48 protein-coding genes and 1 riboswitch (1 of these 49 only partly in view) are annotated in these 56,493 nt (G+C 69.3%); of the genes, 20 read left to right on the top strand and 28 right to left on the bottom strand.

What is annotated here, in order from left to right:
- Positions 1 to 674, top strand: partial view of a superoxide dismutase family protein gene (locus Q0588_RS07780; protein ID WP_298745315.1) — the 3' portion only. Its footprint begins 79 nt before the window's first position; 674 of the gene's 753 nt are visible here — the last part of the coding sequence; its start codon lies beyond the left edge, outside the window; the stop codon is at positions 672 to 674.
- Here the strand turns inward: Q0588_RS07780 and Q0588_RS07775 are convergent.
- Positions 622 to 1,473, bottom strand: coding sequence for a universal stress protein (locus tag Q0588_RS07775; protein ID WP_298745314.1), 852 nt, complete (start codon positions 1,471 to 1,473; stop codon positions 622 to 624). The two genes, Q0588_RS07780 and Q0588_RS07775, sit on opposite strands and share 53 nt — an antisense overlap.
- Positions 1,474 to 1,692: 219 nt before the next feature.
- Here Q0588_RS07775 and Q0588_RS07770 point away from each other — a divergent pair, with 219 nt between their 5' ends.
- The 3 genes from Q0588_RS07770 (at position 1,693) to Q0588_RS07760 (ending at position 5,725) form a co-directional block, all read left to right on the top strand.
- Positions 1,693 to 2,259: a hypothetical protein gene (locus Q0588_RS07770; protein ID WP_298745312.1), complete on the top strand. Its 567-nt coding sequence runs from the start codon at positions 1,693 to 1,695 to the stop codon at positions 2,257 to 2,259.
- Positions 2,260 to 2,463: 204 nt separating this feature from the next.
- Positions 2,464 to 4,977 carry a cation-translocating P-type ATPase gene (locus tag Q0588_RS07765; RefSeq protein WP_298745309.1) on the top strand — a complete coding sequence of 838 codons (2,514 nt, stop codon included), beginning with the start codon at positions 2,464 to 2,466 and terminating at the stop codon, positions 4,975 to 4,977.
- Between the two features lie 109 nt (positions 4,978 to 5,086).
- Positions 5,087 to 5,725 (top strand): helix-turn-helix domain-containing protein, encoded by a 639-nt coding sequence (locus tag Q0588_RS07760; protein WP_298745307.1) that lies wholly within the window; start codon positions 5,087 to 5,089, stop codon positions 5,723 to 5,725.
- Positions 5,726 to 5,738: 13 nt separating this feature from the next.
- On the opposite strand, the gene Q0588_RS07755 is transcribed toward Q0588_RS07760, so the two are convergent.
- The 3 genes from Q0588_RS07755 to Q0588_RS07745 form a co-directional block, all read right to left on the bottom strand.
- The gene (locus tag Q0588_RS07755; protein ID WP_298745304.1) at positions 5,739 to 6,614 is read right to left on the bottom strand and encodes a sterol desaturase family protein; all 876 of its coding nucleotides are present in this window, start codon (positions 6,612 to 6,614) and stop codon (positions 5,739 to 5,741) included.
- Between the two features lie 2 nt (positions 6,615 to 6,616).
- Positions 6,617 to 7,051 carry a calcium-binding protein gene (locus Q0588_RS07750; protein ID WP_298745302.1) on the bottom strand — a complete coding sequence of 145 codons (435 nt, stop codon included), beginning with the start codon at positions 7,049 to 7,051 and terminating at the stop codon, positions 6,617 to 6,619.
- A 96-nt stretch (positions 7,052 to 7,147) separates the two neighbouring features.
- On the bottom strand, positions 7,148 to 7,675 hold the full coding sequence (locus Q0588_RS07745) for a hypothetical protein (protein ID WP_298745300.1): 528 nt from the start codon (positions 7,673 to 7,675) through the stop codon (positions 7,148 to 7,150).
- A 99-nt stretch (positions 7,676 to 7,774) separates the two neighbouring features.
- Here Q0588_RS07745 and Q0588_RS07740 point away from each other — a divergent pair, with 99 nt between their 5' ends.
- From Q0588_RS07740 to Q0588_RS07725, 4 genes are all read left to right on the top strand, one after another.
- Positions 7,775 to 8,536 (top strand): response regulator, encoded by a 762-nt coding sequence (locus tag Q0588_RS07740; protein WP_366872746.1) that lies wholly within the window; start codon positions 7,775 to 7,777, stop codon positions 8,534 to 8,536.
- The gene (locus Q0588_RS07735) at positions 8,533 to 9,882 is read left to right on the top strand and encodes a HAMP domain-containing sensor histidine kinase (RefSeq protein ID WP_298745299.1); all 1,350 of its coding nucleotides are present in this window, start codon (positions 8,533 to 8,535) and stop codon (positions 9,880 to 9,882) included. The genes Q0588_RS07740 and Q0588_RS07735 overlap by 4 nt, the downstream gene beginning before the upstream one ends.
- A gap of 117 nt (positions 9,883 to 9,999) precedes the next feature.
- The gene (locus tag Q0588_RS07730; RefSeq protein WP_298745297.1) at positions 10,000 to 10,767 is read left to right on the top strand and encodes a glucose 1-dehydrogenase; all 768 of its coding nucleotides are present in this window, start codon (positions 10,000 to 10,002) and stop codon (positions 10,765 to 10,767) included.
- A gap of 115 nt (positions 10,768 to 10,882) precedes the next feature.
- Positions 10,883 to 11,569: a sensor histidine kinase gene (locus Q0588_RS07725; RefSeq protein ID WP_298745294.1), complete on the top strand. Its 687-nt coding sequence runs from the start codon at positions 10,883 to 10,885 to the stop codon at positions 11,567 to 11,569.
- Positions 11,570 to 11,630: 61 nt separating this feature from the next.
- Here Q0588_RS07725 and Q0588_RS07720 read toward each other — a convergent pair whose 3' ends face one another.
- The 3 genes from Q0588_RS07720 to Q0588_RS07710 form a co-directional block, all read right to left on the bottom strand.
- Positions 11,631 to 12,491, bottom strand: coding sequence for a universal stress protein (locus tag Q0588_RS07720; RefSeq protein WP_298745291.1), 861 nt, complete (start codon positions 12,489 to 12,491; stop codon positions 11,631 to 11,633).
- Positions 12,492 to 12,559: 68 nt separating this feature from the next.
- On the bottom strand, positions 12,560 to 13,060 hold the full coding sequence (locus tag Q0588_RS07715) for a pyridoxamine 5'-phosphate oxidase family protein (RefSeq protein ID WP_298745288.1): 501 nt from the start codon (positions 13,058 to 13,060) through the stop codon (positions 12,560 to 12,562).
- Positions 13,057 to 13,455, bottom strand: a complete 399-nt coding sequence (locus tag Q0588_RS07710; protein ID WP_298745286.1) for a cytochrome c — start codon at positions 13,453 to 13,455, stop codon at positions 13,057 to 13,059. The genes Q0588_RS07715 and Q0588_RS07710 overlap by 4 nt, the downstream gene beginning before the upstream one ends.
- 175 nt (positions 13,456 to 13,630) lie before the next feature.
- Between Q0588_RS07710 and Q0588_RS07705 the strand changes: the two genes are divergently transcribed.
- On the top strand, positions 13,631 to 14,002 hold the full coding sequence (locus Q0588_RS07705) for a hypothetical protein (RefSeq protein ID WP_298745283.1): 372 nt from the start codon (positions 13,631 to 13,633) through the stop codon (positions 14,000 to 14,002).
- A 198-nt stretch (positions 14,003 to 14,200) separates the two neighbouring features.
- Here the strand turns inward: Q0588_RS07705 and Q0588_RS07700 are convergent, their stop codons facing one another.
- From Q0588_RS07700 to Q0588_RS07675, 7 genes are all read right to left on the bottom strand, one after another.
- Entirely contained in the window at positions 14,201 to 15,355 is a 1,155-nt protein-coding gene (locus tag Q0588_RS07700; RefSeq protein WP_298745281.1) for an alkaline phosphatase, read from the bottom strand.
- Positions 15,356 to 15,496: 141 nt separating this feature from the next.
- Entirely contained in the window at positions 15,497 to 16,450 is a 954-nt protein-coding gene (locus Q0588_RS07695) for an aspartyl/asparaginyl beta-hydroxylase domain-containing protein (protein ID WP_298745279.1), read from the bottom strand.
- A 3-nt stretch (positions 16,451 to 16,453) separates the two neighbouring features.
- Positions 16,454 to 17,260 (bottom strand): sulfotransferase, encoded by an 807-nt coding sequence (locus Q0588_RS16020; RefSeq protein WP_366872742.1) that lies wholly within the window; start codon positions 17,258 to 17,260, stop codon positions 16,454 to 16,456.
- Positions 17,261 to 17,265: 5 nt separating this feature from the next.
- On the bottom strand, positions 17,266 to 18,378 hold the full coding sequence (locus tag Q0588_RS16015) for a tetratricopeptide repeat protein (RefSeq protein WP_366872741.1): 1,113 nt from the start codon (positions 18,376 to 18,378) through the stop codon (positions 17,266 to 17,268).
- Positions 18,375 to 18,998, bottom strand: a complete 624-nt coding sequence (locus tag Q0588_RS07685; RefSeq protein ID WP_298745277.1) for an aspartyl/asparaginyl beta-hydroxylase domain-containing protein — start codon at positions 18,996 to 18,998, stop codon at positions 18,375 to 18,377. Before Q0588_RS07685 ends, Q0588_RS16015 begins: the two co-directional genes overlap by 4 nt.
- Positions 18,995 to 19,633, bottom strand: a complete 639-nt coding sequence (locus Q0588_RS07680) for a sulfotransferase family 2 domain-containing protein (protein ID WP_298745275.1) — start codon at positions 19,631 to 19,633, stop codon at positions 18,995 to 18,997. The genes Q0588_RS07685 and Q0588_RS07680 overlap by 4 nt, the downstream gene beginning before the upstream one ends.
- 69 nt (positions 19,634 to 19,702) lie before the next feature.
- Positions 19,703 to 22,489: a TonB-dependent receptor gene (locus Q0588_RS07675; protein WP_298745273.1), complete on the bottom strand. Its 2,787-nt coding sequence runs from the start codon at positions 22,487 to 22,489 to the stop codon at positions 19,703 to 19,705.
- Positions 22,490 to 22,767: 278 nt separating this feature from the next.
- On the opposite strand from Q0588_RS07675, the gene Q0588_RS07670 reads away from it, so the two are divergent.
- Positions 22,768 to 23,580 (top strand): DeoR/GlpR family DNA-binding transcription regulator, encoded by an 813-nt coding sequence (locus Q0588_RS07670; RefSeq protein WP_298745271.1) that lies wholly within the window; start codon positions 22,768 to 22,770, stop codon positions 23,578 to 23,580.
- A 51-nt stretch (positions 23,581 to 23,631) separates the two neighbouring features.
- Complete coding sequence (locus tag Q0588_RS07665; protein WP_298745269.1) at positions 23,632 to 23,871, top strand: hypothetical protein; 240 nt, start codon at positions 23,632 to 23,634, stop codon at positions 23,869 to 23,871.
- Here the strand turns inward: Q0588_RS07665 and Q0588_RS07660 are convergent.
- Positions 23,868 to 24,605, bottom strand: coding sequence for a UTRA domain-containing protein (locus tag Q0588_RS07660; RefSeq protein ID WP_298745267.1), 738 nt, complete (start codon positions 24,603 to 24,605; stop codon positions 23,868 to 23,870). The genes Q0588_RS07665 and Q0588_RS07660 overlap by 4 nt on opposite strands.
- A 182-nt stretch (positions 24,606 to 24,787) precedes the next feature.
- On the opposite strand from Q0588_RS07660, the gene Q0588_RS07655 reads away from it, so the two are divergent.
- On the top strand, positions 24,788 to 26,449 hold the full coding sequence (locus Q0588_RS07655) for an alkaline phosphatase family protein (RefSeq protein WP_298745266.1): 1,662 nt from the start codon (positions 24,788 to 24,790) through the stop codon (positions 26,447 to 26,449).
- A 103-nt stretch (positions 26,450 to 26,552) separates the two neighbouring features.
- Positions 26,553 to 27,152 carry a phosphonate degradation HD-domain oxygenase gene (locus tag Q0588_RS07650; RefSeq protein ID WP_298745265.1) on the top strand — a complete coding sequence of 200 codons (600 nt, stop codon included), beginning with the start codon at positions 26,553 to 26,555 and terminating at the stop codon, positions 27,150 to 27,152.
- Positions 27,153 to 27,167: 15 nt separating this feature from the next.
- Here the strand turns inward: Q0588_RS07650 and phnX are convergent, their stop codons facing one another.
- The 3 genes from phnX to Q0588_RS07635 are packed head-to-tail and all read right to left on the bottom strand — an operon-like array spanning position 27,168 to position 30,301.
- Positions 27,168 to 27,971 carry a phosphonoacetaldehyde hydrolase gene (gene phnX, locus Q0588_RS07645; protein ID WP_298745264.1) on the bottom strand — a complete coding sequence of 268 codons (804 nt, stop codon included), beginning with the start codon at positions 27,969 to 27,971 and terminating at the stop codon, positions 27,168 to 27,170.
- Positions 27,968 to 29,095, bottom strand: coding sequence for a TIGR03364 family FAD-dependent oxidoreductase (locus Q0588_RS07640; RefSeq protein WP_366872735.1), 1,128 nt, complete (start codon positions 29,093 to 29,095; stop codon positions 27,968 to 27,970). The genes phnX and Q0588_RS07640 overlap by 4 nt, the downstream gene beginning before the upstream one ends.
- Before the next feature lie 9 nt (positions 29,096 to 29,104).
- Complete coding sequence (locus Q0588_RS07635; protein WP_298745262.1) at positions 29,105 to 30,301, bottom strand: phosphatidylinositol-specific phospholipase C1-like protein; 1,197 nt, start codon at positions 30,299 to 30,301, stop codon at positions 29,105 to 29,107.
- Between the two features lie 56 nt (positions 30,302 to 30,357).
- Here Q0588_RS07635 and Q0588_RS07630 point away from each other — a divergent pair, with 56 nt between their 5' ends.
- Complete coding sequence (locus Q0588_RS07630) at positions 30,358 to 31,662, top strand: DUF5690 family protein (RefSeq protein ID WP_298745261.1); 1,305 nt, start codon at positions 30,358 to 30,360, stop codon at positions 31,660 to 31,662.
- Positions 31,663 to 31,920: 258 nt separating this feature from the next.
- On the opposite strand, the gene Q0588_RS07625 is transcribed toward Q0588_RS07630, so the two are convergent.
- The gene (locus Q0588_RS07625; protein WP_298745260.1) at positions 31,921 to 32,166 is read right to left on the bottom strand and encodes a DUF6429 family protein; all 246 of its coding nucleotides are present in this window, start codon (positions 32,164 to 32,166) and stop codon (positions 31,921 to 31,923) included.
- A gap of 107 nt (positions 32,167 to 32,273) precedes the next feature.
- On the opposite strand from Q0588_RS07625, the gene Q0588_RS07620 reads away from it, so the two are divergent.
- On the top strand, positions 32,274 to 35,150 hold the full coding sequence (locus tag Q0588_RS07620) for a DEAD/DEAH box helicase (protein WP_298745258.1): 2,877 nt from the start codon (positions 32,274 to 32,276) through the stop codon (positions 35,148 to 35,150).
- A 272-nt stretch (positions 35,151 to 35,422) separates the two neighbouring features.
- On the opposite strand, the gene Q0588_RS07615 is transcribed toward Q0588_RS07620, so the two are convergent.
- The 9 genes from Q0588_RS07615 to Q0588_RS07575 form a co-directional block, all read right to left on the bottom strand.
- Positions 35,423 to 36,073 carry an anaerobic ribonucleoside-triphosphate reductase activating protein gene (locus Q0588_RS07615; protein WP_298745257.1) on the bottom strand — a complete coding sequence of 217 codons (651 nt, stop codon included), beginning with the start codon at positions 36,071 to 36,073 and terminating at the stop codon, positions 35,423 to 35,425.
- Positions 36,030 to 36,206 (bottom strand): anaerobic ribonucleoside-triphosphate reductase, encoded by a 177-nt coding sequence (gene nrdD, locus Q0588_RS07610; RefSeq protein ID WP_298745256.1) that lies wholly within the window; start codon positions 36,204 to 36,206, stop codon positions 36,030 to 36,032. The genes Q0588_RS07615 and nrdD overlap by 44 nt, the downstream gene beginning before the upstream one ends.
- 13 nt (positions 36,207 to 36,219) lie before the next feature.
- Entirely contained in the window at positions 36,220 to 38,265 is a 2,046-nt protein-coding gene (locus Q0588_RS07605; protein ID WP_298745255.1) for a ribonucleoside triphosphate reductase, read from the bottom strand.
- Between the two features lie 107 nt (positions 38,266 to 38,372).
- Positions 38,373 to 38,583: riboswitch (cobalamin riboswitch) on the bottom strand.
- Between the two features lie 2 nt (positions 38,584 to 38,585).
- Entirely contained in the window at positions 38,586 to 38,819 is a 234-nt protein-coding gene (locus Q0588_RS07600; protein ID WP_298745254.1) for a hypothetical protein, read from the bottom strand.
- 763 nt (positions 38,820 to 39,582) lie between these two features.
- On the bottom strand, positions 39,583 to 41,088 hold the full coding sequence (locus Q0588_RS07595) for a tryptophan halogenase family protein (protein WP_298745253.1): 1,506 nt from the start codon (positions 41,086 to 41,088) through the stop codon (positions 39,583 to 39,585).
- Positions 41,089 to 41,111: 23 nt separating this feature from the next.
- A complete protein-coding gene (locus tag Q0588_RS07590) occupies positions 41,112 to 43,046 on the bottom strand; it encodes a glycoside hydrolase family 3 protein (protein ID WP_298745252.1) in 1,935 nt (644 codons plus the stop codon).
- 100 nt (positions 43,047 to 43,146) lie between these two features.
- Complete coding sequence (locus Q0588_RS07585) at positions 43,147 to 45,978, bottom strand: TonB-dependent receptor (protein ID WP_298745251.1); 2,832 nt, start codon at positions 45,976 to 45,978, stop codon at positions 43,147 to 43,149.
- 200 nt (positions 45,979 to 46,178) lie between these two features.
- Positions 46,179 to 47,615, bottom strand: coding sequence for a glycoside hydrolase family 30 beta sandwich domain-containing protein (locus Q0588_RS07580; RefSeq protein ID WP_298745250.1), 1,437 nt, complete (start codon positions 47,613 to 47,615; stop codon positions 46,179 to 46,181).
- Positions 47,616 to 47,723: 108 nt separating this feature from the next.
- Positions 47,724 to 48,791 carry a LacI family DNA-binding transcriptional regulator gene (locus tag Q0588_RS07575; RefSeq protein WP_298745249.1) on the bottom strand — a complete coding sequence of 356 codons (1,068 nt, stop codon included), beginning with the start codon at positions 48,789 to 48,791 and terminating at the stop codon, positions 47,724 to 47,726.
- A 94-nt stretch (positions 48,792 to 48,885) separates the two neighbouring features.
- Between Q0588_RS07575 and Q0588_RS07570 the strand changes: the two genes are divergently transcribed.
- From Q0588_RS07570 to Q0588_RS07550, 5 genes are all read left to right on the top strand, one after another.
- Positions 48,886 to 50,112, top strand: a complete 1,227-nt coding sequence (locus tag Q0588_RS07570) for an MFS transporter (RefSeq protein WP_298745247.1) — start codon at positions 48,886 to 48,888, stop codon at positions 50,110 to 50,112.
- 316 nt (positions 50,113 to 50,428) lie between these two features.
- Positions 50,429 to 51,034, top strand: a complete 606-nt coding sequence (locus Q0588_RS07565) for an RNA polymerase sigma factor (RefSeq protein WP_298745246.1) — start codon at positions 50,429 to 50,431, stop codon at positions 51,032 to 51,034.
- A 52-nt stretch (positions 51,035 to 51,086) separates the two neighbouring features.
- Positions 51,087 to 52,052, top strand: a complete 966-nt coding sequence (locus Q0588_RS07560; protein WP_298745244.1) for a DUF4880 domain-containing protein — start codon at positions 51,087 to 51,089, stop codon at positions 52,050 to 52,052.
- A gap of 89 nt (positions 52,053 to 52,141) precedes the next feature.
- On the top strand, positions 52,142 to 54,886 hold the full coding sequence (locus tag Q0588_RS07555) for a TonB-dependent receptor (protein WP_298745242.1): 2,745 nt from the start codon (positions 52,142 to 52,144) through the stop codon (positions 54,884 to 54,886).
- 69 nt (positions 54,887 to 54,955) lie between these two features.
- Positions 54,956 to 56,493, top strand: a 1,538-nt coding sequence (locus Q0588_RS07550) for a CehA/McbA family metallohydrolase (protein WP_298745240.1), incomplete at its 3' end; no start/stop codon positions are given.

Raw genomic sequence — 56,493 nt, 5'->3', positions numbered from 1 at the left:
AGAGATCGAGCGATGAGGTGGAGGTCCTGATGAACCGGCTGGCCCGGGCCGCGACGGCCCTGACGATCGCCGTGGCGGGCTGCGGCTCGCCCGAACCGACGGCTCCGGCCGGCGAAGCCCCGGCCGCGGCCCCGCCCGAAGCCGCCGCGCCCGCCGCCGCCCCCGGCGGGGCCGCGGCCACGCTGCGGACGGCCGATGGGACGGCGGCGGGCCGCGCCACCGCCGTGGCGGCCGGCGACCGGCTGATGATCTCCGTCCAGGCCGAGGGCCTCCCGCCGGGGGACCACGGCGTTCATGTGCATATGACCGGGCGCTGCGACGCCCCGGGCTTCGGGAGCGCCGGCGGCCACTGGAATCCGGCCGACGCCCGGCACGGGCTGGAGAATCCGCAGGGCCCCCACGCCGGCGACATGCCGAACCTGACCGTCGGCCAGGACGGACGCGGAAGCCTTGAATACCGGCTGGCCGGCGGCGACCTGGCCGGCCTGCTCGACGCGGACGGCTCCGCCCTCGTCGTCCACGCCCTGGCCGACGACCAGAGGACCGACCCGGCCGGCGACAGCGGCGACCGCATCGCCTGCGGGGTGTTCGGGCGCGACCAGGGGGCCGCCGGGCCGCGCCTCAGTGCGACACCAGCAACGGGACCGGCGGATCGCGGAGCAGGTCGCGGCTGACGCCGCCCATGACCGTCTCGCGTAGCCGCGAACGGCCGTACAGCCCCATCACCACAAGGTCGGCCTCGAGCGCGCCGACCTGGTCGCGCAGGACCTCCGCCGCCCCCGCATCGGCCTCGCGGACCACCACCACCCGGGCGGTGCAGCCATGCTCCTCGAAATAGCGTTGCAGCCGGCTGTCGGGCCCGTCCACGGGCGCGGGCGTGACGATGACCACATGAACGGCCTCGGCCGCCGACAGCAGCGGCCATGCGTCGCGCACCGCCCGCGCCGCCTCCCGGCCGCCGTTCCAGGCCACGATGATCCGGCGGCCGGGCGCGGACGCCCCGTCCTGCCCGGGCAGGATGAGGGCCGGACCGCCGGCGGCGAGGGCGATGTCGACCGCGTCCGGGCCGACGGTCGGCAGACGGCCGGACGGCAGCACGGTCAGGTCCGTGCGTCTGGCCAGATCGATGAAGCCGGCCCCGCCGTCAGCCGGCAGCACCAGCCAGTCCGAGCGGCATCCGGCCGCCGCGGCCGCCGCCTCGAAGGCCAGGCGCGCCTCCTCGGCCCGGGCGTCCGTGCGGCGCTCGTGATCGGCCATGATTTCCGGCGGCACGGCCGGCGGCAGCGTCGGGGGCAGGCCCCAATAGACCGGCTCGTCCCAGACCGAGACGGGAAGCGGGGGACGAGGAAACGCTCCGGTGAGACGGGCGTCGAACCTGGCCGCCAGCTCGGCCGCGATCCGGTTGCGCCGGACGGCGGCCTCGCTCCCGTCGGCCACGGTGACCATGCTGCTGAGTGGGTTTGGGCGCGTCATGGCGTCCTCCTGTGCGGACTCAGGAAAGGCTCCGCCCGCGCGGCGCGCCTTGATGCGGATCAAGGCCGCCGCGCGAACTTTCACTCCTGCCAAGGTTGCGCGCCGTGAAACGGCGCCCGGCCAGAAACTCAGAAGATCCGCTTCCCGCCTTGATCGACGTCAAGGCGGGCCTTCGCCCAGAGAGTGATCAGTGAATTGAATTCTGTCGAGGAGGCGAGGATGACGACACGTGCCCTGCCGCGATGGTCCAGCGACCTGCGCGTGCACCCCCGGCCCGTCGTCCTGGCGGCGCTGGCCCTCATACTGGCCGGCGCCGTCGTGGTCGCGGCGCCGGAGCCGGCCGGCCCCACGCTCGGCGGGACGTCGGGCTGGCTGCTCTGGTTCGCCGGCATGACCATCCTGTCCGCCTGGCTGCTCTTGCTGCTGGCCGGGCGTCCGCTCAGGGGGTTGTTGATCGCCGGCGCGGTCGCGGCGGCCTCGGGCGCCTTCCTCTTCTACAGCCCCCGGACCGGAACGGCGGCCATCACCATTCTGGCGATCTCGACCCTGGTGATGGACGGCGGCATCCAGCTGGCGCTGGCCCTGGACCTCCGGCCGGCAGGGGCCTGGAGGTGGCTGTTCGCGTCCGCCCTGGCCTCGGCCGTGGCGGTGATCGCTGTTTCCGGCGGAGCCCTGGACGACACGGCGCCCGGGTGGGGGCCTCTGGTGGGGCTGGCCCTGATCAGCAGCGGCCTGGCGCTCGTGATGTTCAGCCGAACAGCCGCGCCGGAGTCCGCCCCTCGGTGATCGAAGTCACAGCCCCTTCGCCGTCTGGTCGCCGGCGCCGGTCGACTCGGAACGGCGCCGCAACGCCGATTTATGCGTGTACGTTCTGCAGCCACTGCGGGCCCGTCATGCGGCCGCCTTGGCCCCCGTCAAGGCCTCCGCCGCCCGGCGGACCCAAGCTTCAAGAGGTCGCCCCCGCGCCAGCCGGGTGCAAGCGGAGGGGCCATGCATCCGGATTCCTCGTTCCAGGGGCTCGAAGCGGCCGAGGCGGCGCGACGGCTGGCGGCGGAAGGTCCGAATCTGCTGTCCTCCGATTCGACCCGCCCCGTGACGACCATCGCCCTTGCGGCCCTGCGGGAACCGATGTTCCTGCTGCTCGCGGCCGCCTCGGGCCTGTATCTGGCCTTGGGAGACCGCGCTGAAGGCCTGCTTCTCGCCGCGGCCGGTCTCGCCACCATCGGCCTGGTGGTGGCCCAGGAGGCGCGGAGCGAGGCCGCGCTGAGGGCGCTTCGGCGCCTCGCGGATCCCACGGTTCAGGTGGTCCGCGACGGCCGGGCGCAGGTGATCCCGGCCCGCGGGGTGGTGCGCGGGGACATCGTTCTCCTGGCCGAGGGGCAACGCGTCCCGGCCGACGGAATCCTGATCGGGCCGGAAGTGCTGCAGATCGACGAGTCGGCCTTGACCGGGGAGTCCGTGCCTGTGATCCGCAGCGGCGCGGCGGGGGCGTCGGCCGTGTCCGGCCGGGTCCTGGCCGGAACCCTCGCGGTCGCGGGTCAGGGAGTCCTGCGGGTCAGCGCGACAGGGCCCAGGACGGCCCTCGGCCGCATCGGGGGCTCGTTGTCGTCGATCGAGCCCGGTCGGACGCCGCTCCAGAATTTCACGGGCCGGATCGTCGCCTGGATCGGGGCCTCGGCGCTGGCCTTCGCGGTCGTCCTCGCCCTCGCCTACGGGGTTCTGAGGGGCCTGTGGATTGAAGGCGCCCTGGCCGGAATCACCATCGCCATCGCCCTGATCCCGGAGGAATTCCCGGTCGTCCTCTCGGTCTTCTTCGCCCTGGGCGCCTGGCGCCTGGCCCGGCGCCGGGTCCTGGTGCGCCGTCCCGCCGCGATCGAGGCGCTCGGCGGCGCCACCCTGCTCTGCGTCGACAAGACCGGCACCCTGACGGAGAACCGCATGACCGTCGCGACGCTCTGGTCCCCGCAGGGGGAAGCATCGCCCGGCGACGGTGATCTGGCTCCCCCGGTGCGGGCCGTGCTCGAGACCGCCGTCCGCGCCAGCAACCCGCAGCCGTCCGATCCCATGGACGTCGCCCTGGCGGCGCTCCAGCCGCCGCCGCGGGATCGACCGGAACGGGTCTGGCCGCTCGCGCCGCAACGGCTCGCGGTCGTGCAGACGTGGCGAACGGGCGATCGCCGCCGCACCGCGACCAAGGGCTCGCCCGAAGCGGTGTTCGCCCTTTGCCGAATGACTCCCTCGGAGACCCGATCCGCGCGCATGGCCCTGGACCGCCTGGCGACGGGCGGGCTGAGGGTCCTGGCCGTCGCCGAGGCCGTCCACTCGGCGCCGGCGGATGAGCCGGAGAGGCTCGCCTTCGTTTTCAAGGGCTTGGTTGGCTTCCTGGACCCCGTGGCAGCCGATGTGCCTGCGGCCCTGGAGACGGCGCGAACAGCGGGCATCAAGGTGGCCATGATCACTGGCGACTATCCGGAGACGGCGCTGAGGATCGCCGCCGACGCCGGCATCGACGTGACGGCCGGGCTGCTGACCGGGGCCGAGATCGGGACCCTGCACGCGGACACCCTGGCGGAGCGGTTACGCACCGTCAGGGTCTTCGCCCGGGTGCGGCCCGGTCAGAAGCTGGCGCTGGTGCGGGCCTTCCAGGCCAACGGCGAAGTCGTCGCCATGACGGGCGACGGCGTCAACGACGCTCCCGCGCTGGAGGCCGCGGACATCGGCGTCGCCATGGGCGGGCGTGGAACCGACGTCGCCCGCGAGGCGGCCGACCTGGTGCTGCTCGACGACCGGTTCGGCTCGATCCTCGGCGCGATCAAGCTCGGCCGCCGCATCTTCACCAACCTGCGCCGGGCGCTGATGTACATCACCGCCATCCATGTGCCGATCGCCGGCCTGGCCCTGCTGCCGATCATCTTGGGCGCGCCGCCCCTTCTGTTTCCGGTTCACATCGTGCTGCTGGAACTGGTCATCGACCCGGTCTGCTCCCTGGTCTTCGAGGCCGAACCGAGCGAGCCGGACGCCATGCGGCGACCCCCGCGACCCCGCCAGGCGGGGCCTTTCGGCCCGCGGGAAGTGGTCACGGGCCTGGCGGCGGGGCTGGTCATACTCGCCGCAATCCTCGCCCTCTATCTGGGCCTCCTGCCCGGCGTCGGGGAGGCCGCCGCGCGCGCCGCCGCCTATGTCGCGCTGGCGGTCGCCAACCTGACCCTGGCCATGGCCGTAGGGGCCTCGGCGGGGATCGGGCTGTTCGACCCGCAGCGCCGCCTGTTCTGGGGCATCGCGGCCGGACTCGGCGCGGTTCTCGCCATGGGCCTGTACCTGCCGGCTGTAGCCAGGGTCTTCCGATTCGAAGCTCCGGCCTTGTCGTTGCTGGCGCTTGCGGTCGGCGCCGGCGTCCTGGCCGGCGGCTTGACGGGCGTGGTTCGGCGCTGGTCAGCCGGTGCCGCCGTCGCGTCGTGGACGCCGCGAGCGACGGCGGCGCGCGGCCTCCGTAGGGCCCCTTAGGGAGAGCCGCCTAGGGAGTGCTCCCGAATAACAACGGGCGGGGGATTCGCCTATTGCGGGTGGACCGAGGCGAGGCTATTCGGGTCGGGTAAGGCAAGGAGAGACCAGCATGACGTCCCTGCTGTCGCAACAGAGCTTCGCCGCCCCTCAGGGGGCCGGGGAATGGGCCGGGGCGGCGCGGCTGTGCTTCCGCCAGGGCGAGGAGATCTACGCCCAGGACGAGACCGCCGACCTGATCTACCGCCTCGTGCGCGGGGCGGTCCGGACCAGCCATCTGCTCGCCGACGGACGGCGCCAGATCGGCGACTTCTACTATGAGAACGACGTGATCGGGGTCGAGACCGGCGCCACGCACCGCTTCTCGGCCGAAGCCCTCGGCGACTGCGAGGTCCTCGCCATCCGCCGGTCCGGTTCCACAGCCTGCGAGACCGGCCGCCTCGAGCGGGTGATCTGGCAGGCCACCACCGCCGAACTGGGGCGCGCCCAGTCGCACATGCTGCTGCTCGGCCGGGCCACGGCGTGCGAAAGGGTCGCCCGCTTCCTGCTCGACATCGCCGCCCGCTTCCGGGGCGAGATCGTCGCCCTGCCGATGAGCCGGCAGGACATGGCCGACTATCTGGGGCTCACCATCGAGACCATCTCGCGCATGCTGGGCCGGCTCCAGGCCGCCGGCCTCGTCGAATTCCTCGGCGCCCGCAGATACCGCATCCGCCGCTTCAGCGCCCTGTCGGACATGGCCGCCGCCTGACCGGCCGCCATGGTCACGCGGCCGGGGGCGACGGTTCCTCGCCGAAGACCGCCGCTCCGCGCCGCCGGTTCACGCGAAGCCCCGGATAACCCAGCGCCACCCGGATCGCCGGCACGAACCCGCCCGCCTTCGCCATATCTCTCACCAGCCGTCCCCACTCATGGAAGGCGATCCGGATCGGATTGTTGCTGCCGACCGGCTCTGTCAGTCCGTAGCGGCAGGGTTCCTCCGGCCGTTCCCGCGCATAGGTGCCGAACAGGCGATCGAACACGATCAGGACCCCGCCGTAGTTCCGGTCCAGATAGCTGGCGTTGGAGGCGTGATGGACGCGGTGCGCCGACGGCGTGTTGAAGATCCATTCCAGCGGTCCCAGGCGCGGCGGCAGTTCGCTGTGGAGAAAGAACTGGAAGCGCAGGTTGAAGGCCAGGACGGCGGCGACGGCGGCCGGGTGCCAGCCGAGCGCCGGCAGGGGCAGGAAGAACAGCCACAGGCCGGAGATGGATCCGGTCCATCCGAGACGGAAGGCGGCCGGCAGGGTCAATTCCTCGGCCGAATGGTGCACGCTGTGGCTGGCCCACAGCCAGCGCACCTCGTGGCTCATGCGGTGCTGCCAGTAGTAGAGGAACTCGGAGAGCAGGAAGAGCAGACCCCACGACCAGACTGCGTCCAGAGGCTGGCGAAGCGGCGTGGCCGACCAGACCGCCATATAGATCGCGCCGATCCCGAGGCCCGCCAGCCCGTTGGTCACGATCTGGCCCCCGGCGACGCCGAGGGTTCCCAACGCGGCCGACCGATCATAGCCGCGGCCCGACCGGATACGCAGCCAGACCTCAAGGGCGGCGAACGCCAGCGCGACGCCGAGGAACAGCAGGGCGCGCTCTTCGCGCATCGTCAGTCGCCCATGCCCATGGAGCGCCCAAAGGCGGCGATCTCTCCGCGCGCGATATAGCCGTCGCGGTCAAGATCGGCGGCGGCGAAGCGCTGGGCGCCCAGGGCGCGGAATTCGCCGATGTCGATCGCCCGGTCGTTGTTGCGGTCGATGCGGCGGAGGGACTGGATCGCCTCGCGGGTCGGGCGCCGGAGAGATCCGCCTCCGGATCGCAGCGCGCGCGCTTCCGACAGCGTCAGCCGGCCGTCGCCGTTGGCGTCGGCGCGGGCGAACAGGGCTTCGCGGGCGGCGCCGAACTCCGCAGGGGACAGGGCCGAGTCATTGTTGAGGTCGGCCCGCTGGAAGGCAGCCTCGACCAGGGACGGCCCGGACTGGGCGGCGGCCGCCGACGCGGTCAGGGCCAGGCCGAGCGCGGCGAGGGTGAAAAGTGTCTTCATGGATTCTCTCTCTTGAAAGGGGCCCCGGTCGCCGGGGGACGACCGGGGCTTTTTCGGGCGGTCAGTAGCGGGGGGCGCGCCGCCGCCCGAAAGGGGTCAGTCGGGACGGGTGCGCACCACCGTCGAGGACGAGGAGGCGCCGCTGTTGGTCGTGACGCCGCGGGTGATCACGGCGCCATTCTCGTCGCGCTCGACATCGACATTGCTCTGATAGCCGTAGCCGTTCGAGGTCTGGACGCCCGAGGATCGGCTGTAACCGTTCTCGTCATAGATCAGGGAGCCCGAACGGGTCTGGGTGTTGCCGGCCGGACCGGTATGGGTCGCGGTGGTGGCGTAGCCGTTGTCGGTGGCCACGGTCGAGCGCGAGCGCGAGCCGGTATAGGTCTGGCCGTCGATCGTCGCCGAGCGGGACGCCGAGGCCGAGCCGCGGCTGCGATAGATGCTGCTGTTGGTGCTGCCGCTGTGGTTGGGGCCGCTGAAGGTGGCCGAGCGCGACCGGGAGCGGGACTGGGCGTCGGCGCTGTCGGCGGTGACGGCGACGCCGGCGAGGGCGAGGACGGCTGCCGCCGCGCCGATGGTCGCGCGGCGGGACAGGCTGTTCGAGGTTCTTTCGGGGGAGGTCATGGGATGTCCTTTCGGTTGGGACCGGCCTGAACCGGACGCCCTCACCATGCACCCGCCGCCCGCCACGGGTTTTTCAGCCCGGCGCCAGTGCGTAACAGCATGTATCCGGCACTGGTCGCCGTTCCCGTCCTGCGCCAATGCTGGCGCATGGCCCAGGGCGCGCTCATCTATCTCGTCGAGGACGATCCGGAGATCCGGAGGCTGGTCTGCGACCTGCTGGCGCGGGAGGATTTCCGCTGCGAGGCGGCTGCCGACGCCGCCGCCTTCTGGACCCTGTTCGAACGTCAGGCGCCGGACCTGGTCATTCTCGACATCATGATGCCGGGCGAGGACGGGCTGTCGATCTGCCGGCGATTGCAGAGCCGAAGCCACGTCCCGGTCCTGATCGCCTCGGCGCGGGGCGAGGCGCTGGATCGCGTGGTGGGGCTGGAAGTGGGCGCCGACGACTATCTCAGCAAGCCCTTCGAGCCGCGGGAACTGGTCGCGCGGGTCCGGGCGCTGTTGCGTCGCCGCGAGCGGACGGGGCCGGGAGAGGCGCCGCGCGTGCTGGCCTTCGCTGGCTGGCGTCTCGATCTGGCGACCCGGGCGCTGACCGATCCGGCCGGCGAACCGGTCGAGCTGACCGCCGGGGAGTTCGACCTTCTGGCGGCCTTTCTCGCCCGGTCCCGGACCATCCTCTCCCGGGACGACCTGATGGACATGCTGAAGGGCCGCGCCGCCGAGGTGTTCGACCGGTCCATCGACATCCAGGTCTCCCGCCTGCGCCGCAAGCTCGGCGACGATCCCCGGGAGCCGCGCCTGATCCGGACGGTCCGGAACGCCGGCTATCTGTTCACCCCCGAGGTGGAGGCGCTCCCGTGACGCGGCGCCCCGGCCTCCCGCTTTCGACCCGCCTGACCCTCGCCGTCGTGATCATCCTGGCCCTGGTCCAGGTCCTGGGCCTGGTCGGTGTGATGAATCTCCAGCGCGAGAACAGCGGCGGCTGGCGGTTGCCGTTGCCCTCCCGTGTCGCCGCGGCGGCCGATCTTCTCGACCGCACTCCGGCCCGCGACCGCGATCTGCTGCTGATCGCCATGAACGGCGACCAGACCCGGTTCTTCCTGAGTTCCAGCGCCCCCTCCGGGTATGCGGAACGACGGGGCGTCCGACCGGCCATCTATTCCGCCTATGGCGCCGCGCTCCAGGGACGCACGGTCCAGCTCCTCGTTCCCGAAAACGGACAGGACCGCTGGCGACCGCCCGGGGATCCACGCGCGCCCGCCTTCGCCTTTTCGGTTCAACTGGCCGACGGGCAACGGCTGATCGTGGCGCCGGGATCGCAACAGCGACAGCGTGGCCGGATCGCGGTCCTGCTGGCCCTGAATTTCATCGTGGGTCTGATCGCCGCCCTTCTGGTCTGGCGCACCATACGCCGGGCGACCCGGCCGCTGCAGATCATCGCCGACGCGGCGGACGGCTTCGCCGCGGACCTGAACGCCCCGCCGATGAATGAGACCGGCCCCGACGAGGCCCGGCAGGTGGCGCTGGCCTTCAACCGGATGCGCGCCGAAATCCGCCGGCTGATGGCCGAACGGATGCGGATGCTGGCCGCCGCCGCCCACGACGTGAAGACCCTTCTCACCCGCCTGAGGCTGCGCGTCGCCCTGATCGCCGATGACGAGCAGCGGGCCCGCGCCGATCACGACATCGCCCTGATGGCGACGCTGGTGGACGATGTGCTGCTGGCGGCCAAGGGCGAGGAAAGACCGGCCGCCGTCGGCTCGATGGATATTGCGCCCTTCCTCACGGACATGGCGCGGGAACGGCGCACCCTCGGACAGGCGGTGACGCTTGGCGCCATGCCGGACTCCGCCTTGGTGCTGGCTGATCCCGCCGGCTTGCGGAGAGCTCTCGAGAATCTCCTCGAGAATGCGCTGTTGTATGGCGGAGGCGCGGATCTGGAGCTGCATGACGCCGGAACCGCCTGGTCCATCGCGATCGTCGACCATGGGCCGGGCCTCGAGGACGCCTTTGAGCGAGACGCCTTTGAACCTTTCGCCCGGGGCGAGGCGTCGCGAAGCCGGGAAACCGGCGGCGCCGGCCTCGGCCTGTCGATCGCCCGTTCGCTGGTCCGGCAGATGGGCGGAGAGATTTCGCTGGAGAAGACGCCGGGCGGAGGATTGACAGTGATCGTCACGCTGCCGATGGCGCCTGATCCGGGACCCTGACGGTGAGACGATTTTCCCGGAAGCCGGAAAAACCGTCGGCGGCCGGACGGCCGGTTGACATCGGTCAAGGCGGTCCCCGCCGCTTCAGGCGAGATGGAGGCGAACCGGAGAACTCGCATGAACCGTCTGTCGGGAAAGGTCGCCGTGATCACCGGGGCCGCCGTGGGTCTCGGCCGGGCGACGGCCATCCGCATGGCCGAGGAGGGCGCGTCCGTCGCCGTTCTCGACATTCGCGACGCCGAGGGCCGCGCATTGGTCGCCGAACTGGAGACGCGGGGGCTGCCCGCCGCCTACTGGCGCTGCGACGTGGCCAGCGAGAGCGAGGTGCAATCAGTCATGCGCGAGGCCGCGCTGCATTTCGGCCGCATAGACATCCTCGTGAACAACGCCGGCGTGGCCGGAGTCGACAAGCCCACCCATGAGATCAGCGAGGCCGAGTGGGACTGGGTCCAGGCGATCAACGTCAAGGGCGTCTTCTTCTGCACCAAGCACGTCATCGCGCCGATGAGGCTCGCCGGGGGCGGCGCGATCATCAACCTGTCGTCGATCTATGGCCTGGTGGGGGGCGCCGACGTCCCGCCCTATCATGCGTCCAAGGGCGCCGTGCGGCTGATGACCAAGACCGACGCCCTGATTTATGCGCCGGACAGAATTCGCGTGAACTCGATCCACCCGGGCTTCATCTGGACGCCGATGGTGGAGAGCCACCTGTCGGCGCGAGGCGACCCGGAGGCGGGCCGCAAGGCGGTCGATGCGCTGCATCCGCTCGGCCATGTCGGCGAGCCGGACGATATCGCGTGGGGAGCCGTCTATCTGGCGTCCGACGAGGCGAAATTCGTCACCGGCGCCGAACTCGTCATCGACGGCGGCTACACGGCCCGCTGAGTCCCGTCGCGCGACGGACGTCCGCGATCCGGAGGGGCCGGGAGAGGTTCTCTTGATCTGTCTCAAGGCGCGGCGGCCCGGTCCGATCCAGGGTCGCCGATCGAGGGAGAAGGCGATGACCTCCAGCCGCTTCAGCCACCGGCACGCCGACGCCGCGGACGTGGTCCGGGCGGCCCACCATCAGATCGGCAACAGCCTCCAGTCGGTCGCCAGCCTGCTGAGGCTCGAGAGCCGCGCCGCGCCGCCCGGGGCCGCGGCCATCCTCAGCGAAGCCGGCCGGCGGGTCCGGGCCGTCATGCACCTGCACCAGCGCCTGCAGCAAGGCGGGGGCGACGCGGTCAGGCTGGACGAGCTGCTGGGCGACATCTGCCGCGACGTGGCCGAACTGGATCCGCTCGACCGCGTGGCCGCCATGCGGGTCGACATCGAGCCGCTCTACGCCGACGCCAGAACCGCCTCGGCCCTGGCGATGATCGCCGCCGAATGGGTCGGCAACGCCCTCGAACACGGGCTCGCCGAACAGCCGGGGCTTGTCGAGGTGACGCTGGAGCGCACCGACGCCGGCGCCCGGCTCACGGTCACGGACACCGGGGTGGGGGCGTCGCGGGGCGACTGGACAACCGGCTTCGGCCTGTCGTTGGTGTCCCGCCTCGCCGGCCAGCTCGGCGCGGACCTGCACCGCTCGGTCGGGGCGACGGGATCGCGTTTCGAGCTGACCTTCCCCGGCGTCTGGAGCGCCTCGCCGCCTCCGCCTTCGCCGCCGGCCGCGCGGCGGCCGCCGAGCCGCCCGTCGCGGACCTGACAGCCGCGACGGCCCCGCCTCGACGGGACGCGCGCACGGACCGGCTGGCCACGGGCCAAGGTCAATGGGCCAGCAGCAGCGCGGGGCCGTCCTTGCGGCCGAGAAAGCTTCGCGTCGCCCCGCCGAAGACGGTCTCGCGCAGACGCGAATGACCCCAGGCGCCGGCCACCAGCAGGCCCGCCCGCCCGGCTTCCGCCGCCGCGACCAGCGCCGCGCCCTCGTCCGGCCCCTCGACCAGCGTCGCCACCCCGGCGCCGACGCCGTGGAGCCTGAGGTAGGCGTTGAGCAGGTCGATGTCAGGATCGGCCGCCTGTCGATCGAGGGAGGTCACGCACTGGAGCACATGGACGGCGCTGGCCATCGCCAGCAGGGGCAGGGCCGCGCGCACGGCCCGCCCGGCCTGCGGGCTGCCGTCCCAGGCGACGGCGGCCGGACCGGCCAGCCGATCGGGGTCGCCGCGAGCGACCAGCACGGGCGCGCGGTCGGCCAGCAAGGCCTGGCCCAGCAGATCCTTGCCCGGCCCGGTCAGCACGTCTTCCTGGGCGACCACGACCAGGTCGGCGAGGGCCGCATGGCGGGTCAGGGTGAGCGCCGGCCGGAGCCCCCGGGTGTGGACCGACAACCGGGGCGCGCCCTCCCCGGCCCCGAACACCACGTCCGCCCCCTTCGCGGCGCGCCGGCCGGCGGTTTCGATGCGATCCTGCAGTTCGCGTTCGGCGGCCGCCAGGGCCTCGACCGCGTCCCGGGACAGGGCGGCGCCGAGGGTCATGCCCAGGGCGATCATGTCGGCGACCGAGTCGGGGTAGACCGGAATGACCTCCACGACGCTATCGTGCTGGCCCGCCAGCCAGGCGGCGAAGGCCAGGGCCGACGGGTCGCCCGCGCCGCCGGAGGCCAGGGTGAGGATGCGTTTCAGGCTCATGGCGATTCTCCGTGAAACCCACCTTCGACCGCGTGCGCCGCGGACGCCTTGACCGGAGTCAAGGCGCGTCAGAACAGCCGGGAGACGTCGCCCTCCGGGTCCGGTCCGACCGAGAAGGTCTCGGCGTCGCTGCGTCCGCCGGTCACGCCGACGGCGGAGATGATGGCCGGCGCGAAATGCAGCACCGCGACCGAGCTGCCCGAGGGCGAATAGACGTGGACGTCCGGGTAGCGCTCGACGACCCGGCGGTTGAGCTGTTCGACCGCCTCCGGCTCGATCACCTCGACGACCCGGCCGGCCATGGACAGGCCGACGCCGCCGCCGCTCGGGGCCTGCGAACGGATGGCCGCCGAGGCGCGCGGATCGGCCTGGAGGTTGGCGAATTTCTGGCTGTCGCGGGCGACGATGAAATAGAGGTTCAGGCCTTCGTTCAGATAGCCGACCGTGGTCGCCTGCGGCCAGCCGTCCGGCCGGTTGCAGGCCAGGGTCATCAGCCGCTCGCGCTCGAGCAGGTCGACGATGGCGGCGACCGCGCGGCCGTGAATGGGGGTCGGGACCGCGGCGCTCATGGCCCGGCCTTCACGGTCTCGAGATAGGCGATCAGGTCGTCGATCTCGCCGGCCCGGAACACGAAGGCCGGCATGGCCGGGTGGCCGGTCACCAGACCCTCGGCGAAGGCCTCCTCGAGGTGGTCGAGGGGATAGCGGTGGACGATCTCGCGGAACGGCGTGGCCTCGGCCATCGGGCTGGGTCCCGCGCCCGCCACCGCGTGGCAGCGGGCGCAGACCCCGGCCGCGAGCTGCTGGCCCCGGGCGGCGGCCTGGGCCGTGGCCCCGCCCAAGGCGGTCGGGGGGGCGGTCAGGGCGGTCGGGGCGGCCGGGGACGCGGGCGGCGACCGTTCGCCGGCGCAGGCGGCGGCGGCGAAGACGAGGACGACGGCGGCGGCGAGGCGGGGCAGGTTCATGATGCGTCTCCGGCCCCACCCTATCATGACGCCTCTCCGGGTCCCACCCTGGCCCGGGTCCGGATCGGCGGCGTTGATCCTGATCAAGGCGGCCGCCGTCCCCACGGGTTCTGGTGACGCCATGACCGCGCCGGGCCGCCCCGCCGCCGGTCGCCCCCGCCCCAGGAAGGACCCGATGCCCCCCAGTGCCCGTCACATCCGTCTCGAACTGGCCCGCGAGCCGGGTCACCCCCACGGCGACGCCCGCGCCGGCTACGACATCGTCGCCTTCCTCGACGACGACGGCCGGCTTGATCTCGAGGCCTGCCGCGACCAGGCGGCCCGTTGCCGGGTGCGGCGCTTCGACCGCGACGTCACCGTCGCCACCGGCCGCCTGCGGCACACCACCGGCGACCGCTGGCTGCTGGATTTCCCGGGCGGCGAGCGCGAGGACGCCACCGGCTTCCGGCTGGGCGAGGAGCGTTTCGTCCCCGGAGAATATGTGTCGATCATCGACGGCGACGGGACCGTCCACACCTATGCCGTCGAACGGGTGACCGAGGTCTGAGGCCGGCGCGGCGCCCTCTCGCAGGTCCCGCCCGCCGTCATACGGGCCGGCCTGAGCGGACCGGGTCGCATGCTGCTGCTCGGCGTGATCACCCCGCTTCCCGAGATCGCCACCAGCGGGCCCGCCCCCTCCCCCGCTTCAGGCCGGATCGACCAGACCCGTGCGGACCGCGGGCAGACGGCGGTCAATCGCATTCGGTCACCAGCCCCAGGCGTCCATCATCACCCGGAACAGGTAGGTGTTGGGGAAATACCCTCGGACGCGCTCGGCGCCGACCCCGATCGCCAGAACCGGAACCTCCTCGGCCGTGTGCGTGCGGTTGACCAGCACGTTCTCGAGGCGAACGAGGTCGGCCTCGTCGCCCGAGGCCTTCCAGGCATCGTAGCCTTCGAGCAGAGGTTCGCCGCGACGGCCGCCGTCGACCTGCAGGCCGAAGGCGTGGTCCGCGGTGAACACCAGCAGGGTGTCGTCTAGATCGACCCGGCTCTGCACCTGGGCGATCAGCCTGTCGAAATCGACCACATTCTGCAGACCCGCACGCGGATCGTCGGTGTGGGCGTCCCATTCGACCATGAGGAAATAGCCGCGGGGCGATTGTTGCAGGATGTCCAGGGCGCGGAGCGTGGCGGCGTGAACGTCCATCGCGTCGCTGACCACCACCGGCCGCATGTTCTCGGCCGGCGCGTCCCCGAGCGTCGCATAGATCGGTCGGGCGCGGGTCTGGCCGAGCGCGTCGAAGCCCGTGCCCAGGGCGTTCAGCTGATCGCCGACTGCCTGACGGCCCGCGCCGAACATCACATCGACGCCGTCGCCGAACCGCGGGGTGAAGACCTGGGCGAAGATCCGGCCCCAGTCTCCCCGATCGTTCGAATGGGCGTAGCTGGCCGCCGGCGTGGCGTCGGCGATGGACTGGGTCGTGATGACGCCGGTCCACAGGCCTTGCTCCTCCGCATACTCCAGCAGGGTCTTGGCCGGCGCCCCGTCGCTCTGCCCCCTCACCGCGTCAGGGCCCTGGCTGATGACGCCGTTGCGGGTCTTCACGCCGGTCACGATCGACGACATGCCGTTCGCCGAATCCGAGACGAACTCATCGACGGGCGAAGTCTCGCTCAGTCCCAGATACGGCCATTGCTGAACATGCAGGCGCAGGGGCTCGCCATAGCCCAGAAGGCTGGCCGCCGAGATCGTCGACACACCGCCCGCATCGGCGAGGAAGAGAATGACGTTCCTGGCCCTGGCCGGATGCGTCGCCTCCGAAGCGGGCGCCGGATTGTCCTGGGCCAGCACGGGCGCGGCGGTCAGGGCAAGCAGGGCGGCGACGGCCAGGAAGGTCGGATAGCGGACGCGTTTCATGGTGTGCGGCTCCAGGCCTGAAGGGTGTCGGGCGCCGACCACGACCTTGCGCCGGGGCGAGGTCGCGTCGTCGATGTGCGGACTACATCCCGAGCGTGACAGTTTGGGCGGCCGCCCCGCGCCGGCCGTCTGGTGATCGGATCACGTCTCGGCTCCGTCGTCCGCGACCAGATGCTGCAGCACGCGCTTTTCGAGCACCAGCAGGGCGCCGGCGTGGTTCGTGCGCATGACGAGACCGTCGGCGAGCGGTCTGGCCGCCTGATGGGCGGCGGCGACCAGGCGTTCGAACTCCGGGCGGGCGCGACCGCTGACGCCGTGAAGGGCGCACAGCTGGCGCCAGTCCTGGACGAAGCTCTCCAGCAGCAGGCCGAACCGCACGGCCCTGGCCCTGGCGTCGGGGCTTTCAGCGGTGATGGTCAGTTCGGCGCGGAGGTCGTCGACCAACAGCTGCACCTCGGCGGCGGGCATGATCGGTGAGTGATGGTCGCTCTCGGTGAGCAGGCGCGGGGTGATGTCCGGGTTCCAGGGCATGGTCCGCCATTGCGCGCGCGGCGGGGTCGGGCCGCAGGCGAAACGCCAGAAGGCGGCCGTGCCGGTGGTGTCCGCGACCAGGTGAATGCGATCTGCCTCTGCCCTGTTCTCAACATGGTGCCTGCGCCAGTTGTCGAAGATCCAGGCTTCCCCGGCGGCCATGTGCACGGTCTCGCCGTCGCAGTGGAAGCTCACCTGCGGTCGCGTCGTGATCGGTATGTGGAGGCGCACGCGGGTGTGCCAGTGGTAGTTGATGTCGGCGTGCTCGGGCACGACCGCACCGGGCGCCAGGCGCATCAGGCGCGAGCGGCTCCACACCACGCCGAAGCCCGCCAGCACCTGACGCGCGTAAGGCATGGCCGCGAGCCAGGGCGTCGGGAGCATCTGGCCGTGAACGGAATCCGTCTCGGCCCCGCCGGCGCTGATCAGGCGCGCCGCGCTGTTGCCCGGCACTCTGTCGGGGTGCGGGACCCAGGCCTCGGGCGGCAGGGCCGCGACCTCGGCCTGGAGCCGCTCGACCTCGAACAGCACGGGGAGCTGGAAGAAGGGTTTGGCGAGACGCATCGATCAGCCCCTGTAGCCGGTCGCGGCATCGCCCAGCGCATCCCGAAGCGGCGCCAGCCACGGCGTGTAGTTCCGCCATTGGTCGAGCCCCTCCCGGCCGATGGGCCGGCGCACCTGTTCGGAGCTGGGCGTGCGGATGCTGCGCCGGGTCTCGTGGAAGTTCAGGCAGGCCGGTTCGAACGGCAGGCCGCAATGCGCCAGCATGCGCCGCACGCCGCCTTCCAGGTCATCGACCACGTCCTCGTACTGCACCCTCAGCACGCGTCCCGGCAGCGCCTCGTCCCAGTGCCGCATCAGGTCGAGGTAGGTCCGATAGTAGCGGGCGATGTCTTCCGCGCCGTAGGTGAAGGCCTGGTTGGTCGTGCCGAACAGCTGTTTGAGGTTGCTGAAGCCGCAGGCCATCGGCTCGCGCCGCACGTCGATGATGATGGATCGGGGCAGGATCAGATGGATCAGGCCGATGTGCCAGAAGTTGTTCGGCATCTTGTCGATGAAGAACGGCCTGCCCAGCCGGCGATGGACGGCCGTGTCGGCAAGGAAACGTTCGCCCAGCGCGCGGGCCTGCTTGTCCGCGAGACGCGCCAGGGCTTCGGGACGCAGCGGCAGGCCGCAATCGGGATCGCGACCGCACAGTTCGCCGGCGTATCGGTCGATCTCGGTCAGTTCCTGGGCGCCCTCGACCCGCGAATGCGAGGCCAAAATCTGTTCGATCAATGTCGAGCCCGAGCGCGGCAGGCCGACGATGAAGATCGGCGCCGCGTCGGCGACGCCCCAGCCGGCCCGCGCGGCGAAGAACTCGGCCGTGAACACCGGCTTCAGCCGCAGGGCGCAGGCCTCCGCGACCTCGGAGCGCCAGCGGCCGGCGGCGCGGCGCGGCGCAGGGCGTTGCCGCGCTCATAGTACCGCCACGAGGCGGCATGGTCGTTCTCGTCTTCCAGCGCCTTGCCAAGGGCGAAGCACAGATAGACCCGATCCATGTCCTGCAGGTCGTGGCGCGCCTCCGCGGCGCGCATGCGGGCGATGTCGTCGTCGGTGAAGCGATGGGTCTTGAGGTTGGCCAGACTGAACCAGGCGACGCCATTGTCGGGCCGCGCCGCAAGGGAGGCGCGATAGTCGGTGATGGCTTCCGATTGTCGGCCAACGACCTTGAGGGCGTTCGCCCGCCACAGACGCAGGTCGGCGACCTCGGCGCCCGACGCGGGTCGGTCGGCCAGCAGCCTTTCGTACAGGTCGATGACCGGCTCATGGTCGCCCAGGGCGACGCAGGCCGCCCCGTACAGTTTGCGGTAGTCGCGATTGTCAGGGTCGTGGCCGAGCAGGTGTTCGGCCTCTCGCCGCGCCAGGAGGGGCCGCTGCCGGGTGAGGAGCAGCATGGCGTAGTCGAGCCGCGCGGCGTGATAGTCCGGCGCGCGTTCGAGCGCCGCTTCCAGCAGCGACGCGGCCTCCTCCGGCGCCTCTTGCGCCTGGCGGATGCGCGCCAACAGCCGCAGGGCGCCCACATTGTCGCCGGCCCGGCGCAGATAGTCCCGAAGAATGGCTTCGGCCGGCTCAAGGTCGCCGTCGGCCAACAGGCTGTCGGCCGCGACCACCTCTGGAGGCAATTGTCTCAGGACGGCCAGGCGCTCCGCCGCGAAGGCCGCCTGCGCGGTCTCGCCGCGCAGGCGATGGAGCTGCTCCAGCATGTCCCAGCTGGCCGGCAGCGTGGGATTGAGGCGCACCGCCTCGCGCAAGGCCTCCACCGCCGCCGCCGCATTCCGCTGGAGCACATGGCAGTGGCCACGCTCGTGATGCAGGCGGCTGAACCGCGGGTGCCGTTGCTCCAGGCGCGCGAGGACGGCCAGGGCTTCCGGGATGCAGTGTTCGGCGCGCAGGTCACGGGCGCGTTGCAGCAAGGCGTCGCGACCGCCGACGTCAACCGGAGCGTTCACCGCGCGGCGCCCGTCAGCAGGAAGGGCGCCAGCCAGGCCGGGTCGGGCTGGTCGGCGTCGTAATATTCGAAGATCAGGTGGATGCGGTCGGTGTCGCCATGGTTACGCACCCAGTGCGGGCCCAGGTTGTTGACCTCGACCGCCTCGCCTGGCGGGAAATGATGCTCCGCGCCCCCGAAGAAGGACACCACGCCGGGGTTGGTCGACAGCGGCACGTGGATCTTGTGCGGCCACTTCGCCGCTGGATTGGCGTCGATGTGCGGATGGATCACGCCGCCCGGCCGCATCCTGGCGAACATCACCCGGGGGAACACGCCGCGTGCGTAGTCGTAACCAACCACGGCCTGGGCCATCACCGGCTCCAGCAGGGCGCGCCATTCCGGCCAGGCCGGGCGGTCGTGCGATGCGCGCCAGTCACGGCCGCTGTCTATGAAACGCAAGACGATGTGGCGCGTGGCGTCCAGCACGTCGAGCTTGTTGGGTTTGCCGGCGTTTTCAGCGTCCCAGACGGCCTCCGGGATCGCCCGCACGGCCGCTTGCAAGGCGCCGATATCGACTGGCCCCAGGGCGCGGACGCGGGTGGTCTTGCGCGGATTGGGGGTCAGCTCGACGTCGCTCATCGCGAGCCTTCGAAGCTGTAGCCGAACAGGATCAGATCCTGAGCGTAGCGCGCGGCGACGGCATCGACCAGGGCCGGGTCGTAGTAGCGGCGATAATCGCCGCGCCTGGTGCCGTTGACCCGGTCCAGCGGCCGGGAGGGAATGCCGATGCGCGCGCAGATCGCGTCGTACGAGCCCTGCATGTCCTCGACGCGGCCCACGACATCCGTCAGCAGCGTCTCGCCATCCCCGTCCACCAGAAGGGACGCCTGCGGCTGGAACAGGATGTGCTGCTCGGGCGGCTGCTCAAACAGGAAGTTGCGCATCACCTCGCGCGGCTGGCGCTCGAACATGTCGCCGCCACGCAGCATGAAGGCGCAGTACGAGACGAAGCGGTCGAACGGATTGCGCACGAACGCGAACTTGAAATAGCCGCCGAAGGCCGCCTCGCCGAGGTGCGGGCGCACCTGCCTCAGTGACAGGTGGCCGTGCCGGATGGCGGCCAGGTCCTGCCACGGGAAACGCTTGTCGACGAACAGACCCACCTGTTCGACGTCCTCGTCCCCGAGTTGCTCGCGCAGGGCCTGTCGCACGGCGTGGGTGCCGGTCTTGGGCACGGCGGCGAAGATGAACTGGTGGCGGTGGGAAACGATCATGGCTCTGAATACGGGAACGAGACGCCCCTCCCGGTGAGGAGGGGCGCCCAGTCTAGGCCGGCGATCGTGTCAGAACTTGTAGCTGACACCGCCCATGTAGGTCGTTCCGCTCTGGTTCTGATTGTAGAGATACTGGTTTCGACCCCAGAACTGAGTGTCCTTCTCGTTGGTCAGGTTGACGGCGTCCAGGGTGAGCTGGAGGTCGTCGGTGATGTTGAAGAAGGCGGCGGCGTCGACGTAGGTCGAGGCTTCGAAGCCCCGCGTGCCGGCGCTCATCGGATTATCGCTGTAGCCGCTGAACCAGGTGTCGCGGTGGCTCATGGAGGCGCGGGCGCCCCACCGGCTCGTCTCGTAGTAGACGGTGGCGTTGTAGCTCTCGGGCGAGAAGCCGGTCAGGTCCTGGTCGGCGTCCACCTTGGTGTAGTTGGCCGTCACGCCGAAGCCGTCGAACGGCGCCGGCAGGAAGGTCAGCTGCGCCTGAACCGTCAGCTCCAGGCCTGTCAGCGTGTTCGTGCCCTCGATGTTGATGGGCATCGTGAACTCGCTGACGATCGTGCTTTCCGTGGCCCCGGGGATGGCGCCGGACGGAACGCCTGTCTCGCTGAACGGCACGTTCTCCAGCAGGATCGACCCGATGTAGTTGGTGATGTCCTTCTGGAAGAGGTTGACCGCGACCAGGCCGACGTCGCCGAAGTAGTATTCCAGACCCAGATCATAGGCGTTGACCTTGTAGGGCTCCAGATTCGGATTGCCGCGCGAGGCGGTGATCTCGCCGGAGTCCTCATTCTGGAAGGCGCTGCCTTCGGCCGCCATCGAGCCGAGACCCGGTCGGTTCAGGTTCTGCGTGGCCGAGAAACGGAGCAGGATGTCAGGGGCCACTTCCAGCACCGTGTTCAACGCCGGGAGGACGCCGTCATAGCTGCCCTCGACGTCGGACGTGCCCAGGTAGGCATAGCTGTCGCCCTGGATCCAGCCGACGCTGCGGGTATCGGTCGTGTAGCCGCGCAGGCCGATGTTGCCGCGGAAGCGGCGGCCCATCAGCTCGCTGTCCCAGTCCGCCTGGACAAAGCCGGAGATCGTCTCTTCGGTGGTCTCGAAGACGTTCTCGATGTCCTGCAGCGCGCCGCCCGTGCCGTCGGCGTTGGGGCCGAAGCGGTGGTACTCGCCGTACTTCTCGAAGGCCCGGTCGTAGTTGCCGATCAGCCAGGAGCCGAACTCGTTGGTGAAGACGTCGGCGATGTCGGCGACCGAGGTGCCGCGCGTCTTGCTGCGCGTGCCGTTGACGTTGTCGTCGTAGAAGGTGTCGACGCCGTCCTGACGGAACTTGTGATAGGCGAGGCCGGCGCTGAGGGTCCAGGTGTCGTTCAGTTCGAACCGCGCGTTCAACTCGCCCTCGTGCAGTTCCGATTCATTGTGGAAGCCGCGGTAGTAGAACGAGTCCATCGCGTAGTTGGCCGGGTCGGTGGCGTCGAAGCCCGGGTATTCGAAGGTCGCCGAGCGGCCGTCCGCGCCATAGTTGGCGATCAGGTTGCCCTTGGCGCGCATGTACAGCTTGTCGTCATAGGGGGTCTCATAGGTCGACTTCTCGTAACCGATGTGACCGTCGATCGTCAGGCGATCGGTCAGGTCCCATTTGCCGGTCAGCACGATCTGGTTGAATTCGTTCTCGTTGCGCGACCGGCGGTTTTCGCTGCCGAAGGTCGTGCCGGTCACGTCCGTCATGGTGACGTAGTCGTTGGCGTCCCACGCGATGTCATTGATGACCGACGCCGTCCGGAACATCGCCGGCCAAGGGGCGCCCGCGGCGGCGTCGAAGGCGATCGAACCGGCCGCGTTCAGCGGGCGCGTGGCCAGATGCAGCTCGTCCCGCTCGGTGGTGAACTCGCCGTGCAGCACGTCGAGCGTCAGCTCCATGTTCGCGGTCGGCCGCCATTGCATTGCACCGGTCAGGCCCAGGCGCTCCTGCTCGGCGTTCCAGGACGAGATGCGGTTGCCGTCGGCGAAATACAGGTCGCCGGACAGGAATTTCGCCTGTTGGGCCGCGGTCAGGTTCGAGATGTCCAGGCCGTCGTCGACCATCCTCTGCAGGCGATCCGCGCCGGCTTGCGTGTAATTATAGGTGTTGTGGCCCTGCTCGGTCGTCCGGCGGCGGCTGTAGGCGGCCGAGAAGGAGACGCCGAAGACATTGTCCCAGTTCTGGCTGAGCAGGGCGGCGACGCGCGGCTGGGCGTCGTCGGTGTATTCGTTGGTGCCGACCTTGGCCGTCATGGCGCCGCGGAAGCCGGGACCGGTGTCGAAGGGGCGACCGGTGAACAGGCCGACCGTGCCGGCCATGCCGCCTTCTTTCTGCGACGCCTGGAAGGTCTTTTCGACCTCGACGCGCGAGAACAGTTCAGAGGCGAAGATGTTGAAGTCGAAGGCGCGGTCACGCGAGCGCTGGCCGCGGCTGTCCTGGGCGGAGTCGACATTGCCCAGAACCTCCATCCCGTTCAGCTGAACGCGGCTGAAGTCGGCGCCCAGGCCGCGCAGCGAAATGCGGCGGCCCTCGCCGGCCTCACGGGTGATCTGCACGCCCGGCAGACGCTGCAGCGATTCCGCCAGGTTGAGGTCCGGAAATTTGGCCATGTCCTCGGCGACGATGGCGTCCACCGCGATGACCGAGTCCTGCTTGATGTCGCGCGCGTCGCCGAGCGAACGGCGGAAGCCGGTGACAATGACTTCGTCGAGTTCGCTGTCGACGGCGTCCTGCGCGAAGGCGGGAGCCGTCGTGGTGCTGATGACGACCGCGGATGCGGTGGCCAAAAGCACGGTCTTGAGACTCGGGCGCGCGGCCCGATCGGAAATGCGCTTGAACATGTGTGTGCCCCACATCTGGTCTGGACCAATTCGCTCGTTCGCGCGGACCATCGGCTTGGGACCGGGGCCGCACAGCCGAGACAGGGGTCCAATAGGCTCGGTGGATTGCAGCCCTGTGACGTTTTGAGGGATTTATGTTGAAACGTGTGGGTTTTTGTGAGTTTCCCTGTCTTTGAGGGCATTTTCGCCGGGGTTAGCGTCCAAGCCGCGTTGAAATGCGTGGCATCGTGTGAGATTGAAGCCGGATGGACGTTCAGAATCGGGTGAATCACGCGCCCATGAAGCAGTTGACCCAGGGCGCACGCTTGGCGGCGATCATCCAACTCCTTGAAGAGAAGACCTTCTGGACCGTGTCGGAGTTGGCGGACCGCTTCGAGGTGTCCGAGGAGACCATCCGCCGCGACGCCAGGCAGCTGGGCCAGAGCGGCGTCGTCCAGAAGGTGCACGGCGGTCTTTCGGTCACCAGCAACAAGATCGAGGCGCCCTATCGGCTGCGCCTGCGCGAGAATGCCGAGGCCAAGCAGCGCATCGCCCAGACGGCCGCCGCGCTGGTCAGCGAGGGCATGACGCTGTTGCTGGACGCGGGCACGACCTGCCACTGGCTGGCCCGCAGCCTGTCCCATGTGCGGAACCTGACGATCGTGACCAACAGCGTCGAGATCGCCTACGAAGTTCTGGGCAATCCGGGACAGCGTCTGCTGCTGGCCGGCGGCCCGGTCAACGCGGACTATCACGCCGCCTTCGGCGCGGAGGCCAAAGCTTTCTGCCGCCGCTTCGCGCCGGACCTGACGATCCTGTCGATGGGCGCCGTGGACGCGGAGCGGGGCTTTCTCGACTTCGACGCCGACGAGGCGGCCTTCAAGCAGACCCTGTTGGAACAGGCCCGCAACATCGTCGTCCTCGCGGACCACTCGAAATTCGCCCGGTCCGGCTTCATCCAGGTCGCGGCGTTCGCGGACGTCCAGGAACTGGTGACGGACCGGGAGCCGCCGGCGGATGTCCAGCGCGTCGCCGCGGAGTGGAACACGCGCGTTCACATCGCTCCGGAGCCGGGTGGCGAACCTCATGGAAGCAATGTCTCTGTGGTCTAGTCCAGACAGGGTCCTGACGGCGCGCCGTCGGGACCCGGCGGGGAGCATGCCATGGCGACGATCCAGAACCCCCGCGGCTTCATCACCGCGATGATGGCCTCGGTCGGCGCGGCCGCGGTCTTCACGCCTGCCATAGTCCTGCCGCTGGAGCCGGCGGACAGCCACGGCTGGTATGATCGACAGTTCGAGACGGGCGGCCAGACGTGGCGCGCGGCGGGCCACATCGAGATGGGCCGGACATCCTGGTCGGATCCCGCCGGCGGCGGCCCGGGGCCGCTTCGCCTGACCTAACGGACGCGCGTGTCGACGCTGATCCGCACCGCGTCGTGACGCCAGTACTCGTGGTCGAACTCCACGACGCGGCCTTGCGCGTCGTAGCTGATGCGCTGGACGGCCAGGCCGGGCAGGCCGGATTTCACCCGCAGCGCCTCGGCCTCCTGGCCGGTCAGGGCGCAGGGCTGCATGCTGACCTGGTTGCGGGAGACGGAAATGCCGTACTCGCTTTTCAGGATGTCGGTCAGCGACTGGTCGAAGGAAAAGCGCAACAGGTGAGGCGTGAGGGCGGCGTCGACGACGATCCGCTCGACCAGCACGGCCCGGCCGTCCACGTAGCGGCGGCGGCGGATCATGAAGAGCGGCGCGCCCGGCGGCCGCGAGAAGACCTGAGCCAGCAGCGGGTCGGCGATAATGGGCTCGGCCGAAATCGTCTCCGTCGTCGGATTGCGCCCCTGCGCCTCGACATAGGACATGAAGCCTTCCCAGCGGGTCGGGTCATAGATGACGGGCGGAGGCGAGACGTACCAGCCGCTGCGGTCGCGGCGATAGATCACCCCCTCGGCCTCCAGCTGGAACAGGCCCGCGCGAACGGTGCCGCGCGCGACGCCGACCTCGTCCTGCAGGCGCCGCTCGGACGGCAGCTTGTCGCCAGGCTTCAGATCGCCCGCGGCGATGCGCGCCGCGATGTCGTCGCGCATGCCCAGATAGTGCAGGCCTTCGGACTTCGGGGCTGAGACGGCGTTCGCCATTCGAATCCTGGGGTTGAACCACGTCTTCGATCCGGCCTCGACAGTTCGACGTCAAGGCGCCACGCAACCGCCAACCGCTTTTCACGAAAGCGTCGCCAACCGCGGCTTACCACATTGGTACATACCAGGACTGCCGGCCGTGTCGTGCGGCTGGTCGAACTTTTCTCCTCGTGGAGCGTGTCATGAACCAGTCGATCAAGGGCGCCGCGCTGCTCTTGGCCTTCCTCGCCGCCATGGCGGGCCTGGGCGTCTCGTCCCCCAGCGCCGCCCAGACGGCCGGCCACGTCATCGTCATCGGCGTCGACGGCCTGAGCCCCGACGGCGTGAGGCGCGCCGCCACGCCGACCTTGGACGACTTGATGGCGAACGGCAGCTGGAGCCTGCACGCGCGGGCCGTGATGCCGACCACCAGCGGCGCCAACTGGGCCTCCATCCTGGACGGCGCCGGACCGGAACAGCACGGCGTGACCAGCAATGACTGGCAGGTGGGCGAGTTCAACTTCCCCACCTCGGTCACCGGCTCCGGCGGCTTCTTCCCGTCCATCTTCCAGATCCTGACGGACCAGCATCCGGAGTGGGAAGTGGGTTCGGTCTATCATTGGGAGGGGTTCGGCAACCTCTATGACCAACGGTTCGTGGACTATGACGTCCACGGCGAGAGCGAGGACGAAACCACCGCCCTGGCGGAGAGCTATATCAAGGCCAAACGGCCTGCCTTCCTGTTCGTCCATTTCGATCATGTCGACCACGCCGGGCACGAATACGGGCATGGCACGCCACAGTATTACGAGGCGGTGGCCAAGGCCGACACCCTGATCGCCCGCATCCGGCAGGCCACCGTCGAGGCCGGCATCGCCGACGATACGGTGATCCTGGTGACCTCCGACCATGGCGGCGTGGGCAAGGGGCATGGCGGGGAGACGCCGGCCGAACTGGAGATCCCGTGGATCGCCTATGGCGACGGCGTCAACCGGGGCGTGGAGCTCGACCTGCCGATCAACACCTTCGACACCCCCGCGACCGTGGCCTGGCTGCTGGGCGCGGACATCCCCTATGCCTGGCTGGGCCGTCCGGTTCGGCCTGCCCTGGCAGGCGAGCCGGCGCCGGTGCAGACCTACCGGACCAGCAGCTTCTACGCCTCGCCGGTCATCGAACCCGTGGGCGACGGCAATGCACCTTCGGGCGGGCTGTTCCTCGGCCAGCCGGCGCGGATGACCATTCGCAATCCCAACGCAGCCGGCGAGGTCCGCTACACGTTGGACAACTCCATCCCCACCGCCGCGTCGCCGCTGTACGCCGGCCCGGTCCAGATCAGCCGCAGCACCATCGTGCGCGCCGGCCTGTTCGTGGACGGCCTCGCCGCCAGCGTTCCAGCCACCGGCTATTTTCGCATTCTGGACGAGAGCGCCGGCCCGCGCGGCGTGACCTACAGCGTCTATCTGCTGCCGGAAGGCCCGGTGCGGCTTCCCGACTTCTCGCGCCTGGCGCCGGCGGCGACGGGACGAGCGCATGAGCTGAGCATCGACGGGCTGACACTGCCGCGCGAAGACGCGGTCGCCGTGGTCTTCGAGGGCTACATCACCATCGCCGCCGCCGGCTCGTACGGCTTCTCGCTGGCCTCTGACGACGGCAGCATTCTGTACATCGACGGCAAGACGGTCGTGGACAACGACGGCGACCACGGGGTGATCACCGCCGCCGGCAGCATCGATCTGCAGCCCGGCAAGCACGCCATCCGCGTCGAATATTTCAATGGCGGCGGCGGCTCGTGGCTGGGCGCCTATTTCGAAGGCCCAGGCATCCCGCGCCAGTTCATCGACCCCAACCTGCTGACCGCGCGTTAGACGTCCAACCCCGCGGGTCGATCCCAGCGATCCGACGATCAAACAGGCCTTTAACGGCACGCGGCGAATCTGGTATAGTCCATCTTTGCCGCCTGGATTCTCTATGACGCGACCGCACTCGGCCGAAGGCTTCGTCTGTTCGATCTTCGCCCTCTTCGATCAGCTCGGCGGCGCCCGCTATGGCGAGGCCGTGACGCAGTTGGAGCACGCGCTGCAATGCGCCCACCACGCGCGCTGCGCCGGAGATTCCGACGCGCTGGTGGCCGCGGCCCTGCTGCACGACATCGGCCACCTGCTGCAAAAGCAGGGCGAGGACGCGGCCGATCGTGGCGTCGACGCCTTTCACGAGCGGATCGGCGCGGCCTGGCTGGCGCAGGGCTTCGGCCCGCAGGTCGTAGAGCCGGTTCGCCTGCACGTGCAAGCCAAGCGCTATCTGGCGACGCGTGAACCGGGGTATCTCGAAACCCTGAGCTCCGCCTCCAGCCAGAGCCTTGAGCTGCAGGGCGGACCGATGAGCGAGGCGGAGGCCGACGCCTTCAGCGCGTCGCCCGGTTTCGAAGCCGCCGTGAGGCTGCGCCGCTACGACGAACTGGGGAAGGTCGAGGGCGCCGCGATCGCGCCGCTGGCCGACTACCGCGACCTGCTGATCGCGCTCGCCGCGCAAAGCCGGGCGGCGGCCCCGGTCTCTCGGACAACCGCCTAGAGGTCGGCCCCGACCCTATCCGCCACGACGGGCCGCCTCGGCTTCCAGCGCCGGAACGAGATCGGCGACCGTGTCGATGACCAGGTCGGCGCCGGCGGCGCGCAACCGGTCGGCGGCCGCGTCCAGCAAGGCGGCGCGTTCGTCGGCGCTCAGGTCGGCCAGCGCCGGCGCCGTCAGGCCCGCCATATTGCCCGACGCGGCCACGCCCACCGTGAAACAGCCCGCATTGCGGCCCTCGGCGATCCCGACCTCGGCGTCGTCGACCTTGACCACGCGCGTGAGCGGCCAGACGCCGAGCTCGGCGCTGGCCTTGTAGATCATCAGCGGCGAAGGCCGTCCCTGCGGCGTCTCGTGCGCGCAGACAACCAGGTCGGGCGCATAGCCCTGTTCGGCGGCGCGCGGCAGGATCGTCTGCATCATCTCGCGCGTGTAGCCGGTGCAGGAGGCGATCTTCAGGCCCTGCTCGCGCAAGCGGGCCGTGGCGGCGGCGGCGCCGGGGATCAGGTCTGCGGTCTCCCCGGCCAGCCGGACCATCGGAGCCTGGAGCTCAGCCATCACCCGTCCGACCGCCGCCTGATCCGCCGCAGCGCCGTTCGCGCCCCGCCAGGCCCGTGCGATCCGGGGCTGTTCGAACATGGCGCGGACATGGTCGGCCTTGGCGCGCCCCATGTCGCGGCGCGCCTCCTCTTCAGCGACCGTCACGCCGAGGGCGGCGAAGGCCTCGATCAGCGCCAGCACCGGCGCGCGGCTGCCGAAATCCACCGTGGTGCCGGCCCAGTCGAAGACGACCATGTCGAAGCAGTCGCGGATGGAGGTCATGGTTCGGAAATCTCCTCGAACAGGTGTGCGATCACCTCCTCGCCGAAGGCGAAGCCGGTGGAGGCGCCGTTGCCGGCGGTGACGAGCGCAAGACGCACGCGCGGATGCGGCGCCTCGATCAGACCGGCGTTGGGGCCGCGCGCATAGGTTCCGGTCCAGCGCTGCAGCACCGGCGGCGCCGGACGCCCGGTGGCGGCGCGCCACTCGTCCAGGATCAGCCGGTCAACCGCCTCGCTGGCGAACTGGTCCGGTGTGGCGGCATCGTGATGGCTGTCGCCCACCACCAGGGCGCCGTCGGCGTCCTGCACGGCGATCAGATGGACGCCGTTGGCGAGGGCGTCGCCCTGCTCCGCCTCCAGCCGCGCGCGCAGGGCGGCCGCTTCGGGCAGGTCGGCGTAACCGCCGTAACGGACGAGGCCCAGGTCCGACATCAGCGGCGCCGGCAGGACGAAGCCGGGCGAAGCCAACCGAAGCATCTGCAGCTTGCAGCGCACCAGCCCGGCCTCGGCCAGCCGGTCCGGGAACAGGCTGACGAAGTCGTCGCCGGGACAGACCACCGCCGCCTCGGCCTCGACCACGCCCTGGGCGGTGACGATGCGCGGCGGTTCGACCGCATGGACGGCGGTCTGGCGCAGAAAGACGACGCCGAATCGATCGGCCAGCCACGCCGCCAGGCGCGGGATCGCCGTGCGCGAATCCACGCGCAGGTCATGCGGGCTCCAGAGGGTCGCGGCGGTTTCGGGACCGGTCACCTCCGGCGCCCGTGCGCGCGCCTCGTCCGCCGACAACAGGCGACACCCCTCGCCCATTTCGGTCGCCATGAAGGCGTCCAGCACCGCCACGGCCTCGGGGCGCCGGACCGGCAGCCAAAGGCCGCGTTGCAGAATCGGGATGCCCGCCTCGGCGGCGATTTCATCCCAGACGGCGCGGCTGCGGCACGCCCGGCGCCAGACCAGGCCGCGCGGCTGGCCGGTGACGGTGACGAAGCCGAAATTGTGGATCGAGGCGCCGTTCGCCTGGGCGTCGCGGTCGATCACGACGACCGACAGGCCCCGGCGGGCGGCGGCCAGGGCGCAGGCCAGGCCGACGATGCCCGCCCCCACCACCGCGATGTCGTAGCGCATGCCCATGCGTCAGTTCACAGGTCGAGCCGATGCGATCCGCTCAATCTCGGCTTCGCCGCACCGGCCTGCCGCGCGCACCGGGTTGCACAGCGCCGCCGCATGGCCCGGCAGCCGCGCCTGGTATCCTCCGGCGAACCGCGCGTCCGGCCGCATATAGTCGGTCGAGACATATTGCGCGCCGGAGGCCAGGGCCGCGTCGCGGCGCCGGACGTCGTTGGCGCGCGCCTCCGCCGTGTCCGCGTCGGCTCGGGTGCGGACGATGAAGCCGGCCTGAACCGCCGCCCGGATGCGCGAGCCGTCGGAGACGGGGTCATTGAGCGTGAGATAGGCGGCGGCCGGCGAGGCCTCGTCGGTATTGATGAAGAAGATTCTCCCTTCCAGCGATCGCCGCGCGCCGCGATAGGCGGCGGCCTTCTCCTCGCCCTCATCGAGGGCGAACAGCACCTTCCCGCGGGCCTGACCCAGCGTCGGCCAGGCGCCGGCCAGGACAGCCTCGCGCAACGTCGGATGGTCCCCTTGCACGTCGTCGGGCGTAATGAGCGCGTCGGCGGGAAACACGTTTTGCACCTCCCGATCCAGCGCGTCCCAGGCGGCGGCGTCGAACGGCAAGGCCGACGTTCCCCGCGGCAGCGGCGAGGCATCGGTCTTGGCGTTGAACATCAGCAGCAGCGGCGCATGGTCCGGGTGGGCCAGGGACCAGCGCCGGATGACGCCCAGACAATCGGCCAGCAGCACGCAGACGCTGAACACATCGACGTCCTGGACGTGCATCACCTTGAAGCCCGGCTCAGCGAGCGCGGCTCGTCGCACCGGATCGAGCGTCAGGCCCGCGACGGCGAGACCGGCCGGATTGAGAAAACGCCCGCCCTCGGGATCATAATAGACGTCGATCTCCAGCTGGCGGGCGCCGTCGTCCAGCTGCCGGCTGAGCGGCTGATGGCTATAATCCAGGCCGTCCGCCCGGCCCGGGTCCGCCTGCCTCAGCAGGGCCATCAGCGATGCCGGCATCGCCTCCTTGTAGCTGTTGTGCGTGCCGACCATGAGCAGGTCGTTCAGCTTCAGATTGGCGTCCATCCAGGCCCGCTGGCACGACGCGCGCGCACGGTCCGGCGAAGCCGCTGTGAGGTCGCACGGGGCCTGCGCCATGCCCAGGCTGGTCATCCCCAGCATCGCCGCCGCCCACCGCATGCGCCCCATCTCCGTCATTCACCCGTCGCAGCATTGGTCTAGACCACATCCATGCAACGAGACCATGTCAAGCAATGAACCGGCTGCGGCCCTGGCTGGCGCGGGCCAACCCCGTGGTCTTCGTCCTTTTCGCCGGTCTCGCCGGGTTTTGCGCGTACTTCTCGATGTACGCCTTCCGCAAGCCGTTCACCGCCGCGACCTTCGACCTGGTTCCCGGCTGGGACTTCGCGCTGGACTACAAGATCGCGCTCGTGATCGCCCAGGTCGCCGGCTACGCCCTGTCCAAGCTGATCGGCGTCAAGATCATCGCGGAGATGCGGCCCGAGCGACGGGCGGGCGCCATAGTGCTGCTGATCGGCGCCTCATGGATCGCCCTGGTCCTGTTCGCGGTCGTCCCCGCGCCCTGGAACGTGGCGGCCCTGTTCCTCAACGGCCTGCCGCTGGGTCTGATCTGGGGGCTGGTGTTCGGCTTCATGGAGGGACGGCGCACCAGCGAGGTGCTGGGCTCGATCCTGTGCGCCAGCTTCATCCTGTCGTCCGGCGTGGTGAAGTCGGTCGGCAAGACGTTGATGGACGGCTTCGACGTCAGCGCCTTCTGGATGCCGGCGGCGGTCGGCCTGATCTTCATGCCGCTGCTGGCCATCTCCGTCCTGGCGCTCGCCGCCCTGCCCCCGCCCAGCGCCGCGGACGAGGCCGAGCGCGTGGCGCGCCGGCCGATGATGGCCAGGGAACGCGCCGCCTTTCTGGCCGCGCACTGGCCAGTGCTGGTGCTTCTGGTCGCCGCCTATGTGATGCTGACGGCGTTCCGCGACCTGCGCGACAATTTCGCCGCCGAGATCTGGCAGGCGCTCGGCTACGGCGACGCCGCATCGGTGTTCACCGCCAGCGAAGGCCCGGTGGCGGCGCTGTCGCTGGTGGCGATGGGCGTGCTGATCGCGGTGAAGAACAACGGCCGGGCCCTGTTGCTGATGCACGGGGTGATCCTGGCCGGCTTCGCCATCCTGGGCGCCTCGACCCTGGCCTTCCAGCACGGCCTGCTGTCGCCGATCGCCTGGATGATCGCCGGCGGCGCGGGCCTTTACCTGGCCTACACGCCCTTCAACGCCATGCTGTTCGACCGGATGATCGCCTATTCCGGCACCGTCGCGACCGCCGGTTTCCTGATCTATGTCGCGGACGCGTCGGGATATCTGGGCAGCGTCATCCTGCTGCTGGTCCGCAACTTCGCCGCCGTCGATCTGGCCTGGCTGCCCTTCTTCGTCGGAGCCGCCTACGCCACCAGCCTGGCCGGCCTCGTGCTGGTGACCGGTGCGGCCGTCCTGTTCTTGCGTGGCCGCGGGGATGGCTCGGCGCGTGAGACAAGAGCCGAAACGCAATAGCGCGCAGACGTCACCGTTCGGGGGCGCAGGCGCCCGTAAATCCACCACCGCGAGGGTACAGGATCGCACTGTCCGAACCCGACCGCCAGAGTCGCAGGCCGACAAATATTGAGGCGTTGATTTAGTTGATGAATATGGCTCGTATAGAATTCTGCGTGATGACGCCCTCTTTCAAGACCTATTTCGGAGCGCACGCCTGTTGAAGACAGAATCCGGAACGGAGGTTGCTGGATCATCTCACCAGGCTCCAAGGAGTGATCACGGCTGTTTGATGAACATGCCCTTGAACAGGTCTTCTGATCGTTGCCGGCCTTCCTCCGTGAAGACGACGGACTTCGTCTTGCCGACGGGATCGCTGATCATACCCTTCTCGTGGAGCCGGTTCATCGCCTCCCAGTCGAAGCCCTTCCAGGCTCGAAATCCGTCGTGAAGGCCGAGATGGAGCAGCGCCAGAACGGCGTCATCGATCCTGTCCGTGTCGAGGACCAGCTTGCCCTTGGCCATGCTCGCGTCTCCTTCTCATTCGCCTTCCCAACATGACAAGACGCCCGGCGCCCCACAACCGCCAGACGGTCGTTGAGGGACTCGGCCCTCACCGCTAGCATCCCGTCATGCAAGCAGATCGGGCGACCAGACCCTCCCCATCGACGCGCTCTCCGGGCAAGAGCCCGCGGAAAGGCGGGCGGGCTCGAACCGTCCTTGAGCGGCCGGCCGCGCCCCTGGGCTGGGACACCAGCGACGAGCACGAGATCGAGCTCCGGCGCTGGCGCGGGCGCACCGAGATCACCACCGTCGAGGCCATGGAGATGGAGCATCCCATCTTCGGGACGTTTCGGACCTGGTCGGGGAGCGGGACCGTCTATGAGGTCGAAATCCGCTCCCTGGACGGCCTTGAGAATGCATGCGGCTGTATCGACCATCGGGTGAACGGTCTGGGGACGTGCAAGCACATCGAAGGCGTCCTGGCGGGACTGCGTCGCCGAGGTATCCGGGCCTTCCGCCAGGCCACGGCCGAGGGTTCCCAGCGCGTCGAGGTGTTCCTTCGTCGCGACAGCACGCCCACGCCGGTCCTGTCCTGGCCGCGCGTTGAGAGCGAGGGGACCGCGGCCGTTCGCGACTGGCTGGCGCCCCACCTCGATCCGGAGGGACGCCTGGGCGCCGAGCCCGCCGATGTCGAAGCCCTCATCGGCGCCTTCGCCACCGCGCCGACGCCGGTGCGGGAGCACCTGCGCCTGTCCCGCCACTTTGGCCCGTGGCTGGAGCGGCATAGGCGGGAACGGTCGCGGTTGGAAGCGCGCGCAGATTTCGCCGCCGAGGTCGAACACGATCCGGGGGTCCTGGACATGCTGCGCCATCCCCTGCTGCCCTATCAGCGGGAGGGCATGGCGCACCTGGCCTTCGGCGAGCGCGCCCTGCTGGCCGACGAGATGGGTCTGGGCAAGACCGTCCAGGCCATCGCCGCCTGCGAGCTGCTGGCCCGCCGCAAGGGCGTGGAGCGGGTGCTGGTGGTCTGCCCCGCGTCCCTCAAGGCGGAGTGGGAGGAACAGATCGCCCGCTTCACCGAGCGGCCGACCCGATCGGTGTTCGGCCCTCGCCCGGCGCGGCTCTTCGCCTACCGCGATCCGCCATTCTTCACCATCGTCAACTACGAGCAGGTGGTCAGCGACGCCGAGGCGATCAACGATCTGCTGAAGCCGGACATCGTTATCCTCGACGAGGCCCAGCGGATCAAGAACTGGCGCACCAAGACGGCCGGCAAGGTCAAGTCGCTGCGCTCGCCCTACGCCTTCGTGCTCACCGGCACCCCGGTGGAGAACCGCATCGACGAGCTCTATTCCATCGTCCAGTACCTCGATCCGGAGCTGGTCGGGCCGCTGTTCCAGTTCAACCGCAGCTTCTATGAACTCGACGAGCGCGGCCGGCCGGTGGAGTACCGCAATCTCGCCGAACTGCGCCGCCGGGTCGAGCCGGTGCTGCTGCGCCGCCGCAAGTCGGACGTGGAAACCGAGCTGCCTGGGCGCACGGTGACCACCTACTTCGTGCCGATGGCGCCCGAGCAGGCCGATCGCTACGAAGAGTATCGCGCCCCCATGGCCAGGCTGGCGGCCACCGCCCAGCGCCGGCCGCTGACCCCGGCCGAGTTCGACAAGATGCAGATGCTGATGGCCTGCATGCGGATGATCTGCGACACCCCCGCCATCCTCGACCCCGACTGCCGCGTCTGTCCCAAGCTGGAGGAGCTCGAGGGCATCCTCGGCGACCTGCTGCAGGAGCCCGACCGCAAGATCATCATCTTCTCCGAATGGGAGCGGATGCTAGGGCTGGTGCGCGAACTGGCCGGGCAGCTCGGAGTCGAGGCGGCCTGGCATACCGGCTCGGTCCCGCAGGTCCGTCGCCGCGAGGAGATCAACCGCTTCAAGAACGACCCCAATTGCCGGCTGTTCCTGTCCACCGACAGCGGCAGCGTCGGCCTGAACCTGCAGGCCGCCAGCGCGGTGATCAACATCGACCTGCCCTGGAATCCGGCCAAGCTGGAGCAGCGCATCGCCAGGGCCTGGCGCAAATATCAGACCCGGTCGGTGACGGTGATCAACCTGGTCACCGAAGGCAGCATCGAGCACGCCATCCTGCACCTGCTGAACGTCAAGCAGGTGCTGGCCGATGGCCTGCTGGACGGCCAGGGCGACATCGGCGAGCTGAAAATGCCCTCCGGCAGGGGCGCGCTCGTGGACCGCATGCGCTCCATGCTGGAAGCCGCCGACGGCCTCGGGCCCAAAATCGTCTCGCCTGAAGACGCCGTCGCGGCCGACCTGCGCCGTCGCCATGGCGAAAGGGCGTTGCGGATCGAAGTCCAGACCGGCCCTGGCGGCGCGGTGCGGATGCTGGCGGTGCTGGACCTCGACAGCGACGGTCTCGCCGCCGAGGCCGAACGCCTGAGTCGGCGCCAGGACGCATCGAGCCTGCCGGTGGAGGTCGTTGACCGGACGACCTGGCTGACGCTCCGCCGACTGGCGCGGTCGGGCGTGCTCGACCTGACCAGCGGACCACGGCGGATACTGCATGTCTCGCCCGAGTTCGCCGAGCCCGATGCCGCGAGCAGCCCGCTGGCGCCGGACGATGCCTGGCGCGACGAGGCGGAGCGAGCGATCAGGATGGCCTGCGTGCTCGCCGACGGCGGCTTTCCGGAGGAGGCGCCGCCCTTGTTCGCCAAGGCGCTGCGCTACGCCGTCGCTGCGCGTCTGCGGGCGGCGGGAGAGGCGGCGGCCGACCCTTCGACGGCGAACGCCGAGCAGACGCTCGACCTCTTGAAACAGAGCGGATTGTCCGAGGAGGCCGAGCGGGTCCTGGCGGCATTGCGGCCGGGCGCCACGACGCCAACGCCCTCGGAAGCCGCCGAACTCGCCCGGTCAACCGCCCGCCTGGTCACCGCCCTGGCGGTGGTTCAGGCGCCAGAACCTGCTGTTGCGCTGGCGGCTTTGACAGGCTGATTGCCCGCTGCGCGGCCCACCGCCACCGTGTAACCCAAGCTCCTGTAGCCTGCCCCACGCTTGGCGGCCGGCCGCGGCAAACTCGACCTGGTCCAGGCCAAGCTGATCGGCTCAACACCATGATCCCACCACCAAATTTGCATCAGAGCCCCTTTTTAGACGCCGATTGACAACCGTCGTTCTCCCGGTCGTTAGCGGCAGGGGGCGTCTTCAGCGGCTTCGCGCGAGGCTCGGCCAGCGCAGCACATCTCAGCCGCCACTCGACTGAGACGTTATGGCTCTGCGGCCATTGCGCGCCCGACCTCGCGGAACGGCTGGAGGCGATGGTCGCGGACGCCGAGCGCGGCGAGGTCCGACGCCAGCCGGGCCAGGGCGGCGCGGTCGAGCAAGACGTCATGAACCGTCGTGCGGATATCGCAGGCGACGCCGCTTGCAAGAACCTGCACGAGGCCCGCCCTGGCCTTGGCGCCGCTGCCGGCGACACTGGTGATGCGCTCGTAGTCGTCGAATGCGGCCTTGACGTCGAAGCCGATCCAATCGACCAGCGTCAGCACCTCAGCGAGCCGCGCGGGATACGGCCCAGCGGTATGCAGCCCGACGCGGAAGCCGAGCGCACGCACCGCGCGCATCGCCTCCGGCAGCGCCGCCTGCAAGGTCGGTTCGCCGCCCGAGAACACGACGCCGTCGAGCAGGCCCCGGCGGCTGTCGAGGAAGGACAGGACATCGGGCCACCCGATCCGCCGCTCGGCGTCCGGCGGGATCAGGTCCGGGTTATGGCAATAGCCGCACGACCACGGGCAACCCTGGCAGAACACCGTGGCCACCAGCTCGCCCGGCCAGTCGCAAGTGGACAGCCGCGCCAGCCCGCCGACACGCAGCTCAGCTGAGCGCGGCGCGCGCTTCACTGAAGAACCGTCGTTCATTGTGCTCGCCCTTCTTGCCGAGATTGAAGGAGGACACCGGCCGATGATAGCCCATCACGCGCGTCCAGACCTCGCAGGGCTGGCGCTCGTCGTCGCGGAGCGTGATCTCGTCGGTGGCGATGTGTTCGGTCATGTGAGCCTCCTCTTCAGTGCGCGGCAGCCTGCCGCTTGGTCGCGAGCCGTTCGGCGTCGCATTTCGGACAGAAGGCGTGCTCGCCTTCGAGATAGCCGTGCGTCGGACAGATCGAGAATGTCGGCGTGACGGTAATGTAGGGCAGATGGAAGCGGGTGAGCGCGCGGCGCACGAGCTTCTTGCACGCCTCGCCCGAGGACAGGCGCGAGCCCATGTAGAGGTGCAGCACCGTGCCGCCGGTATATTTGCGCTGCAGCTCGTCCTGGCGTTCCAGCGCCTCGAACGGGTCGTCGGTGAAGTCCACCGGAAGCTGGCTCGAGTTGGTGTAGTAGGGATTCTCCTTCGAGCCGGCCTGCAGGATGCCGGGCCAGCGCTTACGATCTTCCTTGGCGAAGCGGTAGGTGGCGCCCTCGGCGGGAGTCGCCTCAAGATTGAACATTGCCCCTGTCTCCGCCTGGAACCCTGTGATCCGCTCGCGCACATGGTCGAGCAGCCGCACCGCGAAGGCGTGGCCCCAGGACGTCGTGATGTCCTCGCAGTCAGCGGTGAAGTTGCGGATCATCTCGTTGACGCCGTTGACGCCGAGCGTCGAGAAGTGGTTTCGCAACGTGCCGAGGTACCGCTTGCTGTAGGGGAACAGGCCGTCGTCCATGTAGCGCTGCACCACCTTGCGCTTGATCTCCAGGCTGTTGCGGCCCATCTCCAGCAGGGCGTCTAGGCGGCGGAAGAGGCCCGCCTCGTCACCCCGATGGAGGTAGCCGAGGCGCGCGCAGTTGAGGGTGACGACTCCGATCGAGCCGGTCTGCTCGGCGCTGCCGAACAGACCGTTGCCGCGTTTCAGCAGCTCGGTGAGGTCGAGCTGCAGCCGGCAGCACATGGAGCGGATCATGTGCGGCTTCAGCTCGGAATTGATGAAATTCTGGAAGTAGGGAAGGCCGTACCGGGCCGTCATCTCGAACAACCGGTCGGCGTTCTCACTGTCCCAGGGAAAGTCCGGGGCGATGTTGTAGGTCGGAATCGGGAAGGTGAAGACCCGGCCCTTGGCGTCGCCGCGCGTCATCACCTCGATGTACGCGCGGTTGATCATGTCCATTTCCGGCTGGAGCTCGCCGTAGGTGAAGTCCATCTCCTCGCCCCCGATCACCGGCGTCTGGTCGCGCAGATCCTCCGGACAGGTCCAGTCGAACGTGAGGTTGGTGAACGGCGTCTGCGTGCCCCAGCGCGAGGGAACATTGAGGTTGTAGATGAGCTCCTGGATGGACTGCCGCACCTCGCCGTAGCTGAGCCGGTCCTTGCGGATGAATGGGGCCATGTAGGTGTCGAATGAGCTGAAGGCCTGCGCACCGGCCCATTCGTTCTGCAGCGTGCCGAGGAAGTTGACGATCTGCCCGACTGCGCTGGTGAGGTGTTTCGGCGGCCCCGCCTCGACCTTTCCAGGCACGCCGTTCAGGCCTTCGGTCAGCAGCGTACGCAGCGACCATCCGGCGCAGTAGCCGGCGAGCATGTCAAGATCGTGGATATGGATGTCGCCTTCGCGGTGCGCAAGGCCGATCTCCGGCGGATAGATGTGCGATAGCCAGTAGTTGGCGACGACCTTGCCGGACAGGTTGAGGATGAGGCCGCCCAGGGAATAGCCCTGGTTGGCGTTGGCGTTCACCCGCCAGTCGGTGCGGTCGAGATACTCGTTGATGGAGACGGCGACCTCCACGACCGTCTTGCGGTCGGCCCGTGCCAGTCCGCGCTTCTCGCGATAGACGATATAAGCGCGCGCGGTGGCAAAATGGTCGGCCGCCATCAGCACATGCTCGACGACGTCCTGCACCGCCTCGATATCCGGCGTCCTGCCGGCCAGACGGTGAGCGATGACCTTGATCGCCTGGCTGGCGATCCGGTCGATCTCATCACCGCCGAATTCGCCGGTCGCCTGGCCAGCACGCGCGATCGCAGAGCGGATCTTGCCGACGTCGAAGGCGACCGTCTCGCCGCTGCGCTTGACGATCACCGGAGGCGGTGAAGCCTGCGGTGGATTGTCTCGAAGCATTCCGGACAACGTGGACATCGGGCACCCCGTTTGGGTTGGGGCGAGGCCGGGGCAGACGCATGCAGGCAAACCGCTCGGCCGGGCCGGCCGATTGCCGCAGACGACCGCCGGGACACCCCGCCCGGGGACATTTCGGTTGTCGCGGCAGGTCTCCTGGCTCGCGGGTCGCAGCTTCTGTCCAGCCTTCCCAGGACCTTGCGGCTCCAGTGACATCCGATGGACTTCGGCTCGCCGCTTACAGTTGCGGGGGCAGCTCCGGCCTTGGCTTGCGCCGCACCGGCTTCCCTCTTAGCCCTCTATCTTGCGATTCGAGGGACCGTGACCCCTATATTTAGTAGTCACGCCGAGCTCCTGTCAAGAGATCTCAGCCGGCTTGGCGCGGGGGCCGCGCGCGCTTCGCAACGGTCATCGTCACGACCAACCTCGCCTTCGGCGACCACCACCGGTGAATTGGGGATCGGCCCCGCGGTCCAGATAATGCGGAAATCCTCGAGATCGACCAGACCCCGCCGCGCCATGGTGAAATGGGCGCCGGTGCTGAATCCGGTCTCGGGCGTGCCGCCCGAGACCATGGCGACGATGGTGTCGAACTGGGATGGGCAACGAGGGCGATACCGTCAGATGTGACGGCATCATGGTTTCGAGACCCTCCGAAAGGCTCCGAAAGGCTCCGAAAGGGTCTCGAGAGAATTCACTTTTTATCAGTTACTTATCGGAATATCCGCAAGCGATCTCGAATGGTCCCGAAAGGCCAGGACTATTCCCACTCGATTGCCATAAGTTTTATAAGCGGTTGGTTTTATTAATCTATTTTTGCCGGTCGCTTCACACACCGATCCGCATACCGAGTATGCCGTAACGCTTTTGAAAATATTGAAGAAACTCTAAGCAATAAAAAACCCGTGATCGCGACATCTTTCGAGATGTATTGACAACGTCGCGAGTCTGGTTCGCGAGGTAAACTTCGATCATATCGGCGAATCAGAATAGCACGCGGCGTTGTCTGCCACGATAACCTCCCATGAGGTCGCCACTCCGTCCCGCCGCCCCATCTCTGGGGGGCTCTTCAGCGCCAATTCCGGACTCAGGCTCCCAGCCTGCAAGCAGACCTTTCGAAGCTTACATCCAACGCCGCTACGGCCTCTGCGGTTATCCAGTTTGAGTGTCTGCGAAGCGAGAGCACCGCTTCCATCCAACGCCTTGGGCGACGACCGCCCCGGCCCGGCGGCGCCTCATCCGGACAGGCTGTTGAATCCCGCCATCGCCGGCAGCGCAAGAGCGCATATGCTGTGGCCTGCCCGAGGAGCATAGAGCGGTAGGACGACAGGTCGGCCGTTAGACCGGCACGGCCGGGCAGGTCCGCGCGACATAGTCGCCGTGCCCAGGCATGACGGCGACACATTTGCGGATGACGCCTTCGACATTTTCCAAAAACGCCGCCACCTCGGCCTCGCTCCTGACATCGACCAGCGGATCATATCCGCGCGGAATGACGCCCTGGCCGAGGAAGACCTGAATCCAGCTTTCCTCGGCGAACAGTTCCTCGTCCTCGCGAAAAATGCGGCCGTTGACGGCGAACAGGTCGATCTTCCGCTGGAGGGTGTCGGGAACCTCCATGTCGCGGCAGTAGCGCCAGAAGGCCGAGTCGTCCCGCGCTGTGGCCTTGTAGTGAAGTATGATGAAGTCGCGGACGCGCTCGTACTCGAAGTCAGTCTGGCGGTTGAACTCGGCGATGGTGGCCGGGTCGAAACCGGCGTCGGGCATCAGGCGGACCATGCGGATGATGGCCGACTGGATAAGGTGGATGCTGGTCGACTCGATCGGTTCGAGGAAGCCGCCGGCGAGGCCGATGGCCAGGCAGTTCCTGTTCCACGCCTGCTTGCGCTTGCCGGGCAGGAAGCGGAGCCGGTTCGACTCGGCGAGCTGCTCGCCGTCGAGGTTGGCGAGCAAGACCCGCTCGGCCTCGTCGTCGTCGATGTGCGCGCTTGAGTAGACGTGGCCGTTGCCGGTGCGGTGCTGCAGCGGTATGCGCCATTGCCAGCCCGCCGAGCGGGCGGTGGCGCGGGTATAGGGGGTGAAGGGCTCGGTCCGCGTACAGGGTACCGCCATAGCCCGGTCGCAGATCAGCCAGCGGCTCCAGTCCTCGTAACCGGTCTTCATGGCCTGTTCGATGATCAGGCCGCGGAAGCCAGAACAGTCGATGAACAGGTCGGCCTCGATGACCTCGCCGTCCTCCATGGTCACCGACCGGACGAAGCCGTCCTCCGGCCGAAGGGTGACGTCCGCGACCTTGCCCTCGCGCCGCCGTACCCCCTTGGCCTCGGCGAGGCCGCGCAGGTACCGGCCATAGAGGCTGGCGTCGAACTGGAAGGCGTGGGCGATCTGACCGATCGGCGAGTCGACCATCTTCGGGTCGGCCCGCATGAATTTGTTCTCGAGCGCGGCGGCGGTGTTGATCGAGAAATTGGCGAAGTCCGAGGCGCGGCCCAGGCCGTGCATCTTCAGCCAGTACTGATGGCAGCGCAGCCATCCCAGATCGCGCCCGATCAGTCCGAAGCCGTGGATGTAGCTGTGCCCCTTCTTCCACCAGTCGACGAACTGGACCCCCAGCTTGAAGCTGCCGTTGGTCCGCTGCATGAACTCGGTCTCGTCGAGGCCGAGCAGCTCGTTGTATTTCTTGATCGCCGGAATTGTCGCCTCGCCGACGCCGATGATCCCGATGGCCTCCGACTCGATCAGGGTGATCTCGTAGCGGCCCTTGAACAGCTTCGAGAAAAGCGCCGCCGTCATCCAGCCGGCCGTACCGCCGCCGACGATCAGAATCTTCCTGATATGCTGCATGACGTTCGCCCGGCTTGAGTGGCCTAGCCTTCGCAGGTCTGCGGGGTTTGCGGCAAGGGCAGGCGCCCGACCGGGGCCGGACGGGCGTAACTCAGACCATAACCTCGGGCGAACTGGACGAGGTCGCCCTCGCCGGTGCTGCACGCCGACCCGGGCCAGGCGAAGGACAGCCGGCCGCTGAAGTCATGCGCGCCGTCGACCAGAACGTCGGCCAGGCCGCGCCCCTCGGTGCCCGGCAGGAAGGCGGCCACAAAGGCGTCGGAGAGGTTGATCAGGTCGTTGGCGTAGGCCGGACGGCCCGAATAGAGCACCGTCACGACCGGCACGCCCTTGCCCGACACCGCCCGAAGGACCGCCAGGTCGGCGGGATTCTGCAGGCTGTGCTGGACGGGCGCCGGAAAGCGGACGTCGCCATTGTACTCGGCATAGGGCGGCTCGCCCAGGACGGCGACGACGGCGTCGTACCGCGACACGTCGACCCCCGCGCCATCGGCGGACCAGGTGACATTCTCCGCGCCCAGCGCCTCCCGCAGCGCCGCCAGCAGGGTCTGGCCCGTGGCGAAGTCCGCGTTGCTGTTCTCCGTTCCCTGCCAGGTCAGCGACCAGCCGCCGGTCTGGTTGGAGAGGCTGTCGGCGCTGGCCCCGACGACCAGCACCTTGCGGCCGCGCTGCAGGGGCAGGGCGGCGTTGTCATTCTTGAGCAGTACAACGGATTTGCGCACCGCCTCGCGGGCCAGGGCGCTGGCGTCCAGCGCGTCGGCGCGGCCGGTCAGGGCGCTGGCGTCGGCCGGGCGATCGAACAGACCGGAACGCATTTTGACACGCAGGACGCGGGTCACGGCGTCGTCGATCCGCGACTCCGGAACCCGTCCCTCGCGCACATCGGCGACGGTGTTGGCGATGAAGGCGCGCCAGTCCTCGGGCACCATGAACACGTCGATGCCGGCGTTGACCGCCTGTGGGCAGTGGTCCTTGGTGCAGCCCGCGACCTGTTCAATGCCGTTCCAGTCGGACACGATCAGGCCGTCGAAGCCGAGCTCGCCCTTCAGCACCCCGGCGATCAGGTCGCGGTTGCCGTGCATCTTGCCGTGGTCCTGTCCGGATGCCGTGTCGTACCAGCTGCTGTACGAGATCATCACCGTCTGCACATCGGCGTCGAGGGCGCCGAGATAGCCGGCGCCGTGGGTCGACAGGAGATCCTCGCGGGACGTGCGGGTCTGGCCCTGGTCGACGCCGTCGAAGGTGCCGCCGTCGCCCAGATAGTGCTTGGCCGTGGCCAGCACGTCGGCGTCGCCGGTCAGGCCGCCCTGCAGGCCGCGCACCATGGCCTCGCCGTAGCGCCGCACCAGCGCCGGATCACTGGACCAGCTCTCGTAGGTGCGGCCCCAGCGCCGGTTCTGACCCACGGCGACCGTGGGAGCGAAGGCCCAGGTGATGCCGGTGGCGCGGACCTGCCGGGCCGTGGCCCGGCCGATCCGCTCGATCAGCGCCGGATCGTTGGCCGCGCCGAGGCCGATGTTGTGCGGAAAGATCGTCGCGCCCGAGACGTTGTTGTGCCCGTGCACGGCGTCGGTGCCCCACAGCAGGGGGATTCTCACGGCCATGTCCGTGGCCATGGCGGCGTCGGCGTAGGCATCGGCCCAGGCGGCCCATTCGGCGACCGTGGAGCGCTTGTCATTGTCAGGCCAGGCGCCGCCACCGTTCAGCACCGTGCCGATATAGTACCTGCGGACCTCGTCCGGGGTGATGTTGCGCACGTCCGGCTGGGTGATCTGGCCGACCTTCTGCTCGAGCGTCATGCCAGCGACGATGCCGGCGATGCGGGCCTCCATGGCCGGATCGAGGGCGGCCGAACGGCCCGCGGACGCCTCGACCGCCTGCGGCGGCAGGATCGCCGTAGGTGCGCAACCCGCGAGCAGCAGGAGCGAGAGCGAGAGCTTCAGGGCGGGGCGCTTCATACGTGTACTCGACGACTTACAGGAAAGGGCAGCCGCCGGGATCAGCCGGAAAGGTCCGATCCCGGCGTTTCTGAACCCGGCGCGTTGGGCGCGCCTGCGATCAGAAGCGGTAGTTGATGCCGAACAGGTACTGCCGGCCGTACTCCTCGTAGGTTTCCGGCAGGTAGCCTCCGTCCGCTGTCGTGGTCCCGCCGGCGTCGATCCCGAGCCGGGTCCGGTACGGCGAATTGGTCAGATTGTTCACCTGGAACAGCAGGCCAAGACCTTCCATCGGTCCGCTTTCGAAGGTGTAGCCGATCTGGGCGTCGACCTGCTCGTCGTCCATGATCTCGGTCTGGCCGCGGGTCGCGAACAGCTGGACCACCTCGCCCTTGAAGGCCTCGCGGAAGCGCTTGCTGATGCGCGCCTGGAAGCCGCCGCGTTCGTAATAGGCGGTCATGTTGTAGACCATGCCAGAGAGCCCGGGGATACGGGTCGGTGCGCCGGATGCACTGGGGTTCAGATCGGACTCGGTGAACGAGACGCTGCCCAGCACGCCGAGACCGTCCAGCGGCTCCCAGAGCGTGCCGAAGTTCAGGGCGCCGCTGATCTCCACGCCCTCGACTACGCCCCCCTTGCCGTTGGCCGGCAGGGTGATCTGGCCGATCGGACTGATCGTCACGCCGGCCGGAATGGAGGAAGCCGTGCTGGGCAGCGGAATGCCCGAAAAGTCGAACTCGGTAGTCTGCTGATAGATGTAGGTGTCGAGGTTCTTGTAGAAGCCGGCGATCGACAGATAGGTCGTGGGGTTCACATACCATTCGTAGGCCAGGTCGAGGGCGATGGCCCGCCACGGCTCGAGATGCGGGTTGCCGCCCGAGGCCGACCACGGGTTGACCGTCGTTCCCGGCGGACACGGCTGGCCGCTGCAAACCATCGCGTTGAAGCCCGGGGTGACATTGGCGCGCATCTCGTCCATGCGCGGCCGCGCCATGGTCTTGGCCGCCGCAAAACGGATTCGGTGACCGCCGCCCAAATCGTAGATCATGTTCAGGCTGGGCAGGACGTCGGTGTAGTCCGCTCCCTCCGTTATCGACATCGGCGTGATCGGCTGGCCTGGCTCGAGGCCGTTGATGACGACGCCGGTGGATTCCTGGGATTGCTGGACGACCTGGACGCCGACGTTGCCGCGGACCTGGCCCTTCTCGAACTCCGCCCGCGCGAACCAGGTGAGGACCTCTTCCTCGATGTCCCAGTTCTTGTCGAAATAGTTGGCGTCGAGGATCGGCGCCCGGTCGTAGTAGACGTCGAGCGCGCGGGTCAGGTCGACGCTGAGCACCTCGCCGAAGCCGGCATAGTCCAGCGAGGTCGCCTCCACCAGATACTGCGGATCGACATACACCTGCTGGCGGCCGTTCTTGAGGAACAGGTCGAAGTCGTCGACGCGCTTGGTCTTGTTGCGGTTGGCCAGGTTCACCCCGGCGCTGACGGTATGGATGATGCCTTCGAGGTCGCGCTCGAACCTGAGGTCGGCGGCGTAGATGCGTTCCTCAACGTCCGGGAAACGGATGGCCCCGTCATGGCCCCAGCCGCCCCAGGGCGCCCGGTCGCCCAGCGACACCTGTGACGCATCGGCGTAGTTGAGGCCTTCGGAATAGGTCGGATAGCCGTCGTCGTTGACCTCGAAGGTGATGGTGTCGAGGGTCCGCCCACCGCCTTGAGGGCCGATGCCATAGCCGGCGTAGGTCTCGAGAATCTGTTCGCGCCGCTCGTTGGTCGAGTACGACAGGTCGGCCACGACGCGGGTGCGCTCGTCGATTTCGAATTCGTTGTTCAGCCCCACCGAGAACAGCTCGTCCTCGCGGGTGTTGAAGTCGTTGCGGATGATCGGGACGCCGCCGTTCAGCGTGCCGCTGGTGGCGAAAAGGGATCCTCCACGGGTTTCGGTCTGGACGTCGGTGAAGGTCGCGCCGTCGGCCCAGCCGTTCGAGAACCACTGCGCCCCGCGCGTGGTCTCTTCCTGATCGAATTTCGAATAGTAGAGGTCGAGCGTCGAGTGCAGCCTGTCGTTCGGGGTCCATTCGACAATGCCGATGACCGCATCCCGCTGGTTGAGGCGCGAGGTCGCGAAAATCTCCTGGCCGTTCAGGATCAGGGCGTCGTCGGCGCTGTCCGGCGTGACGGCGAAGCCGAAGGCCTCGTAGCCATAGGCCTTGTAGTGGCGGTTCTGAGACGGCGAATCCAGGTGGGCGTAGCCGAGAGCCACACCGATGGTGTCATCCGCGAACTGGTCGATGTAGCTGAGAGAGAAGCGGCCGCCGTAGTTGCGGACATCGTCATTCAGGCTGCCGCCCTCGATCGTCTCGCCGCGCAGGTTCACAGCGATGGCGCGGCTGCCGAACTCCAGCGGCCGGACGGTGCGCAGGTCGGCCGTGCCTGAAAGGCCCATGCCGGAAATCTCGGCGTCGGGCGTCTTGTAGATGACCACGCCGGAGAGCAGCTCGGACGGGTACTGGTCGAATTCGACGGCGCGGTTGTCGCCGGAGCTGGCCTGCTGGCGGCCGTTGAGCAAGGTGGTGGTGAAGTCGGGAGCCAGGCCGCGGATCGAGATCACCTGGGCGCGGCCGTTGACGCGCTGGGCGGCCAGACCGGGCAGGCGGGCGATCGATTCGGCGATCGACACGTCCGGGAGCTTGCCGATGTCCTCGGCCGAGACCGCCTCGACGATCGAGGTCTCGTTGCGCTTGATGCTGATCGAATCGGCGAGGCCGCGACGCAGGCCCGTGACGACGACCTCCTCGACCTCGACCGCCTGCTCGTCCTGCGGCGGCGCGTCCTGGGCCATGACGACGCCGGGCGCGCCCACGGCCAGCGCCAGCGCCGACACGGTCAGGCAAAGCTGTGACGACGAGACTGAGCCCGTCTTGCGAACGCCTGCGAACTGGCTGCGCATGGATACCCCCTGTTGTTCCCCGGCGCGGGCCTTGAGCCGCACGTCCATTTTTGTTTCGCCGCCATCCCACGTGACGAGGGGGTTGGAAGCGCTTCCAATGACTATCCGAAATGATCTTCCCGCGCAATCCGATTTCCGGCCGGCGCGGATCACGCCTCGCTACCGAGGCCGGAAATTGCCGCGGCTCCGCCGCGTCGTCTTCAGTCAGATGCCCCCCAGACGTAGGTGGCGGCCGTCTGTGGCGGCAGTTCGGTGGCGGCGCTTCGCCTGCCCTCGCGGATTTCGAAGGCGACCGGAGCGGCGCCCTCGTTGAGGACGATCAGCACCCGCTCGCCGTCGGGATTGATGAAGGCGACCGCCTGCAGCCCCTCAGGCGCGGCGGTGGCGACGCGCCGGGCGCCGGGCCGGACGAAGCGGCTGGCGTGTGCGAAGGCGTAGTATTCCTGGTTCCGCTCGATCGCACCGGTCCGGCTGTCGATCTTCACCACGCCGCGGCAATTGCCGCAGCCGCCCGCGTGCGGGCCGTAGTTTTCATCCAGCGCCAGATTCCACATCAGGACGCCACGCGCCCAATGTTCGACCGAGCCGATGATCAGGGTCTTCATCGTCCAGATGAAGCTCTCCGCGAAGCCGGGAGCCCATTCGCCGCCCGAGCACTCGGTGAAGAAGACGTCCTTGTCGGGCCAGACGTCGCGAACCTGGCTCTGGGCCGAGACATCGCCGCCGTAGCAATGCCAGGCCACGCCCGCGACGAAGGGGCGGGCCCGTTCATCGGCCAACACCGTCAGCGGCTGTTGAGGTTGGTCCCAGTTGTGGTCCCAATCGAGGATTTTGGCCCCGACGCCGGCGTCGCGGAGCAGCGGGCCCAGATGCTGGCCGACGAAGGTCGCCCGACCTTCTGGTCCCCAAAGCATGCCGGGGTAGCTGTCCGGCTCGAAGTCCGGCTCGTTCTGGATGCTCACATAGTCCGTCGGCACGGCATGGGCCGCCGCCGACTCGATGTAGCGCCGAAAATATTCGGCGTAGACCGGATAGAACTCCGGCTTCAGCTGGCCCTGGATCATCGAACCGGAGGTCTTCATCCAGCCCGGCGCGCTCCAGGGCGAGGCCATGACCTTGAGGTCGGGATTGATCGCCACCGCCTGGCGGACGGTGGGAAAGACGTGCTCCTCCATCCGCGCCGTCGAAAAGCTCGTCAGGGTCCGGTCCGCCGTGTCGGCGAGGCTGTAGTGGTCCAGTGAGAAGTCCGACGCGCCGATGGTCACGCGGGTGAAGCTGAAGCCGAGGCCGCCGTTCTCCCGCCCGAACAGCTCGCGCAGCAAGGCGTCGCGCTGGTCGTCGGCCAGTTTGGTCTGTATCAGGAAGGCCGAGGCATCGGTGATCGCCGCGCCGAAGCCGACCATCTCCTGGAACGACCGGCGCGGGTCGACTTCGACGGCCGGGCCGGTCACGGCGGGTGATGGTTGAAACCGGAGGGGGGGCTGTTCCGACAGCAGCCGGCTGCGATCGCCGGAGGTCATCCAGACCCGCGCCGACGGTTCGACCGGAGCGCCGGCGCAGGCGGCCGCGCCCAACGTCGCCAGGGCCGCGCCGATTACCAGCGCCCGGCGCCCGAGCGTTGTGATTCGCCCTGTCATGGTGGTTCTCCTCCCACTGGTCGGGCGCTCACGCCCTCCGGCCGGCGCCCGTTGATCTCAAGCTTCGCCTTGGAAGCGCTTCCAGTAGGAGGCGGCCGGAGCTCGACGTCAAGCGCTGGCAGTCGCGAGTCTCGGCGTGGCGCGGCCGGCGGAGGCCCGGGCGACCACCGCGTGAGGCAGGATGGCGAAACGCCAGTCGACATCCCGCCGCGTGCCCGCGAGCCGTCCGGCGATCATCCGGACCGCCTCGCCGCCCATGTCCTTGAGGGGCTGATGGACGGTGGCGAGCGGCGGCCAGACGATCTCCGACACGGGGGTGTCGTCGAAGCCGGTGATCGACAGATGCCCCGGCACGTCCAGGCCCCGGCCGTGCGCGGCGGACAGGGCCCCGGCGGCCATGTCGTCGTTGGCGCAGACGAGGGCCGTGGGCGGGTCCGGCTCATCGAACAGACGGGCGGCCAGTATGCTTCCGGACCGGAAGGTGAAGTCGCCCCGCAGCACGGTCACCCGGCTGGAATCCAGATTCCGCTCGCGCAGGGCCCGCTTCAGGCCGTCGAACCGCTGCTCGGCCGACAGGTGTCCCTGGATTCCGCTGATGAAGGCGAACCGCCGGTGTCCGAGATCCAGCAGATGACAGGCGATATCATAGCCCCCCGCCTCGTCGTCGATGCCGACTCCGTCGGCGACCAGACGCCCCGGCCCGCCGGGCGAAATGGTGGCGACCTGGCAGCCCTGCCGCCGGATTTCCTCGATCAGGGTGGCGTCGTCGGCGAACGGCGGGGTCAGGATCAGGCCCTGGCAGCGCTGGGTGGTCATCAGCTCCAGCACCTGCTCGCGCCGGTCGGGGCTCTGTTGCGGCACGTGGCGGGTCATCAGCTGGTAGCCCAGCGACAGACACTCGCGCAGCGCGCCGAGCTCCAGGGCCGAGGCGTAGAAGGAGTTCGGCTCCGCCTCGAGATCGGAGGCCAGGATCAGGGCCAGCATGCGGCTGCCGCCGCCGGCCAGCGAGCGCGCCTGCGGGTTGACGCGGTAGTTCAGCGCCGCGACCGCCGCCAGCACCCGGTCGCGCACCTCGGGGCGGACGTTGGGCCCGCCGTTGAGCACGCGCGAAACGGTGGTCCGCCCGACGCCTGACTGGCGCGCCACATCGTCTATGGTCGGTTTTCTGGCGCTCAAGATCGCTCCCCGCGGATAAGGCCCGCATGCTCCCGCGTCGGCCCCGGCTCCACAATAGGTCGACGCGGCGCGCAGGGCGACCTCATATGTGGCCATGATCGCCCCCCCCGCCGAGTCGACGCCGTCTCATCGATCCCGCTGGTTCATCCTCGGCTACGGCGCGGCCCAGGCCGGGGCCTTCATTTGCTTCATTCCGCTGCTGACCCTGCTGCTGCCGGCCAAGGCCGAGCTGATCGGCGGCGCGGACAAGGCCCTGCTGCTCAGCCAGATGGCCATTCTGGGCGGGCTGAGCGCCGCGGCCGCCAACCTTCTGTTCGGGAGTCTGAGCGACCGAACCCGGGGCCCGCTCGGCCGACGGCGCCCGTGGATCCTCGCCGGGCTGGCGCTGGTCGCCGTGGCGCTGGCCCTGATCGGCGCGGCGAGCGGTCCGTTGCAGTTGGCCTTGGGCGTGGTGGCTTTCCAGCTGGCGGTCAACGCCCTCTACGCGCCGCTGACCGCCCTGGTCCCGGACATGGTGGCCGACGCCCAGAAGGGGCTGGTCTCCGCCTGGGCGGGCGCCGCCCTGCCCATCGCCAACCTGTTCACGGCGGTGGTCGTCACCCGTCTGGCAGGCTCGCCTCCCGTGCAGTTCGCGGTCGTCATCGCCGTGGCCGCGATGATGATCCTGCCCTTCGCCCTGACCGTGCGTGAGCCGCGCTCGCGGCGCCCTGCGGCGGCGCCCCCGCGGCTGTCCTTCGATGCCCTGAAGGACCGGCGGTTCTTCTGGACTTTCGTCTCGCGCCTGCTGGTCGAGAGCGCCGTGGCCATCAACACCCTCTACCTGCTGTTCCTGCTGCAGGACCTGCCCGGCGCGAGGCCAAGAGGGTGGTCCGCCCTCGAGCTGTTCGGCGCGTTGCTGATCGCCTCCACCGTGGCGGCGTCGCTCGGCGGCTTTGTCGGCGGCGTGGGCTCGGACCGGCTGCGAAGACGCCGGATTTTCGTCATCGCCGGCGGCGTCGGCATGGCCGCGGCGCTGGCCCTGATGGTGGTCTGGCCGGCCTGGCCCGGCCCGCTGGCGGGCCAGCTGCTGTTCGGCGCCGCCCATGGCCTGCACGCCACCACCGTCGCGGCCATGACGGCGGAAATCCTGCCTGATCGCGCCACGGCCGGGCGCGATCTGGGGGTGATGAACATGGCCATCGCCCTGCCGCAGAGCCTGGCCCCGGCCTCCGCCGCCGTCCTTCTGGGACTCGGTCTGCCGCTGACCGCCGTCTTCCTGGCGGCGTCCGTCGCCGCCCTGATCGCCGCCGCCGTCCTCGCGCCGCTCAGACGTCTGACCTGAGCGTGTAGGCGTCGAGGGCTCGTCAGGACCCAAGACCTCCGTTGTCCTGCCGATCCCTGGGAGCAGACTTTCTCATCGTCCGCTATGAGTCTCAAAGCGGCGGTTGGAAGGGTCCGCTATGGGTAGGCCGGTCTGACCCCCAGGCGGGGGTCCCTCGAAACACCAAACCGCGGTTGAGCGCCACAGGGTCGGTCAGGTGCAGGAACTTTAGCCGTTCCGCCGGACCGTCGGTAAAATTTCGCACCAACGTCGCCTGAACATTATCGAACCGCGCTTCATCCGCGGGGGTCGGCATTGCGCCGGACGGGAGGCGCGGGTGCCCGGTCTGAGAGAGGTCGACCGCTGGTTCATCGACGAGGTGCTGCCGTTCGAGGCGCGCTACCTCGCCGTGGCCCGCCGCTTCAGCGCGCGCGGCGCCGCCGGCGGGGACGAGGCCGCCGACCTCGTCCATGACGTCTATGCGCGGGTTCTGGCGTCGGAAGGCTGGCGCTTCATCGACGATCCGCGCGCCTATGTGCTGACCATGATCCGCAACCTCGGCATCCAGAAGATCCGTCGCGCGCGCATCGTCGTCATGGAGACCCTCGCCGGCGCAGAAGGGGCCCCGGGCGACGGCGGAACCCCGGACGCCTTCGATGAGGTCTCGGGCCGGCAGAGATTGCGGCTGGCCCTCGACGCCCTGCGGGCGCTGCCGCCGCGCTTCCGCGAGGTCGTCGAACTGCGGCGACTGCATGATCTGCCGTCGCGCAACATCGCCCGGCGGCTGGGCCTCAGCCTGTCGACGGTCGAGAAGCGGCTGGCGCGGGGCATGGTGCTGATGGCCGAAGCGATGACCCGGGCGGACACGCGGATCGCGCCGGTCGGCCGTCCCGCCGTTCGGCCGGGTTCGGGCGACATCGGGCGCCGCCGGGTGAAAAAATAGCGCCGCCTGCTTGGTGGTGCGCGCCCCGTCGTGCGTCTCTATGAACAATATGATGAAAGCGCCGCCCCAATCCGATCCCGGCTCCGCCGCCGACCTGCCCGCGGGCGCGGCCCGACGGGTCGCGGCGGCCATGGACGAGGCCGGCCTGTGGCTGACCCGGCTGGATTCCGGCACGGCCGACCCCGAGGCCTTTGAGCGGTGGCGCGCGGCCGACCCCGCCCATGCGATCGCCTATGCGCGGGTCGCGGCGGCCTGGAGCGCCCTCGACGATACGCCGCCGGTCCTCGCCGCGCCGGCGCGGACGGGGCTGTCGCGGCGCGCGGCCCTGATGTCGTTCGGCGGTCTGGCGCTGGCGGTCGCCGGCGTCGGGGTGTCCGGCAAGGTGCTGGCGCGGGAGCAGGCCCGGACGGGAATCGGCGAACGCCGCACCATCCGTCTGGCGCCCGGGGCCCGGCTCGACCTCAACACCGACAGCCATGTGTTCTGGCGCGTGGGGCCCGATGGCGTGACCCTGTGGCTGGAGCGCGGCGAGATCGCCGTCAGCGCCGCGGCCGGCGCCGGCGCCGTCCATGTCCGCGGCGAGGGCGTCGAATGGCGGCTCGCGCCCGGGCGCTACAACGCCCGGCTCGATGACGGCCGGCTGGAGCTGACGACCCTCGACGGCGTGGCGGAGAGCCGCAAGCCCCGACCGGTCCGCCTGACGCGCGGTGAGCGGCTGATCCTGCGCGATGGCGTCGTCTCGACCGGCGAGGCCCCGGGATCCGCCCTGGCCAGGGCGACCGCCTGGCCGCAGGGCGAGATCGTCTTCGAGGACGCGCCCCTGGAAGAGGCCGTGGCGGAATACAATCGCTATCTGGAGCGAAAGCTGACGATCGCGGATCCGGCGATCGCCCGCCTGCGCATCGGCGGCCGCTTCACCTCCAGCGACCCGTCGGACTTCCTCGCCGCGCTTCAGGCCGTGCTGCCGGTCCGGGCGGAGTCGTCGGGCGCCGGCGTGGTTCTGACCCGGGCGAGATAATTTCGCGGCGACTTGGCGGTTTCCCCGGGGCCGACCGTCCTCCCCGGTGAAGGCGCCGCCGTCGCGGCGTCCGAACCTGAGGTGGGGCCATGAAGTCGACTGTATCTCCTTACGCGCTGTTCGCGGGTCTGACCGCGGCCGTCATTGTTGCGGCCGCTCCGGCCCAGGCCCAGGACCGGGTCCGCGCCTTCGACATCCCGGCCCAGGGCCTCGGCGCGGCGCTGAACGCCTGGTCGGAACAGGCCGATGTGCAGATCCTCTATCCGTCGACGGCGGCCGCCGGCCGGACCGCGCCGGCGGTGCAGGGACGGATGGAGTCGCGCCAGGCCCTGCTGCGCCTGATCGCCGACAGCGGCCTGCGGATCAGCCGCGACGACGGCCGCGTCGTCGCCCTGCAGCCGGTCCGGAGCGATGAGGCGGCGACGGCGATGCTGGAGGAGATCGCCGCCTCCACGGTCGATGACGTCGTCGTCACGGCGCGCGCCGGCGTCAACGGCCGCTCGCGTCTCGACACCAGCTATGCCGTGACCTCGGTCGGCGAGGAGGCGTTGCGCATGCGCAATCCCACCGGCGTCGCCGACGCGCTGAAGTCGGTCCCGGGCTTCTGGGTCGAGGCCTCGGGCGGCGAGGCCAGCGCCAACATCCGCGCGCGCGGCATTCCCCAGGAAGGCTTCTCGGCCGTGGCCCTGCAGGAAGACGGCCTGCCGGTCCAGCATGACGCCGGCCTCGGCTATCTGAACGCCGACCAGTCCTTCCGCCTCGACGAGACGATCGATCGCATGGAGGTGGTTCGCGGCGGTCCGTCGTCGATCTTCGCCTCCTATGCGCCGGGCGGCACGATCAACTTCATCACCCGCAAGGGCGGCGACCGCTTCGAAGGCCTGGTCAAGGCCCAGGTCGGCGATTACGGCTATTATCGCACCGACGCCTGGGTCGGCGGCCCGATCGGCGACTGGCGCTTCGGCGTCGGCGGCTTCTATCGCACCTCGGAGGGCGTGCGCGATCCCGGCTTCACCGCCGACGAGGGCGGCCAGATCCGCGTCTCTCTCGGGCGCGACTTCGATCGCGGCTCGATCGAATTCAACGTCAAACATTTCGACGATCAGGTCATGCTGCAGGCCGGCGTGCCCCTGAAGTTCGACGCGAACGGCGATCCGACGGACGTGCCGGGCTTCGACGCCCTGAGCGGGACCCTGTCCGGGCCGGAGACCAACCAGCTGACGCTGCGCGGCGCGAACGGCGCCTTCGACTGGGACCTGAGCCGGGGCACCGACGTCGAGCTGACCCAGTATACGGCGATCTTCAAATACGACCTCGGCGGCGGCTGGGATTTCGAGAACCGCACGCGTCACCGGACGTCGGACAGCTACCGCATCGGCCTGTTCCCCAATACGCCGGTGCTGGGTTCCGATCGCATCGCCCGGTATCGCGCCGCCCTGCTGGCCGCCACGCCGGGGGCGACCGACGTCCAGCTGCGCTACACCACCACCGGCGAAATCTTCACGCCCGACCAGAACGGTAATGGCCTGGTCGTCGACGGTTCGCTGCGTTGGGTCCATGTGCCACTCGACGAAACCATCAACGACGCCCGCCTGATGCGGACCTTCGAGGTCGGCGGCCAGTCGCACCAGATCGCCCTGGGCCTGTATCTCGCCAAGGTCGAGGAGAGCTTCGACCGCTACTCCGCCAACGTCATGCTGGATGTGCAGGAGAACGCCCGGCGACTGGATCTGGTCGCCGTCGATGCGGCCGGGACCGTGCTCTACAGCATGACTGACAACGGCGTGACCCGCTACGGCGCCGAGTTCGCGGACGGCGACGGGGAATCGACGACGACGGCCCTGTATCTGACCGACGAATGGAACCTGAGCGATGCCCTGCGCATCGACGCCGGCGTCCGCTGGGAGCGGATCGAACTCACCGGCTCCAGCCAGGGCACGACGACCGTCAATCTGGGCCAGACCCCGTCCCTGGCCGACGACACCTTCCTGACCGGATCCGGAGTCTTCACCGCGCTGGACCGGGCGTTCGACCACACCGGCTGGACCCTGGGAGTCGACTGGCGCTTCGCCGAGGGGATGGGTCTGTTCGCCCGCCACACCTCCACCTTCCGCCTGCCGTCGCTCGGCGATTTCATCACCGACGCCGGCAACACCTCGCCGTTCGTTCAGGAAATGGCGCTGTCGGAAGCGGGCTACAAGCTGTCGACCGCCAGCCTCGATCTCTACGCCACGGCCTTCTACACCGCCTATGACTCCCTGACCTTCGGCGGGCTGCAGTTCGACCCCGTCAGCGGCGGCTACGTCAGCCAGACCTCGGTCACCGACACCACCACCCTCGGCCTTGAGCTGGAGGGTCGCTGGACGCCCCTCGACTGGTTCGACCTGACGTTCAACGCCACCGTCCAGAACCCCGAGTTCGGCGACTATATCTACTACGAAGGCACCGGGCCCAATCCGGTCGAGCGGGACTTCTCGGGCAACCAGATCAACCGGACGCCCAAGGAGCTGTACCGTCTGATTCCGGCGCTGAACCTGCTGAACGACCGCCTCAGGGTCGAGGTCGATCTCCAGCGCTACGGCAAGCGGTTCTCCGATGCGGCCAACACCGCGCCGCTGCCGGCCTACAACCTGATCAACGCCACGGTGCGCTACGACCTGACCGAACAGGTGTCGATCTATGGCTACGGCACCAACCTCGCCGACGAGATCGGCCTGACCGAGGGCAACCCCCGCGCCGGCCAGATCGTCAGCGGGGAGGCCGGCGCCCTCTATGGCATCGGCCGCCCCGAGTTCGGCCGCTCGTTCCGCGTGGCGGTGATGTACCGCTTCTGACCGACGACCGGCGGCGGCGCTCCGTTGCGTCGCCGCCGGAGCCACCTTCCCGCCGGACCGAGGACGACCATGCGCCGACTGCTCCAGCTAGCCGCGATCCTGTTCCTGGCCGCGGTCGCCCCGGCTGCCCTGGCCAACGAACCGGACCCGCGGCCGGACCTCGTCCTGACCGGAGAGCTGGGCCGCGCCGACCATGAGCGCTACAGGGAGGTCGCGTTCGATCTGCCCGAGGGCGTGACGCGGCTGTCGGTCGTATTCGCCTATTCCGGCAAGGAGGAGCGGTCGGTCATCGACCTGGGCCTGTTCGATCCGCAGCGTTTCCGCGGCTGGAGCGGCGGCGCGCGCGATCGTTTCACGATCTCCACCGAGGAGGCGACGCCCGGCTATCTGCCCGGCCCGCTGCCGGCCGGGCGCTGGCGGCTGATCCTCGGGGCTCCGAACATCCGTCCGGAGGGTGCGGCCCGCTACGAGGCGAAGATCTTCTTCGAGCGCGAACCCCGGCCGGCCGACTTCGCGGCGGGCTATCCGCTGCCCGCGCCGCTGAATCCCGCCGCCGGCTGGTATCGCGGCGATCTTCACGCGCACACGGGCCACAGCGACGCCTCGTGCCGGACCCGGTCCGGCGCCAGGGCGCCCTGTCCGACCTATCGCACGGTCGAGGCGGCCGCGGCTCGCGACCTCGACTTCATCGCCGTCACCGACCACAACACCACCGCCCACTACGCCGCCCTGCGCGAGCTGCAGCCGGCCTTCGACGATCTGCTGCTGGTTCCGGGGCGCGAGATCACAACCTTCTTCGGCCACGCCAACGTCTTCGGCCCGACCGACTTTCTCGACTTCCGCATGACCGACGCCGGCGCGCCGGCGCCCGGAAGCTGGCTGGACGCCGCCCGGGCCGAAGGCGGCCTGGTCTCGGTCAACCATCCGGGTCTGCCCTCTGGCGAGATCTGCATGGGCTGCGGCTGGATCCTCGACCTGGCGGATTCGGCCGCCTTCGACCTCGTGGAGGTCGTCAACGGCGGAACCCTGAGCCAGACCGGTTCGGCCGAAGGACCGTTGCAGGGCTTCGATTTCTGGCACGCCCGGTTGAACGCCGGGGCGCGGGTCATCGGCGTCGGCGGCAGCGACAACCACGACGCCCTGAGCCCCCTGGACCAGCCGGGGGCGATCGGCGATCCGACCACGGTCGTCCACATGAGCGAACTGTCGCTCGCGGGGTTGCTGGACGGGTTGCGGGCCGGGCGGGTCTTCATCGATCTCGACGGCCGGCCGGATCGGCTGCTGGACATGAGCGCGCGGGCCGGTGACCGGCGGGCTGTCATGGGCCAGACCCTGGCCGTGGCGCCCGGCGAGCGCGTCCAGGTGACGGTGACCGTCCGCGGCGTGGACGGCGGACGGATGGAGGCCGTGGTCGACGGCGTTCCAACGCCGGACCTGTCACGGGACATCCCGGCCGACAGCGTCGACCTGACACTGGACTGGGCGGGCGGCGAGGCGGGCCGGTGGCTGCGGGTGGATGTCCGGGATGCGTCCGGGGGGCTTGTTCTGATCGGAAATCCAATCTTCCTGCAGACGGCGGTCCACACACCGCCGAGCCAGAGATCACA

Source organism: uncultured Brevundimonas sp. (assembly GCF_937870815.1).
GTDB lineage: Bacteria > Pseudomonadota > Alphaproteobacteria > Caulobacterales > Caulobacteraceae > Brevundimonas.
The sequence above is the reverse complement of the archived record's forward strand: the minus strand, read 5'-3'. Positions and strand labels throughout refer to the sequence as shown.

Bases quoted from the DNA above. Each gene is read 5' to 3' on its own strand.
- Q0588_RS07775 (WP_298745314.1), bottom strand. From the start codon at position 1,473: ATGACGCGCCCAAACCCACTCAGCAGCATGGTCACCGTGGCCGACGGG.
- Q0588_RS07770 (WP_298745312.1), top strand. From the start codon at position 1,693: ATGACGACACGTGCCCTGCCGCGATGGTCCAGCGACCTGCGCGTGCAC.
- Q0588_RS07765 (WP_298745309.1), top strand. From the start codon at position 2,464: ATGCATCCGGATTCCTCGTTCCAGGGGCTCGAAGCGGCCGAGGCGGCG.
- Q0588_RS07760 (WP_298745307.1), top strand. From the start codon at position 5,087: ATGACGTCCCTGCTGTCGCAACAGAGCTTCGCCGCCCCTCAGGGGGCC.
- Q0588_RS07755 (WP_298745304.1), bottom strand. From the start codon at position 6,614: ATGCGCGAAGAGCGCGCCCTGCTGTTCCTCGGCGTCGCGCTGGCGTTC.
- Q0588_RS07750 (WP_298745302.1), bottom strand. From the start codon at position 7,051: ATGAAGACACTTTTCACCCTCGCCGCGCTCGGCCTGGCCCTGACCGCG.
- Q0588_RS07745 (WP_298745300.1), bottom strand. From the start codon at position 7,675: ATGACCTCCCCCGAAAGAACCTCGAACAGCCTGTCCCGCCGCGCGACC.
- Q0588_RS07740 (WP_366872746.1), top strand. From the start codon at position 7,775: ATGTATCCGGCACTGGTCGCCGTTCCCGTCCTGCGCCAATGCTGGCGC.
- Q0588_RS07730 (WP_298745297.1), top strand. From the start codon at position 10,000: ATGAACCGTCTGTCGGGAAAGGTCGCCGTGATCACCGGGGCCGCCGTG.
- Q0588_RS07725 (WP_298745294.1), top strand. From the start codon at position 10,883: ATGACCTCCAGCCGCTTCAGCCACCGGCACGCCGACGCCGCGGACGTG.
- Q0588_RS07720 (WP_298745291.1), bottom strand. From the start codon at position 12,491: ATGAGCCTGAAACGCATCCTCACCCTGGCCTCCGGCGGCGCGGGCGAC.
- Q0588_RS07715 (WP_298745288.1), bottom strand. From the start codon at position 13,060: ATGAGCGCCGCGGTCCCGACCCCCATTCACGGCCGCGCGGTCGCCGCC.
- Q0588_RS07710 (WP_298745286.1), bottom strand. From the start codon at position 13,455: ATGAACCTGCCCCGCCTCGCCGCCGCCGTCGTCCTCGTCTTCGCCGCC.
- Q0588_RS07705 (WP_298745283.1), top strand. From the start codon at position 13,631: ATGCCCCCCAGTGCCCGTCACATCCGTCTCGAACTGGCCCGCGAGCCG.
- Q0588_RS07700 (WP_298745281.1), bottom strand. From the start codon at position 15,355: ATGAAACGCGTCCGCTATCCGACCTTCCTGGCCGTCGCCGCCCTGCTT.
- Q0588_RS07695 (WP_298745279.1), bottom strand. From the start codon at position 16,450: ATGCGTCTCGCCAAACCCTTCTTCCAGCTCCCCGTGCTGTTCGAGGTC.
- Q0588_RS07685 (WP_298745277.1), bottom strand. From the start codon at position 18,998: ATGAGCGACGTCGAGCTGACCCCCAATCCGCGCAAGACCACCCGCGTC.
- Q0588_RS07680 (WP_298745275.1), bottom strand. From the start codon at position 19,633: ATGATCGTTTCCCACCGCCACCAGTTCATCTTCGCCGCCGTGCCCAAG.
- Q0588_RS07675 (WP_298745273.1), bottom strand. From the start codon at position 22,489: ATGTTCAAGCGCATTTCCGATCGGGCCGCGCGCCCGAGTCTCAAGACC.
- Q0588_RS07670 (WP_298745271.1), top strand. From the start codon at position 22,768: ATGAAGCAGTTGACCCAGGGCGCACGCTTGGCGGCGATCATCCAACTC.
- Q0588_RS07665 (WP_298745269.1), top strand. From the start codon at position 23,632: ATGGCGACGATCCAGAACCCCCGCGGCTTCATCACCGCGATGATGGCC.
- Q0588_RS07660 (WP_298745267.1), bottom strand. From the start codon at position 24,605: ATGGCGAACGCCGTCTCAGCCCCGAAGTCCGAAGGCCTGCACTATCTG.
- Q0588_RS07655 (WP_298745266.1), top strand. From the start codon at position 24,788: ATGAACCAGTCGATCAAGGGCGCCGCGCTGCTCTTGGCCTTCCTCGCC.
- Q0588_RS07650 (WP_298745265.1), top strand. From the start codon at position 26,553: ATGACGCGACCGCACTCGGCCGAAGGCTTCGTCTGTTCGATCTTCGCC.
- phnX (WP_298745264.1), bottom strand. From the start codon at position 27,971: ATGACCTCCATCCGCGACTGCTTCGACATGGTCGTCTTCGACTGGGCC.
- Q0588_RS07640 (WP_366872735.1), bottom strand. From the start codon at position 29,095: ATGCGCTACGACATCGCGGTGGTGGGGGCGGGCATCGTCGGCCTGGCC.
- Q0588_RS07635 (WP_298745262.1), bottom strand. From the start codon at position 30,301: ATGACGGAGATGGGGCGCATGCGGTGGGCGGCGGCGATGCTGGGGATG.
- Q0588_RS07630 (WP_298745261.1), top strand. From the start codon at position 30,358: ATGAACCGGCTGCGGCCCTGGCTGGCGCGGGCCAACCCCGTGGTCTTC.
- Q0588_RS07625 (WP_298745260.1), bottom strand. From the start codon at position 32,166: ATGGCCAAGGGCAAGCTGGTCCTCGACACGGACAGGATCGATGACGCC.
- Q0588_RS07620 (WP_298745258.1), top strand. From the start codon at position 32,274: ATGCAAGCAGATCGGGCGACCAGACCCTCCCCATCGACGCGCTCTCCG.
- Q0588_RS07615 (WP_298745257.1), bottom strand. From the start codon at position 36,073: ATGAACGACGGTTCTTCAGTGAAGCGCGCGCCGCGCTCAGCTGAGCTG.
- nrdD (WP_298745256.1), bottom strand. From the start codon at position 36,206: ATGACCGAACACATCGCCACCGACGAGATCACGCTCCGCGACGACGAG.
- Q0588_RS07605 (WP_298745255.1), bottom strand. From the start codon at position 38,265: ATGTCCACGTTGTCCGGAATGCTTCGAGACAATCCACCGCAGGCTTCA.
- Q0588_RS07600 (WP_298745254.1), bottom strand. From the start codon at position 38,819: ATGGTCTCGGGCGGCACGCCCGAGACCGGATTCAGCACCGGCGCCCAT.
- Q0588_RS07595 (WP_298745253.1), bottom strand. From the start codon at position 41,088: ATGCAGCATATCAGGAAGATTCTGATCGTCGGCGGCGGTACGGCCGGC.
- Q0588_RS07590 (WP_298745252.1), bottom strand. From the start codon at position 43,046: ATGAAGCGCCCCGCCCTGAAGCTCTCGCTCTCGCTCCTGCTGCTCGCG.
- Q0588_RS07585 (WP_298745251.1), bottom strand. From the start codon at position 45,978: ATGCGCAGCCAGTTCGCAGGCGTTCGCAAGACGGGCTCAGTCTCGTCG.
- Q0588_RS07580 (WP_298745250.1), bottom strand. From the start codon at position 47,615: ATGACAGGGCGAATCACAACGCTCGGGCGCCGGGCGCTGGTAATCGGC.
- Q0588_RS07570 (WP_298745247.1), top strand. From the start codon at position 48,886: ATGATCGCCCCCCCCGCCGAGTCGACGCCGTCTCATCGATCCCGCTGG.
- Q0588_RS07560 (WP_298745244.1), top strand. From the start codon at position 51,087: ATGAAAGCGCCGCCCCAATCCGATCCCGGCTCCGCCGCCGACCTGCCC.
- Q0588_RS07555 (WP_298745242.1), top strand. From the start codon at position 52,142: ATGAAGTCGACTGTATCTCCTTACGCGCTGTTCGCGGGTCTGACCGCG.